Here is a 57379-nt window from a genome sequence, read left to right as displayed (position 1 = left end):
AAACTCGAAATGTTATTCTATTTTTGTCGTTTGGTGATTTTCATCAGTGCCTTGCGACAAGATATAATATACCAAGTTTCTGCGCTTTGGTCAACTATTATTTTAAAAAAAGTTAAAAAGTTTTTCCTTCACTTTTATTGCTAATTAAGCAACTTTCGGCTTTACCTTACATTTGGAATCCATCAAGAATAATCCTACAAAAACACCTATAAATACCGATCGATTTCACAAATAAAATGAAAATAGTTCGAATTCCAATCCGTTAGAATCCATTGAACTTCCAATATTAGTGAATTCATTTTCTCCATAGAACTGAACTAGCTTATGATTACTAGCTAAACAATCTAAGCGCAACATATCTGCTTCTCCCTCAAATCTTATTTTTAATGCACTAAGTAATTCTTTCCCGTATCCCTTGCCTCTATATACTGGACGGATAATTACGCGATGAATGTAACGTGAATTTGGATGAAGTCCGTATCCTGCCCAAAGTAATTTATCCCACGTTGTTGGTTTTTTCCAAGCTGCAACCATTCCGACTAGTTCATTCTCATTATTATAGAAGAAAAATACCTCTTCTCTTTCTACCGCTTTTGCCAATTCGTGTTTGTCTTCCCCTTGTAAAACTTCTGACCATTGATTACTGCCTCTGTCTTTTAGCCATTCTGCTGTTTCCTTTAATATTGACATGACAATTTGAGTTTCAGCAGTTGTTACCTCTTTTAATTTCATTATTAGTTCCTCCCTTAACTTAGTATATATAGAAAAAAGCACAGTAAAACTAATCGTTAGTTTTACCATGCCTTTGGATCTGGTATAGAAAATGTACTTTACTACAATTTTCTTATGTACCTTACTATTAAAACATCGGAACGCCTTCAATTTCATAAGAAGCTAGTAAATTTTTTAATTCTGTCGGTTTTTCCCAGACATAGTTATCATTTATTTTAGAAACGGTTTGATCTTCATTCATTTCAAATACAAACAAAGGCATATTTTCAGCATCTGTATGCGCATTTGTTAACTCGACTAAACTAATTGAAGTAATATCTAGTTGAATCTCTTCTTTGAAAAGTTGCAACATACTCGCTAAACCTGTCATATCTTCAGAAACCTTTACTGTAACAAACTCCATCGAATTACCAACTGGATGAACAAGAAACTTTTTTGAACCATCATTTAGGTTCAGCATAATAGTACCAGCGACTTTTTTGTTAGACAAAACATCCACCTCAATTAATTTTTGTTTTCATAAACTAGAAGAATTGTACCATATTTTCTGAAAAAAAACAGAATTATTTCGCAAGTAGTTTCTCCATTGCCTCATTAGTCCATATAGGAAGCTCTTTTTCCAATGTATTAAAACCAATCTTCTTATTTTTATTAGTGAAGTATTTTTTACGACGTTGACTTAGCTGTTGAGCTTGAGGTTCTAAAGTTCTCAATGATAAACTGATTTTCTTAGAATATTCATCGATATCAATGACTTGAACCTTCACTTTTTGTCCGACTGTCAATAAGCTATGAATATTTTTGGTGTATCCAGCCTGTACTTCTGAAACATGAATTAACCCTTGAATTGTATCACTCAGCGAAACAAATGCACCATATGGCTGTAGCCCTGTAATTGTTCCATTAATAATCATCCCTATTTTGTATTCCATAATGTTATCCTCTTTTCGTTAATCCCATCAAAATGATTTTATCACTTAAATAATATCACTTTCTATTCAAAAGTGCATGAGTTTATTTCTACTATATATAGTATTAATTCTTTTTGTTCATATTTTGTTGAAAGTCTATTATACTATACTTAAATCTTATTTAATGAAAAAAATGCTTTTAATATAGAAAGGATGAATTGAATGGTAGAATTTAATACAGTGTATAATCGTCGTAATACAAATTGTTCTAAGTGGGATTCCATTAAGGATACATATGGAGAAGAAGATCTTTTGCCATTATGGATAGCTGATATGGATTTCAAAGCAAACCCACCTGTTTTAGAAGCTTTAAAGAAAACTGTGGATCAAGGAATCCTTGGTTACTCTCCTGCTCCAACTTCATTATATGAAGCGATCCAAAGTTGGCAAAAACGTCGCCACGATTATTCAGTTAGTAAAGAAGCGATTCTTTTCAACAGCGGAGTTGTTCCAAGTCTCTCTATAGCTGTCCAAGCATATACTAAGCCTGGTGATGGAGTCTTGATTCATGATCCTGTTTATCCTCCATTCGCCAAAGTTGTTGAACAGAACAATAGAAAGCTCGTTCGTAGTTCTTTGTTGATAGAACAAGATCATTTTGTAATGAACTTAGACGAGATGGAAAAACAAATCATCGCTGAAAATGTGCGTCTCTTTATTCTCTGTAATCCTCATAATCCAGGCGGACGTGTTTGGAAGAAGAGTGAGTTGGAAACTTTTGGTAAGTTATGTGCTAAATACGATGTACTAGTCATCAGCGATGAGATTCATCAGGACTTAATTTTTGCGCCGCATGTATTTACAACATTCACTAATGTCCATCCAACATTTAAAGATTTCTCGATTACTCTGACAGCTGCAACAAAGACATTCAACTTAGCTGGTATCAAAAACTCGATGATTTTTATCGAAAATCCTGATTTACGAAAAAAATTCGTTGATGTACAAGAACAAAATTTTCAAAATGAAATCAACATCTTTGGCTATGTAGGAACTGAAGCTGCTTATGAAAATGGTGATATTTGGATAGAAGAACTGCTAGTTTACTTAACTGAAAATATCAATACTGTGATTGAATTTATACAGAGTGAACTTCCCCAAGTCAAAATAATGCGTCCAGAAGGAACTTACTTGATTTGGTTGGATTTTTCAGCTTTCGGCTTGAGCGATGCTCAACTGCAACAACAATTGGTTCATAAAGGAAAAGTAGTTTTGAATGCTGGAATTACTTTTGGCCCCCAAGGAACGCAGCATATGCGTTTAAATGTTGCTTGTCCAAAAGAAACATTGTTAGAAGGTTTACGTCGAATCAAACATTCTTTTGAATAAAAAAAAATGAAGCATAACCTGTAATTGGTTTATGCTTCACTTTTTTATTGAGCTACTTATCCATTATTCACTTATTTCTACTTTATCAATCACTACATCAAATGTTGGGCGGTCTTGTGAGTCTCTTTGAACACCGCCAATTTCATCAACTACATCCATGCCTTCTACTACATGACCGAAAACAGTATGACGGAAGTCTAACCATGGTGTTCCGCCTTCTTTATAAGCTTCTATCACTTCTGTAGGGAAACCAGCACCTTCTAATTGTCCCATCATGTTCGCTGGAACATTTTGGTTATTAACAATGAAGAATTGACTGCCATTTGTATTTGGTCCTGCGTTAGCCATTGATAAAGCACCACGTAAATTGAAAACGTCTTTAGAAAATTCGTCTTCAAATTTTTCGCCATAAATACTTTCGCCCCCCATACCTGTTCCAGTGGGATCTCCACCTTGAATCATGAAATCAGGGATTACACGGTGAAAGATCACACCATCATAATAGCCTTTCTTTGCTAATTGAACGAAGTTTTCAACTGTTTTAGGTGCTTGTTCTGGGAAAAGTTGAACTGTGATATCTCCGCGATTGGTTTTTATTACAGCTTTAGGTCCTTTAACATTTGCTAAATCTAATTGTGGAAACTCTGACATAGTTATTTCCTCCTAGTTAATTTTTACTTACTTATACTATCATAACGAACTTCATTTGAAAATTCCATTATCTTTGATAATCTCTTAAGAGAACTTTTTTTCACAAACTTCCACTTGCTTTTTTCTGTTACAAGTGATATTTTGTGAAAAACGATATACTGCATTTTTTAGATTTCATTTGATAGAAATGAAAACTTTTTTACTATAGAAACTGGAGGAAATTTTGATGTCTGACTCAAAAAACATTTATGATCTAACAATTGTTGGTGCGGGTCCTGTTGGGCTTTTCGCTGCCTTTTACGCAGGGATTCGCAAAGCTAAAACGAAAATTATTGATAGCTTGCCTCAACTTGGCGGACAATTATCTACGCTTTACCCTGAAAAATATATTTATGATGTTCCTGGTTTTCCTGCAATTAAAGCTAGTGAACTGATTGAAAATCTAGAAAAACAAATCGCTCCTTTTGCCCATGAAACTTGTTTAGAAGAAGAAGTCAGAAATTTGGTTCAAGAAGATGGTTACTTGCGTATTGAAACATCAAAAGGTACCCACTATTCCAAAGCAGTCATCTTTGCTATTGGAAATGGTTCATTTCAACCTAGACGTTTAACTATTGATGGCGCAGCAGAGCTTGAAGGAAACCATGTGCATTATTATGTAACGGATATGAACAAGTTTTCTGGAAAAAAAGTTGCCATAGCTGGTGGTGGAGATTCTGCTATCGATTGGGCATTAATGTTGGAACCAATTGCTGAAGAAGTTTCTATCATCCATCGTCGTCCTGAGTTTCGCGGACACGAACACAGTGTAGATAATTTAAAAAACTCTGAAGTTGCTATTTACACACCTTACGTCATTGACCAACTGTTAGTTGAAGATGATTCATTCAAAGGCATTCAGTTAAAAGAAACAAAAGCCGATAATTTTGAAAAGCTTGATTTGGATTCTCTGATCATTAATTACGGATTCACTTCATCTTTAGGCCATTTAAAGGACTGGGGTTTAGATGTTAGTCGAAATGCAATCGAAGTGAGCTCGGATATGTCTACAAATATTCCTGGCGTTTATGCTGTAGGTGATATTTGTAACTACGATGGGAAAGTAAAATTGATTGCAACAGGATTTGGTGAAGCTCCGACCGCTGTGAATAATGCACTGCATTTTATCAAGCCAGATACTAGAACTCAACCGATGCACAGCACTAGTTTGTTTGAGGGAAAAGAAGCTAAAATGCTTTAATAAAAATTGGAAGTTGTCTATTATACGACAACTTCCAATTTTTTTATTATTCCATTTCTTCTTGCCAAAGTAAAATTGCTTTTTTTACATTCTCAACTAACTCTTCTGGTGTATTACCAATGATTCGTTCTCCTTCAAAAAGAACAAAATAAGTTTGCGCACACAGAACACATTCATTCATACAAGAATAGGTGATTACATCTCCGTTTTCCTCAATAAATGGGTCACTAAGTAACAGTTCTCCGCCTTTAGCTAAATTTTGTTCACAACATTCTATAAGTGGATTCATTTATCTTCTCCTTGCATTTTTCTCTTAGGATAGTATACCATTGATGTATTCTAAGTTTAAAAATGATGCATTGGAGGTTTTTATTTTGGTTATAAAAGGGGAAACATTAGAGAGAAAAGCACGGCAATTATTGAAAGATCGTGGTGTTGAGATGGAAGATCTGGCAGAATTAGTTTTATTTTTACAAAAACCCTACATGGAAAATCTTGATTTAGCCACATGTATTGAAAACATTGATAGTGTATTGTCGAAACGCGAAGTTCATAATGCCATCATTACTGGTATTCAGTTAGATATTTTGGCTGAAGAAAAAAAATTACTCCATCCTCTGCAAGAAATCATAGAAGAAGATGAAGGGCTTTATGGGATTGATGAAATTTTGGCGCTTTCGATTGTTAACGTGTATGGTTCGATCGGTTTTACTAACTACGGATACATCGATAAAGTAAAACCAGGAATTTTAGCCAAATTGAATTCTCATGAAGGGCCACATGTCCATACATTTTTAGACGATATTGTTGGTGCAATCGCTGCAGCTGCTGCTAGCCGTTTAGCTCATTCACAGCCAGATAAAAGTATGATTACACAATAATTATTTCCATAAAAGAAAAACAGAACTATTCACACCAATATTTTTTGGTCTTTAAAAAGTATTTTTCTGTTTTTCTTTTTATTTTCCATGGCTTTTCAATTGCTTCTATAGTAATTCTTATATTATAATAAGTTCAAAGTATATGACATCTTTTATACTTATGCATAAAGCTACCACTATAGGTAACAAGTATTCCTTCTAGTTTTTTTAATCGTTGATTTTCTTCCCCAAAAGATAGATCAAACACCTATAGTGGTAAAGCTTTATCAATATCCCTCAAATCATTGCCTTATACCTAGCTCCTATATCTAAGCATAAAAACAAGGATATTTAAACCAAAAGATAGAAGCAAAAAATAAAAAACGGTACCAGAATTCCTTCCAATACCGTTGTATCGTTCAATAAGTAAACGCTGGCATGTTCATCGTATCAAGTATTTTTAGGGGTAGATATTTTCCTAAAAATTGAGTACAATGAATCATGTCAGTGCATTTGCATTGACGAGGGCAACTTGATTGGTCAGTGTCTGCTGACTTATCAGGGCTTCGTAGTTTGGCGGCCACCAATCTATGAAGTGCCTTTTTTTATTTTATTATTTCACTTCTATCATGTACTCATTGTACAAGATGAGTGAATGTTTCGTCAATGATGATTCTGCTTTATTTTTTCATTTAGAATACCGACAGTAGATAACCTAATTAATGCTTTTTTCTTATCGTCCCATTAGTTGAGGCTCGTTCCAAGCCTAATCAGCTAGTCTTTTATCGTGTATGTATTTTTTCAAAAATAATTTCTGGAATATTTTTATGAGTTTATTTTTTGTTTATTTAGATACATTTTTAAGTCTCTTTCTAAATTTTTCTTATTTTAATTGCTTACTAGTTCCTCATGGTCTTTAATATACCTTATGAATAGAGTTGGCTTCCGTATATCTTTATAAAAACGATGCATCCTTCTATTGTATTCATTTCTTACATACTCAATTTGTGAGTAATAATTTTTATACTCATTAAAATCATGATAAAACTTCAAATAATAGCGCATATTTTTATATACAGCTCCATCAACTTGATAGATTAAGTTATGAGATAAAAAATCTTGAAACTCGTTGTCTATTAGCCCTTCCATGAAGATATGCCCCAATCAAACGGATAACTTGCGCTTCTTAAGCCTAATTTTTCTAAATCAGATACAACACTACAAAAAAACAAAGAAATAATATTTTCGTACTCAATATATACCTAAACGTCACATTAAGTACAACAGAAATGAAATTAATATTGATATTTTCCTTATATTTTTGTCTTGTGAAAATAAAAAAAGAACGCATATTCCATCTTCGAAACGTCCAAAGACGCCGATAGAATACCGTTCTCGTGGGTTTGGCACCCAATGGGTCGTAAGGGAGATTTGAACACATTTGAAATGAAATGCTGTTTTTTGAATAGTTTATTGGTAATTTAAATTAGTTGAAAAAAGAAAATGACCTCACTCTCAATATAAAAGGAGGTCACAATGTGGTCATAGGTCAATTACATTTTTGAAGCTGAGGCTTTTTTTTGAGCATTTATATATATGATTTTAGAGTATTTTCCTTTTTCAGCGTTAGAAACTTTCTCTTTAAACTTATTTAAATTATCTATACTTTTTTTCCCATCCACAATTACTAACAAAAAAATAGCTTCCTTAGTTTTTTCAGATTTTTTATATTCTTCTAATTGAGTAAAGTACCCATGTTCTAACCTAGAATGTATAGTTTTCTTTACCTCTATTAAAATTTTTTCATTTCCTAAACTGCATTTGAAATCAACAGGTCCCCGTCCCGTATTACTTTCTGGTGTTAAATCAATATTATTTTGTTTACAGAAGAAATGAGACACACCATAAAATACTAATTGAATTGCTTTTTCATTTTTAGAATTTCTCACATTTGAAATGCTATCTTTGTAAAATAATGAATCTAATCCATTATTTTCAACCAAGTCTTTAAAAATATCACACATGATAATTACTTTATCCTTCAAATTAGTATCATTTTTATCAATTAAATCTGCTTCTTTTTTATATTTATCTAATGAATTTTTTACGGTCTCTTGCGTTTCATGATACCATAAGAACTCTCCATCTGGATCAGTGCTAAAGTTATAAGTATGGGTTTTTGTGTTTAAATAATCTAATATAAACGCTTCAAAAATTTCAGGATTGCTTGCAAAACTTTCTAAAACAGCATGTTTATCTACCTCAGAACTATTTTCTTTAGTAAATGCATCTCTCCAACTTTTACCAATTGCCACATTTAAAGTTTCTCTAACAGACTCATCTGTAACTTCGCTTTTAAAAACTCTAGTGCTATGTGGAAGATTAGTTAACAAGCTTTGTGGAATAATAATAATATGATTTCCTTCTGATGTAAGACATTTTTCTTCATAATTTACACCTAATTCATCACAAATACGCTTTGAATAATTTTGAAAATCATCTAACATTATATGAATAATCATGTCACTTATTCTATCTGCTCCTAAACCTTTTTCAAACAATCCAAGTAATTCAAAAAAATAAATATCATTTTCAGATTCATTTATTATTAAATTTGCGTCTTCTATAATTTTTTTTGCTAAAGTCTTTCCTATACCATTTCCATCACTACTTTCCGATGAATAACCTATAGATAGCCCTTTTACTTCTGGAATAGTCACCATCTGGATCGCTGTCCTCCAAAATTTATCATCTCTTTGGTTTGATCGTCTGATAAGCTTTAATACTCCAGAAAAATAATCAGTTATTTTCTCTTTGGCATTAGTGAATTCTAATATGTCTGTATTAAAAATTAGCGCAGGATCAACAAAAAGCTCTGAATCAGCTCCCAAGATAGCATTAAATGCTCCAGTTAATTCAAACTCAGTTCTTTCCACATTCAATAAATCAGATATTGATGCCAACATTTCAACACACCCCCAAAATAATTTACCTATACTATATTATATATTATTTATAAAATGTTAGCACCAACTAACTGAATATTTATTTCTTAAGTTGTAAAATCTCAATATCAATCTTCTCATTAAATATCTTAATCAGAAAATCCATATCCAAATTTCCTAAATCTATTGCACTTACTAAAATCCCTCTTGCTTGGTCATGTGGTGATACAATGACCTCTCGGTAAGTAATTACCTCCCCATTTTCATCGTAAACAGGTTCCTCATACTCTATAACAGAGGCATTTTCTTCTACACTATTAATAGTATCTAAAATATTTTCTCTATATGACTCCAACTCTCTAATTTTCATCTCTTTATCAGTTATTTCCTCTTTATTGGTATTTAAAGGATAAAAAAGCTGGTTAGGAGTAACTTCGAATAATTCCAACATTTTTTCTAACGTATCACTAGCTGGAAAAGTTGCCCCCTTTTCATAACTAATCACACTATGCTTTGATGGTAAAAAAAGGATTCACATTCTATGATAATTCGAAACTCGGATTAGTCCAAAAGAATCTGTTGAAGAAATTCTTGGTTTTAGCCTGTCTAATGGACAGAAGCTTGCATGATGTGCAGTCAATGGTAAGAAGCAAAGCGATTTAAGGAGTTGACGGCTATTAGACTATCTTACAAGCTTAGTTTTATTCTCTTGGTAAATTTACCAAGAGAACGAGTGTATCCCCAAATGATTGGGGCTAGGGGTTGGATTAGCCTTTGATTCTCTACAGCTCTGAGACACATCGTACGCATTTGTGCCGAAGGCTAAAAATGCTAGTATGAATGTGTCGTAAGAGCTTGAGGAAACGAGCGCAGCGAGATTCTTCTATTTAACTTGATAATAGTCTGACATCTGGAGAAAAAATACTTGAAAGGAGGTGGAACCGATGAGTTATCTGACTATGTTCATCTCAACAAAAACATGATCAAACAGAAAAAGGAGCTAATTTATGGCAGAATACACTATCAAATTATTTTTAACTCCGGTTAGTTGTGAAATTTACTTTTACGATATTCCTGTAATCTATGGATACTCTGTAGAGGAAAAAAGCGGAAATATTATGTCACCTGTTAAAAATGAATTATCAGAAATTGAAATCCTGAAAAAAAGAGAAAACTATTATAAGAACAAAGCTCAACATATCCGCGGATTAATCAATATGAACTTTGATAATCAGACTAAGTTTTTAACTTTGACATTTGCTGATGAGTTAGAAGATTTAAACGAAGCGAACTATCTATTCAATAAGTTCATTAAGCGGTTGAATTATAGAATAGTAAAAAAGATGAACTTGCCAAAAGTATGTTATATAGCTACTTGGGAAATCCAATTAAAAAGAAAGAAAAAAACTGGAAAATCAGTTATTCATTATCATGTTGTCCTTTTTCGATTTCCGTACATCTCTTCTAAAGAATTAGAAAAAATATGGAAGCACGGTTTTATCAGAATCAACCAGATTCCTAATAATGTAGCAAAAGAAAAATATGGTAGCTATGTCAGCAAATATTTTACAAAGGATTTAGCAGAAAAATCTCAATATAAAAAAGCTTACTTTACCAGTCAATATTTGAAGAAGCCCTCTGAAAAAATATTAAATTTGGAGAATATCAAGGAAATCAAAAGACAATTGCAACAACTAGATAGTTTAGAGTTATACAAGAATTATCATAGGAAGATTTTTATCAACAATGAAGAATATTTTGAGAATGAAACTACTTATGTAGTGATAAAAGATATCAAGGAGTTTGAAGAAATAATAAAAAGCAGTACCAATGAAAAAGAGAAAAAATCCCTTAATCAAGAATACTACTCCCTAGACAAGAATAGTATAGCATGATTGAACAAGGATCGAAAGGAGTGGACAATTATGGCTAGTTTTCAAAAATATAAAACTAAATCTGACGAAATGTGGATGTTCAAAAAAAGAGATGGCATTAACCCACAAACTGGAAAACCAAAATTTATTACCTGACGAGGATATAAAACAAAACGAGAAGCTCAGTTAAGTGCTTCTCAACTTATGCAACGAGTATCTACAGGCACTCATTGATAATAATTTGCTTTCTAGCACGCTTATTGATCAATGGTTTACTCAATACAAGCTTTCAGTTGTAAAGAATAGTACTATCCTAAATAAACAGACTACAGCTATACCCAATTTAAGAAAATATCTTGGTCAGTACCCTTTGATGAAAATCACGCCGATTATTTATCAAGAGTTTTTAAATACTTTATTTACAGACAACTACAGTAAAAGCACTCTTGAAACAGTCAATATTGTTGCTAAGCTTATTTTCAAATACGCAATCGAGAATGAACTAACTGACAGAAATCCAGCTCAACATGCGGTTGTCCCAAAAAGGTTAAAGACAATCGATGATTTAAAAGAAGAAGCACTTGAACAATCCTATCTCACAAAAAAAGAGTTACTTCAATTTTGGGAATATGTAAAAACTAAAACAACCACTTTAGACTATTCCATTTTCTTAACACTCTCATACACTGGTATGCGAATTGGTGAGCTTTTAGCACTACAGTGGGAGGATATCGACTTCATAAACGAAACAATCAGCATTAACAAAACGCTGTTCAGACATGAGAATAGGATTGAAGAATATGAATTGACTCCTCCAAAAACTAAAAAGTCTAACCGAATAATATTAGTTGATAGTTTAGTATTAGAACAATTAAGTGTTATACAATTTGAGCAAGAAGAGATTAAAAAAATCTTTCCTGCTTATCATGATACAAATTTTGTTTTTGCCAAGCTAGAAGGGAATTTCTGCGGTTATCCAGAATCAAGAAGAGCAATAGGTTTCCGTCTAAAAAGATATCTGCAAAAATTAGGTAATAGTAAACCTCTTACTCTCCACAAGTTTAGACACACCCATGTAAGCTTACTCACAGAAGCTGGTGTTGATTTACAAGCGATACAAGAACGAATCAGACACGAAGATTCTAAAACAATGAGAAAGGTGTATCTTCATATTACAAATTACAAAAGAAGTAAATAAACAAGCAGTACAACGATTTGCACAATTAATGAACACGGACTCAAAATAGCATAAAAAGAACAATGATACCCATCATGATATCATTGTTCTTTTTTTCACACCTTTTTCCGATTCTTCAATCTGTCCTTCAATCCTTTGTATTGAATTGCCAAACTCAAAATGGAACGCATGATATTCTTTTACTATCTTCTTTTTATTGACTGGATTACTTTTCTCACTAAAAAAATCATCTAAAATCTTTAGAGGTTGTTCCCAAGAACTCAATCGCTCTAACAAATCACTAATTTCATGAATATCTTGATAACTAATTTCTTTTATCGGTTGTTTATTTTTAGTGATACCCGTTTTTATACTATCCATCAGCATTCTCCTCATTTTTACTAACGGTGCTTTTACAAGCACCACCTGTATTCTCATTTTACTATACGATGTCTCTATAGACAATACTAAAAAGAAAGATGGGATATTTATGGATAGAAAAGTAAAAATATGTTTGAAAGAACTTGTTAAGGAGAGAGGAATATCTCTTAGAGAATTAGCTCGTCTATCAGATATTGAACCATCAATCATTAACAAGTTAGCGAATGGAAAAAGAGAGAAAATCTATCTACCTCATATCGAAAGAATTGCAGATGCTTTGGATATTGATGACATTTCTAAAATTATCAAACTCGTTAGTGAAGAAGATTAAGGAGGGATTTCTATTAACGAATCACTATTGATAGACAGGATACATAATATGTCTATAAGAGAACTAATAGAATTTTTTTATACCAATCAAGAATTCCTAAAAAATGTTGGTATACTTTATTTTGGAGAAGGTACTAATGAATTTAAATTTCAAAATATTTTATCTTACAAAGAAGACAGTAAATTTTCTATTGATAGTATCAATGGAAAACAATCCTTTTTATGGCTTGACACCTCAGTTGTAAAAGAAATGGTTGAACATACAACTAGCAATATTTGTTACAGTAGTTGTGTTTATTTAGATACTCAAGTTATTAGTTATCTCATGAAACTATTCAAAACTAGAGATAAAGACCAAACGCCTTTTCTTAATGATACTTATGAAATATTATACTACCTTAAAGAAAAGGATACAGATTTTTCGGCATTTCCTTATTTGATGGAAAATTCTACGAAAATAAATAATCCCAAAATTCTAATACCTATGTTTGAAAACTTGACAATTTACGATTTTTATATGGAAATGAGCTTTTCTGATTTTATCAATACTTTTGAAAATAAAAATATAACGATGAACTTAGATTATCAGAAAACAGATGAGACAATTACTGAAATCAAACATATGTCTGTTGATCCCTATTCCCGAAAGCTACTAGAAACTCAAAAAGCAATACAATGTTTATTGCTTCATACCTCACTTTTGTCACTAAAATCAGACAAAACACTAGCAGAAAAAATTGAATCCCTTTACGAATTTTCACACCATTCAATATGCTCATTTTTAGAAAGGGAATTGATTATTTGCTATAGATTTCTAAAAAATCCTAATGATCCTTTAGTTCAAAAGTTTTTCAAAAAAATAAAAATTGGTAGTAAAAATATTTCAGGAGCAATATTAGGTATGTCATGGGATTTGTTTCATATACGAATGCTTGCAATGAACATGATTCCAACTGATAACGAACCAGAAAGCTTTGATATGCATTCCTTACTTACATTCGATAAAGGGATGAGTGAAGTTTTAAAAATCCACCCTGTAAAGATGCTAGTATTTATCGATTCTACCCCTTTTTGGATATTTGAACAAAGTATCAAAAAAGTAATAACAGAAGTAGATATTTTAGAATATTATAAACCTTCAAAAAGAGAAGAACGAACAACAAAAGCATCCACTGGAATTAACTATGATAATTTGATAACCTCTCTTCAAAATGAACTAATACAATTTGAAAAATGATTGAGGTCAAAACAAAAAAGAGAACGCAAGGATTATCTTCGAAACGCTGCAATAGCGCCGATAGTCCTTCGTTCTCGTGGGTTTGGCACCCAATGGGTCGTAAGGGGCTCGAACCCATGACCCGCTGATTAAGAGTCAGCTGCTCTACCAACTGAGCTAACGACCCAAATAGTTTAGTACTTAAATATTGTAGCACTCGAAAGTAGTTTATTCAAGAGGTAACATACTCTACAACAAAACAAAGGGCAACTATATTCCTCTCTTCCTTTCATATTCCTTCTATAATAAAACTAGCTCTGCTTCATTTTTTCTCAACTTCAATTCATACCCACACTTGAACCATAAAAATTTGGTCTCTTTCTCTAAGGATATTCATTTTTCTACTATTATTAACAATCATATAACATCTTTGGAAAATTTTATTTACATAATTAATGCTATTGACACTCATTTGTAATTCACAAATTTGTTCTTTCTACTTAGTAAGAAAATAATTGAAGATCAAAATTATATACATTCTGTTAGTGTCTCCCGAGATTATCAACCACTAGATCTTGTGTTTTCTGAATTAAAAATTCCAATTTAAAATTTAATAAATTTCTTTTTTAAACACGATTTTTGTAATAATAGCCCCTCAAATCAAGAGAATACGTGCTTTCATATTTCTTTCAAAAACACAAAACATGGTATTCAGCTAAAAAACAACCACAATATATAGTGCCTAAGTGTTGACTTTTTCCCTGAGAGATTTATACTAGTGAAGTAAACTAATTGAGGGGGAATTAAAAATGAACGTAAAAATCTTTTCTAAAAATAATTGTATCCAATGTAAAATGGCAAAACGCTTTTTAAGCGAGAATAATATAGCATTTGAAGAAGTAAATATCGACATCCAACCAGATGCGATTGACTGGTTAAAAGAACAAGGATTCCAAAGTGTTCCAGTTATTACTTCTGATGCTACAACAGTTGTAGGTTTCCGTCCTGATCAATTAAAACAATTGGCTAGCTAAAATGAAAATTGTCTATTTTACAGTTACCGGACAAACTAGACGCTTCATTAACAAATTGGATTTGCCAGCTTATGAAATTGAGCCTGCGAATCCTTTTTTTGAGATAAATGAACCTTTTATTCTAGTCGTTCCTACTTATGATCAAGAAATAACCGAGGTAGTGAATGATTTTCTTGATTATAAAAGCAATCGTGAACAGTTACAAGGTGTTGCTGGTGGCGGCAACCTCAATTTTGCAGAATTATTTGTGTATACAGCCAAAGACATAGCACGTGATTATAAAGTTCCGATGCTTTTTGCTTTTGAGTTTAGCGGTACGAACGAAGACGTGGAATCCTTTAAGAAAGTAGTGAATGAACTTGAGTCTAAAAGAAATTAAAGATGTTAGCTATTTTAAGTTAAATAATGAGATCAACCGTCCTGTTGATGGACAAATCCCTTTGCATAAAGATAAAGAAGCATTGGAAGCATTTTTCAAAGAGAATGTCCTTCCTAATACAAGAACCTTCAATACAATAGAAGAAAAAATCAATTATCTAATTGACAATGATTATCTAGAAACAGCATTTATTCAAAAATACTCTATGACTTTCATTGAAAAACTATATACATTTTTAGATGAACAAAACTTTGAATTCAAATCATTTATGGCTGCTTACAAGTTTTATTCACAATATGCGCTTAAAAATAATGCAGGAACCGAATACTTAGAAAGCTATGAAGATCGTGTTGCTTTTAACGCACTATATTTTGCTGACGGTAATGAAGAATTAGCTTTAGTATTAGCAGATGAAATGATCCATCAACGCTATCAACCTGCGACACCATCTTTCTTAAATGCAGGACGTAAGCGTCGTGGTGAGCTTGTTTCTTGTTTCTTGATTCAAGTAACAGATGATATGAATAGCATTGGTCGTTCAATCAACTCAGCTTTACAGTTATCAAGAATTGGTGGCGGTGTAGGTATCACATTAGCTAACTTACGTGAAGCAGGAGCACCAATCAAAGGTTATGAAGGAGCTGCCAGCGGCGTTGTTCCAGTTATGAAATTATTCGAAGATAGCTTTAGTTATTCTAATCAATTAGGTCAACGTCAAGGTGCTGGAGTTGTTTATCTAAACGTTTTCCATCCAGACATTGAAATGTTCCTTTCGACTAAAAAAGAAAATGCAGATGAAAAAGTTCGTGTGAAAACATTATCTTTAGGTATCGTTGTTCCTGATAAATTTTATGAATTGGCTCGTAATAATGAAGATATGTATCTATTCAGTCCATATAGTGTAGAGCGTGAATACGGCGTTCCTTTCTCATATGTTGATATTACAAAAGAATACGACAATCTAGTAGCCAATCCAAAAATCCGTAAACGTAAAATCAAAGCCCGTGATTTAGAAAATGAAATTTCTAAATTACAACAAGAGTCTGGCTACCCATATATTATTAACATTGATACAGCTAACAGAAGTAATCCCGCTTATGGAAAAATTATCATGAGTAACTTATGTTCAGAAATCTTACAAGTTCAAACACCTTCTGTTTTAAATGGAAAACAAGAATATGAAACACTTGGTACAGATATCAGCTGTAACTTAGGTTCTACGAATATCGTTAATTTGATGGACAGTCCTGATTTTGGTAAATCTGTCCGTGCAATGACTCGTGCATTAACATTTGTTACTGATGCATCTGACATTGATGTAGTTCCTTCTATTCAAAACGGAAATAGATTAAGTCATACGATTGGTCTTGGCGCAATGGGTCTACACACCTTCTTTGCTAAAAATCATATGGAGTATGGTTCTAAAGAATCACTAGATTTTACAAATGTATACTTTACATTATTAAATTATTGGACTTTAGTAGAAAGTAATAACATTGCTAAACAATACAATAAAACATTCCATAATTTTGAAAAATCAGATTATGCAACTGGCTCATATTTTGATAAATATATTGATGGTGATTTCACTCCTCAATCAGATAAGGTTAAAGACATCTTTAAAGATATCTTTATACCAACTGCTGAAGACTGGTCAAACTTACGTGATGCAGTGAAAAAAGATGGCTTATATCACCAAAATCGTCTTGCAGTAGCACCTAATGGCTCTATTTCTTATATCAATGACACGAGTGCTAGTATTCACCCAATTACTCGTATGATCGAAGAACGCCAAGAAAAGAAAATCGGTAAAATTTATTATCCTGCTCCTTATTTAGCAAATGATACGATTCCATATTACACATCTGCGTATGATATGGACATGCGTAAAGTAATTGATGTTTATGCAACCGCACAACAACATATAGATCAAGGTATGAGTTTAACTTTATTCATGCGTTCTGAAATACCAGAAGGTTTGTATGAATGGAAAGACTCACCAAAACAAACAACTCGTGATTTGAATATTTTACGCCATTACGCTTTCCATAAAGGAGTAAAATCAATCTATTACGTAAGAACCTTCACTGACGATGCAGAAGAAATCGGCAGCAACCAATGTGAAAGTTGTGTAATCTAAAAAAGCGAAACAGGCTTGTTCAGCCCTTGAAGCTGGACCAATAATCTGAACAACAAACAAGGCGCCCTTAGGTCGCCTTGTTCTATGATTTATTGTATTTCAACGTAAAGGTAACGAGGAGGAAAATACATGGCAACATATTATGAAGCAATCAACTGGAACGCCATTGAAGATGTGATTGATAAATCAACTTGGGAAAAACTAACTGAACAATTTTGGTTGGATACCCGTATCCCTTTATCCAACGATTTAGATGACTGGAGAACTCTTTCAGACTTGGAAAAAACAACTGTAGGTTATGTTTTTGGCGGTTTGACATTGTTGGACACTGTTCAATCAGAGAGTGGTATGGAACAACTGAGAAACGATGTTCGTACACCACATGAAGAAGCCGTTTTAAACAATATTCAGTTTATGGAATCTGTTCATGCTAAAAGTTATTCTTCAATCTTTAGTACATTGAATACTAAAAAAGAAATTGATGAAATCTTTGAATGGACAAATACAAATATTTATCTACAAACAAAAGCTGAAAAAATTAATGAAATTTATAAAAACGGTACACCTTTGGAAAAGAAAGTTGCTAGTGTTTTCCTAGAAACATTCTTATTCTACTCTGGTTTTTATACTCCTCTTTACTATTTAGGTAATAACAAACTGGCAAATGTTGCCGAAATTATCAAATTGATCATTCGTGATGAATCTGTTCACGGAACTTATATCGGCTACAAATTCCAATTAGGATTTAATGAATTGCCTGAAGAAGAACAAAATGAAATGAAAGACTGGATGTACAATCTTCTTTATGAATTATATGAAAATGAAGAGCGTTACACAGAAGAATTATATGATGAATTAGGTTGGACGGAAGAAGTGAAAACATTCTTACGTTACAATGCCAATAAGGCCTTGATGAATCTCGGCATGGATCCATTATTTGCTGATACAGCAAATGACGTTAACCCAATCGTTATGAATGGTATCTCTACTGGTACAAGTAATCATGATTTCTTCTCTCAAGTCGGTAATGGCTACTTATTAGGAACCGTTGAAGCGATGAAAGATGACGATTATTTGATTGGTATGTAATAACTCTTTCTCTAAAAAAATAAGGCTAGGATAAAAACTCAAGTAGTTTTATCCTAGCTTTTCTTTATTAACGTTTCTATTTATCTATTATTTCTTAACAAAAGAAAACTCTCAAAAATTTCTTAATAACTGCATTTATAGATGTTTACAGTTGAAATATATACTTTATCCAACCAAATAAATATTCCACAATAATTACATAACTATCATTCCATTTCTTCTTATTTTTTAGCATAAAAAAAGCCGAGTCATTACGACTCAGCTAACCTCTTCATCAAAGGTGCGATCCTTACTTTCTTGTCTAATCCTAAACATCTTACTAATATTGATGACTAATGTCTTAATCACTGCATAAACAGGAATACAGATCAACATACCAATAATGCCGCCTACACTTCCTGACGCAATCAAGACCAAAATAATTGTTAATGGATGAATATTCAATGATTTTCCCATTAATAAAGGCTTGATCAAATTACCATCCAGTTGTTGAATAACTAAAATTGATATCACCATATAAAGGGCCTGCCATGGTGATATAAATAGTCCAACTAAAATTGCTGGAACTGCACCAATAAAAGGGCCAACATAAGGAATAATATTCGTCAAACCACAAAAAACAGCCAACAATAAACCATAAGGTTGTTTAAAAATCGTCATCGCTATAAAGCTTAATATGCCAATAATAAAAGCATCCAAAACTGTACTACTGATATAAGCTGATAACGTTTGATTCATTTCCTTGACCGTTTGACGTAACTCGCTACGGACACTTTTTGGAAAGAAATGAGACATTGCATCTAAAAACTTATGACCATCCTTAAACATAAAAAACAAGATAAAGGGCACTGTAAATAGTAAAATAAAGAACCTCAACAAAACACTAACAATTTTAGAAAGGCTACTAGTTACACCCACAATCGCAAAATTCAAAATATTACTGATCGTAATATTCATTTTATCTAGTTGTTCCTGAACATTAAAACCTTTCAACGCTTCTAAGTTACCTAAATCTTTCAACCATTGATTCATTTCCTCTGCATAGCTAGGAAGTGACTGGCTTAACTCCAAAGACTGATTCACCAATTGAGGAACCACATTCATGACTACTAATGTGATCAAAACAATCAATACAATAAAAGAAAGTAAGAAACCCACAATTCTAGGTAAACCTCGTTTTTCTAAGAAAACCACAATCGGGTCAAACATATAATATAGAAAACCAGCAATCAATAACGGCATAAAAACAGCTGACGCCATTCCTAAAATAGGACTAAATACATTAGGCATCTTTAATAAAAAGAAGACACCAATAATCGTCAATACAATTTCTACTGTCCAAAACAACAATTTTGATTGTTTAAATAGTGAGCCCATACAAAACCTCCAATATATGATACTTTTATTTTACCATTCTTTTTTAGTATAAAAAGATTTTTTTTCTTAAACTATTGTATTATGAAAGAGAGTCTCTCTTTTACAGTTACATTGATCTAATTTTAACAGAGATATTAAACGATGTACCCATTCTACTTACAGTTTTTCACTGAATCAATTATTTCAAAAAGTGCCTCATGATAATTTTATTATATAAATTATCTCTAGGATTCATTGGTAGATTTCTAATAGACATAAAAAAAAGGTACTCTCGAAATACAATTTTTCAAGATTACCTTATTTTTCTTGTAATTATTAAAGTGGCTTAAATGCTGACCAAACGCAGTTTAGTTATATTTTTATATATTGATAAATCTTCTATAACTTCCGCATAGGTCATTCCTCTCGGCAAGTCAATCGTATAAATATTCGTATAAATTTGTGTATCATCAACTAGTACCACATTAAAGTTAACATCGTCAATTTCGATTTTATGTTCTTCAAAATAGTTATTAATAAATTCTTTTGTTTCCTGCTTGTGTATATAGCGAATTTCTAATTTTTTTGTTGTCGGTACATGAATTACTTTTCTTACTAATGTTAATGCAATAAAAACACCAATAAAGCTGGTGATAGCAACAGCATAGTAACCCATACCAATCGCAATTCCTAACCCTGCTATAGCCCAAAGTGAAGCTGCGGTTGTCAGTCCTGTTACCGACTGCTTAGTTACGATAATTGTTCCAGCTCCTAGAAAACCTATCCCACTGACAACTTGAGCTATCAACCTGGCTTGATCCGAGCGTATCACTCCAACTAATTCAGGATGATCTGTCGCATCACGTAAAGCACTTGCAGCGATTTCAACTTGAATTAATGCAATAATTGTAGCCCCCATACATACGAGAATGTGTGTCCGCATGCCAGCTGGTCGATTTTTATATTGCCGCTCAAACCCTATCGTTCCGCCAATCAACATTGCCAAACATAATCGTATAATAATTTCAGGAATCGTTAAATCTATATCCATTCTACTCTTTCCTCCTAATACTCTTCTATTTCATTATATCACTAATTAGAAGTAAACGATGCTATATAAAAAAACCCATCTTTTACAAGACAGGTTCATTACAAATATTATAATTTGCTTGCTGCTGCATCATCAAGGATAACAACAACATCTGAATGGTTTTGTAAAGCACTTGCTGGTAAATCAACAGAAACAGGTCCGTTGATCATTCCTTTGATCGCATCTGCCTTTGCTTCACCATAAGCCATTAAAATCATTTTTTTGCCTTTCATGATTGAACCAATCCCCATTGAAACAGCTCTTGTTGGCACGTCTTCTACTTTTTCAAAATTGCGTTTATTTGCGTTGATTGTAGATTCTGTTAATTCAACTACATGAGTTAAACTATCTAAAGGCGTTCCTGGCTCATTAAAACCAATATGTCCATTTTGACCAATGCCTAAAATCTGAATATCAATTGGGTTGCTGTCGATAATACTTTCATAGTGTTTGCATTCAGCTACTAAATCTTCTGCTTTTCCATTTGGCACATACGTGTTTTTAAATGGTTTTTTGTTGAATAATTGATCATTCATGAAGTAACGATAACTTTGATCATCATCTCCACCTAAACCAACATATTCATCTAAGTTTACAGATGTCATATCTGTAAAATCTAAATCACTTGTAGTCATTTCTTTATATAATGTTTCTGGTGTGCTTCCTGTAGCAAGTCCTAAAACTTTTGCACCATTATTCATGCCTTCTTTGATCAATTCAAATGCTTTTTTTCCGCCTTCTTCAGCGTTCGCTACTTTAATAATTTTCATTAAAAATTGCTCCCTTATTTTCAGATTCGGTATAGTCCAATTATAACACCCTAAAAAAAAGATTTCTAGTCTAAACTGAATAGAAACTAAAAAAAACTTCTATTCTCGTTAAGAATAGAAGTCTGTATTTAGTAGCCGTTCGCTTGGTAAGGCGTTTGATCCTCTACCTCATTTTGGTTAGTGTACGTCGAACCATTAGTGTTTGCATTAGGATCAACATAAGCATTTGAATCATAGTTATAGTTAGCGTTGTCGGCAGAGGTTCCACCGTATGCAGCACCATTACCAGCATAATTGTTATAGTTGCTATTATCTTTTGCTTGCATTTCTTCATTCTTAGACAGACCCAATTGAGCACGTAACTCAGTTTGTACTTCATACAATTTCGTTGGGTCTACTAGTTGATAATAGATACTATTGATTTCTGTACCTTCACCTTCTAGTTGCAATGAATCAATATTTTTAAACGCAGGCAAATATTTCTTTTGAATATCTACCATATTATCCCAAGTTAAATCTGTTTTCACATTGTCTTTTACAGCATCCAAAATTTTTCTATATTTTGCCACACCATCTAAACTGATGACTTTATGGACGATTTTTTCCACAACTTCTCTTTGACGACGCTGACGTCCGATATCGCCTTCCGGATCTTCTTTACGCATACGAGCATACGCCAATCCCGTTTCACCATCTAATTTCGTCTTTCCAGCAGGAACAACAATACCGTCCAATGTAAACTCACCAAGCGTATTATCGACTTCGATTCCTCCAACAGCATCAATTAAATCTTTCATGCCTTTCATATTGATCGACACATAATTATCTATTGGAATATCTAACAGCTCTGAAACTGTATCAATAGCCATCTTAGCTCCGCCAAAAGCATACGCATGATTTAATTTATCTTCCGTACCGTTTCCGACTATTTCTGTCAAAATATCTCGATCTAAACTGATCATCGTAGATTTCTTTTCCTTGGGATTGACAGTAACGACCATCGTAGTATCAGAACGACCTTGTTCTGTGCGACCTAAATCTCCAGTATCGATTCCCATCAGTAATACAGAAAACGGTTCTTGAGCATCGATATTTACGACTTTGTCTCTTCTCTTAGAAGTCCGATCGATAGATTCATAAACACCTTTAACTGTATACGATGCATCAGAGTACATTTTAATCCCATATGCACAAAAACCTGCAACCGAAACAAGAACTAATCCTAAAACGGTCAATATTGCTTTTTTCCATAGTTTCATAAGACACTTCCTCATTTTTTGCAAGAATAATTCATGATGTCTATTTTCTCACAATTTGAGAAGTGTCGCAACATATTTGAGGAATTGGCATGATATCTTAATGTATTTGTAAAATAATGATGCAAATAATATTATTTTCTTATATGATAAATTAATATTGTATCACTCATCCACCAATATAATTATAATGTCAATGTTCTTGATAATAGTTAGTTACTGACTGTACAAAAGCAGTACTTTGTTTTATTAGCAAACTTAAAGGAAAATATAACAATAATAAGATCAATAAAGTAAAAATGAAAATTATACTCCAACTATGAATACCTTTTGATTCCAAAAACACAATGATTAAATTATGAGTCAACATAAAAAACAAACTTTCTTTTCCCATAAAAGATAATTCGCTAGTTTTCCAAAAACGTAGATATAAAAAATATAAGCTGGCAAAAAGCTACTGGAACTAGAACATCCAAGATTAGGGCTGATGCCACAGCATTTTTCAAATCAACATTTAAAATCAGTCAAATTCAAACTATAAAAAAGGATGAATACTATCAATATTGTTATCGATAACTTACTAATAACTACTCTATAATGCCAATTTCCTTTAAGAGAAACACCTATTGAGAAAAAAACTAACGCAATTGGAACAATATTAAGATTCATAGGCAAATTTATATTTTTTAAAGCAAATTGAAATACAACATATCTAATAAGTAAAATAACTATTCTGATTGTTCTGTTACTTACTTTTTGAAGAAAATAATTAGCTAACTCAGTAAAAAACAGAACAGGGATAAACCAATATGCACCGATTATACCTGTAGCCTTTGTACCACTATATAATAATTTCAGTAATTCTTTACAGGTCGAAACTTGTATATTCATGATAGAAAATACGCCTAATAGTAAGTATCGAACCCACATGTTCAAGATCTTTTCAAAAAAAACTGCTTAAAATTTTCTTGATTTTTCACTTTATTCAAAAATCCACTTATTATGAAGAATAATGGCAAACATTACTAATCCTAGTTAGCAATAAATCACCTTCTTCGCAATTATTATTTTCAATTAACAATATTCAAATTCCACATATAATACTATTCAAAATTCCATTGTTCAGAATTTTTTTTGACTTCAATAATTTTACTAAACGTTGAGTATTGAACTAGCAATGTAATTATAAAAAATCCTAGTGTTACAATATAAGAATATTCGTACTCAAAGGAATTCAAGCACGCTGCGATAAAAAACAGACAAATACAAATCGATTGCTTATAGAAACTGATTTTAAAATCACATTTTCTAGAAAAATAAGTTCTAGAAATACAAAAAACGATATACGCAAACGCAGTGGCTAATGCCGCACCGATAGTACCGAACTTCGGAACCAATAAATAATTTAACACTAAATTAGGTATAATTGCTAGGATACTCACCCAAATATTGTAGTGGCTCTTACCAGAAAAAACTATTCCTAAAGTAGATGTTTCACTCAATGTGTAAAGAATCGGTGTAAGAGCTAATAGACCAGCCACAAACTGCGCTTCACTATAGTCGCTTGATAAAATCAGCGCAATATATTTTTTGAAAAACAAAATTAAAAAGAACCCGATCGTCATCACCAAAAGTAAAATATCACTTACAAAAGAAAAGTGTTTTATATCTTTTTTTTCTTTGTCCCATCTATATGCAGTTGGAACCCAAAAGCTAGTAAACGCTGTTTGTATTATTTGTAAAATGTTGGATATTTTTAGTGCCGCTGTATATATTCCTAGCTCATAAAAAGTACTATATCCTCTTAAAAAGAATCTGCCTGAAGTATTTAAAAGATTACTTAAAGATGCAGCTATTACCAAAGGTAACCCAAAAGTAATCATCTTTTTCAACAGAGGATAATCAAAGTCATTCAAGCCGATCTTTAAAAGTTTTCTGTGTCTTATTATTAAAAAAGCATCTCCTAAAAATTGACCAAAGATAGTTGCGTATACAATGGTTAGAAATGTTCTCTTCCCTGACAAAACAAGTACTAGTGTAAAAACAAATACTACTAATTTTAAAAACACTGAGAAGAGTGAATATTCTAGGGCTTTTTCAGCCATTCTAATTGACAATAAAATAAACCGTTCAACAACAGATAAAACAATCATAATACCAAATAAAATGCTTATCTCGGGGTATTTAGAATCAGAAAAAAGAAAGATTGAAAATTGGTTTTGAAAAATAAAAATTATGACACTTAGTAACATCGAAGCAAGCAAAGGAATTATGAGCGCGTTTTGAAAAACTTTATTTTTATTCTCAACTCTGTGATACTCTCTTGTGTATGACTGATCTATACCTAAAAATATAATTGATAATAAAAAATATTGAATGACGGAAAACATACTTGCTTTTCCAAATTCAGACGGATCAATATAGTATGTCGTAATAGGCACTGTTAAGAACGATATTGCAGCTCCAAGGATAGGTCCGATAGAAAATCCCATTAATTTTGAAATAAACTTTTTCATAATTACCTCACTTAAAAACTTCTTGAATATGAATTTCCCATTGCTTTGCGATTTTTTTAGGGATAAAGTCTTTCGATCTTTTTTTAGCCAGTCTACTTAATTCCTCGTAATGAGCATCGTCTTTCAACAAGCGTTCAACCTCTTTTGCCATATTGAAAATATCAAAAGATTTAATCACAATACCATATTCATTGTTGCCGATTATCTCTCTTGGGCCAGTTGTATCAAATGAAACAACTGGTAATCCAAATGTCATTGCTTCAACAATAGAAAGCCCAAAGCCTTCCCATCTGGAAGTAGACAAAAAGACTCTACCTTGCTGATATAGCTCGGATAACTCTTCATCATTCAATGCCCCTAATAAAATTATTCTATTAGATAGTCCACTCTTCGATATCATCTTTTTTACTAGTCGCTCTTGTTTTTTTGTTCCAGAACCAGCAAACTTCACTCTCACATCTGATGGCAATAACTTAACTAACTCGATTAAATAATCAATTCCCTTAGACTCAACATTATACCTTGATACGAAAATAATATCGTTGCTTGTGCAATCTTCACACTGCTTTTTTTTACTTACCGTAACACTATTCGGTATATTGATTGTATAATCATTGTATTTAGCGAATACCTCTTTATCAGATTTCGTTAGACAAACTACAGAGTCGCTGTACTTCAATCCTTCTAGATACTTGTCTTTGATTTCACTGTAATAATTTTCCAAATATATTTCCGCCATATTATGTTGCCAAGAAATTACTTTAATGCTCGGTAAATATTCTTTTATAGACTTACTGAACGCTGTTAAAAATCCTCCATTTAAAATCACCAAATCAATTTTTCGTTCTTTTAAATATTCTAACATTCTTTGATGTCGCTTAGAAAATTCTGCCACCGGATTTGCTTTTCCATCAGAAAAAACGGTTTTCCTGAGTACTTTTCTTTTTATTCTTGATAGAACAGATAATTCATCATCAGATAGATCTATCATCATATCGAGTCCCTCTATGTCAAAGAATGGTACTGCTGGGCGAAATGAATAGAAGGATATCTGATTTTCAAAATTAGAAAGCTGTTTACCTAAATCTAGAACAACTTTTTGTTGTCCCCCCATTTTAAAATCCACATTTACCAAACAAATATTCATTTACTAATTCCTTTCTTATTTAATAAATTCTTCATTTTCTTTACCATTCAAAAGTATGACTCCAAAAAAAAGAAAGAAATTTGTACCATAGCTAAAAGCAGACTGTTCCATCAAACCAAAAATCAAGAAAATAAAAAGATACGTGTTCCAAGCTTTCAAATAGTTACTTTTCAACACAGAAGAGATTTTATATAAATACCAAACAAGTAAACATGTTGAAATTAAGCCAAAGTTTAATAAATACTTTAAATAAACATTGTCTAGAACACGATATTGAAAACCAATTATTTCCTGTACCAAATAATTCAAACTGTTATATTCAACTTTTTGCCCAAAAAGAGTCAGACTATACTCATTTAGAAACTTACTTCCTAATGAAATTCGATTAGATACTAGAGCATTTAGTTCAATCAATTGACTATTGCCTTTTGAATAAAGTAACGATGCAAAATAGGACAAAAATAGTAACAATAACAAGACTGATGGGGTAAACCAACGAGTGTTTAAAAATATAATATTATTTTCTTTAAAAAAATGCTGCACTAATACCAAAATCGAAACAGATAAGACAAGTATAAATGACGTTCTAGAATTCGTTAACCCATATACAGTAACACTTATTGCGTTGAATAAAATTAGCTTAAATAGTAACCGACTAAATTTATTTTCTGAAAAAATAGATAAGATAAATATACACAATAGCATTAATCCTACTGTGTTCGGATGCCAAAACCCTAAGGAAGTTCTCGTAACCCCATCTCTAATTACAATTCTGTCAGGAATCACAGACATAAAAAACAATAATAATATTACCGTGAAACTCAGTACCTGAGTCACATAAATTGTTTTAATTATATTCTTCAACGACACACATTTCAAGCTAGAGACAATTATTAATAACTCCAATAACGGAGAGGCTCCTGCAACTATTCTTGTTATAAATAAAGGAATGAACATTCCTACTAAAACAACAATTTGATTCATACTATATCTATTAAAAAATACAATAAAAAGAATGGATACTAATAAATAAAAATTTTTAAACTCTAAAGCAAAATCAGAAAAATTTGTAATTAAATTCAACATAGAGTTTTGTATTAAAAAAAAGGTGAGCAAATATATTGAAAACATTGTTAATACTAGTGCTTTTTTTAAATGAAATTCTTTACTCATACGACCTCCAACTTCTATTTTTCTATCAAACTTTTTGGAGTTATATAATCAATTCCTTCTTTGATCTCCTTAACAATTGCTGGATTACCGTAAACAATAGAATTAGACGGTATATTTTTTGAAACAACAGTATTAGCTCCAATCACACAGTTTTCTCCGACAGTTATAGGTCCGACAATAACTGCACCAGAATAGATCACAGTATTACTACCAATAGTCGGAGCACCTGTGTTATCTAACACTCCATTTCTATACCTTGTATTTGCACCAATTGTCACATTTTGATATATCCAACAATTATCACCTATGTTTATTCTGGGATGAATGACACAACCTAATCCATTGTGCTTGAACTGTACATTTCCCCCTATTTTTGTATGTTTGTTTACATACGCTTCAAAAGCAAATAAATATCTCAAAATAAGAACTATTAAGTGTGAAAGAAAATTAAAATTTCTAACACTCAAATAAATCGCAAATTTCAGTAATTTTGTAGCTTTCATAATTATCCTCTCAGATTTTTCCTATAGCAAACAAAAAAATCTCTCTTACTCTCTTTATCACATCAATAAATGAAACTTTTCCTTGGTAGGTAGAATTCTCAACACTAAGATAATAAGGCAAATATTCTTTTTTAAACGGATGTACACTTCTAAATTTCCATGGCTTTGATGACGTTGTAAAATGTACTATTGCCGGATTTTTTTTCAATTGTTCTAAGCTTTGTTTTTCAATCCCAATCTCTTTTCCTCTTTTGGCAAAAAATAGAAATTGTACATTCCATTTTAACGGTAGTTCAAGCCATTCCCTTTTATACACGGCATTAAAGGCTGCCTGATCATTCAATAATGTTACATGGTTAAATTCTTTAATGAATTTTTCTAGTTTTTCAGTTGCATTCTGTTTTCGCATACTGTTTAAATTCATAACCATAATACCGCTATTAAATGTTTTCTCATCTTCCTCCAGTCCCATAACCTCATTATCCTTGTTATAACCTGGATTCCAAACAGCTGCCAATTCTTTTCCATATCCATTATTCTGAAATTCATCCCACAGTAATCCTATGTCTTCCTTTACTAACAAATCACTATCTAAAAAAATACATGTTTCCCAATTTGACAAAATAGACGGTAAATAAATTTTCACATACGCAGCCCTAGAAATATGCCATTTAGGTTTAACATGACTTAAAATAGAATCATCAAAATATAAAAAGTCAATTTTACTATTTTGATACTTATTTTCCAATTCATCTACTAACTCATTTAGTTCATTTTCAACCACCTCTGTCAAGATACATTTCACATTAACTGTTCTATTTGTATTCGCCAACATACTTTTTATTGTAGCTATAGCTGGAATAAAGTAATTTTTATCCGTAATTAGCGCTACATTTATTTCACTCTCATTCATCACTTTACACACTCTCATCATTAATCAGATTTATTAAATTTGAAAAGAAGATATCATTGTTTGATTTAAAACTATTAAATTCATGCTCTTTAACTTTGTCTAAACCTCTAGAAAAGCTCTCATAATCCGTTGCTTCGACACAATAATCGAGCTCTTCAAATAATTTGGAAATTTGGAATTGATGGTTATCAACATGCTCTCCACACGCAGCTTCCCTTGGGACTACAATCACTTTATTATTCCTATCTAACGCAGAAATAATAGATCCAGTCCCTCCGTGAGTAATTACTATATCAGCTCGATCGTACAAAGCATTCATACATGACTTTTCATAAAAATCTTTTGATGTAAAATTTTTGGGTTTATATGAACATGAACCAATTTGACCGATTACTTCTTTGTCAGAAATTTTTCCATTTTCAATAAAGTCATCAACCATTTTAATAAGTCTATTAAATTGAAATTTTTGCGAACCAACCGTTACAAAAATCATTGTTTTTTTGCTCCCTTAATATATATTTCCCAGATAGACCGCATTCGGATAAAACTCTTTTAAACTCTCCCACTGTATAATAAATATGTCACAAAATCTATATAGCAACTTTCCTGTTAATGTAGGTGAAGAAATTTTAGCAAAAGATTCTATAAAAATTAATTTCTTCCTAAAAATTCTCCCAATGATATATGTTGGAATAACAGATAGCGCTCCTGTAGAAATAATAATATCAGGATTTTCTTTAAAAAATATTCTAATGGATAGTACTGAATTCCATAAAAGATTAATAATAATAAAAATTTCTTTTCTATTTAACTGCTTAAGAAAATAAATATTTTTTTCCGAATGATTATATGCAGTTTTTTCAGTGACCCTATAGATTTCAAAAGTTTCACCTAATTTATTTAACATCAGTAACTCATCATAATGCCCCCCTGATGAGGCAATTAAACACACTTTTTTCTTAGCCATCCTTTTTCTTCTCCAATACCTTTTCAATAAGCTCCTTTAGAAAAACACATTACTTTAATCGTCTGAAACATAATTTTCAAGTCATTTCCCATAGACTGACTTCCAATATACTCCAAATCAAATTCCACCATGTCGTCAAAATGAACATCATTCCTACCTCGTATTTGCCACAAACCCGTACAACCAGGTTTAACAAGTAGCCTCTGCTTATCACGCTGACTATATTCAGCAACTTCTCTTTGTAAAGGTGGTCTTGGTCCAACTAAAGACATTTCACCTCTTAAAACATTCAAAAGCTGAGGAAGTTCATCAATGCTCGTTTTACGAATTTTTTTCCCTATTTTAGTCACTCTAGGGTCATCTTTCATCTTGAACATCGCACCTTCGATTTCATTATATTCGAGTAATTCATCTAATTGTTTTTCTGCATCTGTACACATTGAGCGAAATTTATACATAGTAAACAACTCTCCTTGTTTACCCACTCTTTGCTGAGAGAAAAACACAGATCCGTTTGGATTCTCTTTTTTTATCAAAAAAGCAACAATAAGAAATACTGGGCTTAAGAGTATAAGTCCTAATAAACTGCCTGAAATATCTAATCCTCTTTTGAGCACACGAAAAGATAAAGTTTGTTGTCCAAAATCTTTTTTTAGATTTGAATCAACCACTTTATTCTCTGATTTTATAGATTCTTTATTTTGTGGTACACTTCTCCCCACATCTACAAACTTTCCCTCCAAATTTAACACTCCTTTTAGAACTACTCACACAATACCAACAACTAAGTTATGCATTTTTTATACAACAACCACTATGTATTAAACGCATACCAACAACTAATATGATACTTTTTTAATCTAAATCAATTCTAAAACAAACCAAATTTTTTCCTTTTAATCTCCTTGAATTCTGGCCTTTGAATATCATCTCCATTCAAGATATCTCTGGCCATTTGCTGCATCGCTAAAACATGTTCCTCACCCATATCTTTTGCGATTGCATCATATGCTTTTTTCATGAAAAAACCACGTTTACCAACATTATGAGCATCAGATGCCATCATATATACCATGTTATGAGCAACCATCTGTTTTGCTGTTTTTTCAATTTTGTTTCCAAAAATACCAACGTAACTTGGAGCTGTTAGTTGGGTCAAAACCCCCATTTCTAAAAATGGCAACAACTCATTAGGATCTTCAATAAATTTGCTATTTCTTTCTGGATGAACAATGATTGGAATGTGACCGGCCTCTAATAACTCAACAAATAATTGTTTCGCATATGCTGGAATCTCATTGGTTGGAAATTCAATCAAGAGGTACCGATTATTCAAATCTGCAAATAAAATATCATTGTTTGTAATTTGATCCGATAAATCACCTCCAATACGGACTTCTTGGCCTTCCCATAAGGTAAGCGGAATTTTCCGATGATCCAGCTCCTCTTGCAGAGCTACCACACAAGAGATCACTTTGCCAGCCGAATTGTCATATTTACCATTATTGTGATGAGGTGTACATAGAATATGGGTAATGCCTTGTTTAACAGCCATTCTAGCCATCTCAAGAGAGTCATCAATTGACTGTGCTCCATCATCGACTCCTGGCAGTATGTGACAATGTAAATCAATCATCGTTTTTTTCCTTTCTAACTACTATGAGCCGTAATAATAACCTTGGTCTGTTATATTTTTAGAACCATTATAAACAACACCAAGAATATTTGCATCCACCATTTCTAATAAGTTTTTTGCCTTCAAAAGAGAATCCCTTTTTGAGACATTTTCTCGAACAACTAAAATCGTTCCATCTGATTTTGAAGAAACGATCTGTGCATCCGTTACTGCCACAACCGGAGGCATATCAAAAATAATCAAATCGTATTGTTGTTTAAGCTCTTGTAATAATTCTCCCATCCTTCTAGAATCTAATAATTCAGATGGGTTTGGTGGTTTAGGACCACTTGTCATCAAGAATAAATTATCAACCCCAGATGATTGAACCACCTGATGCAGTACTGTTTCACGACTCCCTAACAAAGTACTTAATCCCCGAACATTGTCCAACGAGAAAGTTTTTGCAACGGTTGGCTTTCGCATATCTGCATCTACCAACAACACACGCTTGCCAGAATTAGCAAAAACAACAGCCAAATTAGCAGAAGTAGTAGATTTACCTTCACTTGGTCCAGAGGAAGTAATGACTAATGTTTTTAAATCTCGATCCACCATAGCATATTGAATATTCGTTCGAATCGTTCGATACTGCTCTGAAATCGGCGAAGACTTGTCGGCTAAAGTAATCAAACTGACTGCTCTTGTTTTTTGTTTCTTTTGTTGTCTCATCTTATTTGTCATTTTTTACTCCTTTAAACTCGCGGACGACTTCTACGTACCGGTGTAGACGCATCTGACTCTGCTTTTTCTTGTGACATATTTTTTAGTGGCTCTGTATTTAAATTTAAACTCTTTGGCAACCTTGGTTCAACGACTTGTGAAGTAGATGGTGCTCTAACAACTTTGGCACTCAGTTCTTTTGCTGTCATATTTGGAACTACTCCCAATATAGTAAAACCAAGCTCGTCTTCAACGAAACGGTCATCTTTAATCGTTTTATCGAATAATTCTAAAATAAAGGCTGCTGCTATCCCGAAAATTATACCCAAAGCCACTCCAATTAATAAATTCAACTTATCATTTGGCGAAACTGGCTTAACGTTAGCAGTAGCTGCTGATATAATCGTTATTTTATCTACATTCAGCATGTCTTTTGCTTTTTCTTGGAAGACTAACGCAGTCTGGTTTGCAATATTTTGAGCAAGAATTGGGTCAGTCACTTTTGATACAATCGAAAACATTTGCGAGTTTTGTGATTGATTTACAGAGACACTCGCTCCCAACTCTTCGACGGACAAATCATTTTCATGTTCAGCCTTCATTTTTTTTTGCACTTCACTCATTACTGTATCGCTTTTAATCAAATCTTTATAGGTATTGATCATTTGTAAATTTCCATTGATATCATTGACGTTCGTTGTTTCATTTTGTGGCAGTCGTACAATTAACTGAGCTTGAGAACTATATCTAGGAGTAATCACAAAATAAGTCAATACCCCAGCTATGCCCAAACCTAAAAACATACTAACTATAATCAAACCAACACGTTTCTTTAAAACTCCAATTAATTCTTGTAAACTGATTGTCTCTTCCATTTTTTCCTCCAATTAACTACATACAAATAATTATAAATTCTAGCTAAATCAAGTGCAAGACTATTTTAGAAAATAAAAAGCACACGCTCAACAGTGAACGAACACAAGAGATAGCATTGTGCCTTATCAATAAGTTATTGACTTGATGGTACTATTTCCTCTTGTAATCCGTTTGGCACTATTCCTGCTGAATGGCTTTCTAAGCGTTTATCAATCAACTCCAACTTATCAGTTAATTCTTTTCTTAAAATGGTATTTTTTATTAACTCAAGCTGATTAAAACTAAGTATAAAATTTTCGATAGTCGCATCATTCGTCAAACTTTCACCATCAATCATTCGTTCAATTGATTGCTTCAATTCATTGTATTGCTTCACCTGATTATCCATTTCATTCAATATAATTGTAATTGCATTGTGCCATACACCAGTATTTCCAGTAATTTCGCTTCGCATCCGCTCAATTTTTTGAAGGGTTACTTTTTCATTAATAACAACAGTATCAGCAGTAGTTGCCCAATCACTTGGTGCATCAACAAGTAAAGCAGCTATCTGATTTTGAATACTGCTTTTATTTTTTATTTGGTTTATCTTGTTCACTAATTCTTGTTTACTTTTAACCACATCAGAAGTATCCATAGAAAAATCTTTGCTCTTTAAACCAAAATCTTCTGCTTTAGACTTTAAAGATTCTATCTGTTCTTCAACTTCAACTATTGAAGATTCTTCTAATGGATGTATTAAAAATTCCTCCTGATCATTTTGATATAGGGTACGAACTTGGTTATTTAACTGCTTTATTTTCACAGCTTCGTTTCTTACTGTCTCTTCAGCGTACTCAATTTTTCTTTGATGCTGCTGACTTACATTTAGTCTTAACCCTAAAAAACAAATCCCAATTGAACAACCAATAACAATTAAATACATAATTATCTTGACTTTATTACGACCTACCAAACCACTTTTTATCACTTTTACACTCCTTTTGAACATACCTACATTTTTTAACCAACCTACCTTTTAGATAACACGTTTCTGATGAATCAATTACTCTTTGATAGTATCCAAGAAAGCGATATACTCTGCTTGTTCAATTGTTTCTTCAATATTAATTTTACCAAATTGACCTTTGATAAAATCAAGCAGACTCCCCGTTAAACGATGGGTAACTGTGGCATTACCAATCAGCTCTATCCAATAACTTTCATTATATTCTTTATGTACAACAGTTTTCACCATACCACCGATATTTTTGACAGTAATAGTTTCTCCAAACTCACCACTATATAATAAAGCGTACATTAGACTACTTGCACACATCGCTGTACCACAAGCATTTGTGAAACCAACACCACGTTCAAACGTACGCACAAATAGCTGATTTTCACCTAAAATCTCGACAAAACTTACATTTACTCCATCTGGAAATATTGGATTTTCTTCATTAACATAGATTGCAATCCGCTCAAATTCTTCACTCATAAGCATTTGATGATCAACAAATGTGATTAAATGAGGATTAGGGACTGCCACAACTGAAAATCTTAGAGTAGAAGACAGATCTGGGATTATTTCATCAATAATCTTATCCTTATTACTCTTCATTGGAATTGAGTCTGTTTCAAAATGAACAGGTGAAATTTCTACTTGATACGTTGCTATATTTTCAGCAATAGTATCTGCTTGTTGTACTTTCAAATCAGCAAACATTGTTTCTACAGTGAAGGACTTTTTATCATGTTTCTCAGCTAAATACCTTGCAACTGTGCGCAACCCATTACCACACATACTTGCTTCGCTACCATCGCTATTGATCACACGCATCTTAGCCAATGACTCACTTTTTGTTGCTTTTTCGACAAGCAAAAGACCATCAGCACCATCTAGCAAACCAGTCTCTCTATTACATAAACAGATCCGTAGGTCTTCAATTTCTTGATCTGTAAAAGGGCGTTCTAATTGAGTTTCGTCTATTAAAAAGAAATCATTTTCTGAACCATGAACTTTTTGCATAGCTATGTTCATTGTAAAAACTCCCTTACTTTTTCCCTTATTTTTCTTTCCCATACTACTAGTATGCCACAAACAAAAAGAGGAAAACAGTGTAATTTACTGTTTTCCTCAAAAAAAGTTATAAAATTTCTATTTTTATCGTCTATTTAGCTGCTGCAAAGCGTTTATTTACTTCATCCCAGTTTACAAGATTCCAAAATGCTTCAATGTAATCTGGACGAACATTTTTATATTTTAGATAGTAAGCATGTTCCCAAACATCTAAACCTAAAACTGGTGTTTTACCATCCATTAAAGGAGAATCTTGGTTAGGTGTTGAAGTAACTTCTAACTTACCATTATTTAAAACTAGCCAAGCCCATCCTGAACCAAAACGTCCAGTTGCAGCTGTTTTAAATTCTTCTTTTAGCTTATCAAAACTACCAAAAGCAGTATCAATAGCATCTTTAATATCACCAGTTGGTAGACCACCTGCGTTTGGTGCTAAGATTTCCCAAAAGAATGAGTGATTGGCATGTCCGCCACCGTTATTACGTACTGCTGTACGAATATCTTCAGGGATACTATTCATATCAGCAATCAAGTCTTCAACTGATTTAGTCCCAAGTTCAGGGTGTTTTTCAATTGCTGCATTTAAGTTCGTCACATAAGTGTTATGGTGTTTGTCATGGTGTAGGTGCATTGTCTCTACATCAATATAAGGTTCCAATGCATCATAAGCATAAGGTAATTCTGGTACAGTGTAAGTCATAAAAAATCCCTCCATTAATTGAGTGTAACGTTTCATACATTCATAGCATAACAGATTTTATGGCAACCTTCAAAGTAATTGCTTACATTTTTTTTGCTAAACTTGTTTTTCCATGCTATCTCATTTAAAATGACGTGTGTATTCAATTTCAAGTCAGGAGAGAATTTATGAACACATTTACGCTTTTTAAACACTCACTATTTCAGTTTTCTGATCTCTATCAGGCTAAGAAAATGCCCTTTTGGAAAGTTATTTTATATGTTATTTTTTTAAGTATCATTCTTACATTGCCAATAACAAAACAAGTCTTTACTATTCTTCAGGATATTAAAGATGATGGACAAAAAATTGCTGCAAAGTTGCCAGAATTTAAAGTTACAGATGGAAAACTTCAAACCCAAAATCAAGCTGAGGGATTTATCTATCAAACAAATTCAATTATTTTCACCTTTGATCCAGAAGGAAAACGATCTCTTAATGACGTGAGCGCTGATTCAGTTGGCAATGCCATTAGTTTAGGCTTTTTGAAAGATGAATTCATCGTGTCTTTGCCTGATTCTGGTGCCGCTGATTCTCTGTTAGGCACCAATCAATTTGAAGTCCCTTATTCAAAGGGCACATTAGATGGTTTGAATAGTCAAGATTTAAAACAAGCACTAGATGAAGCTAATATTCCTTTTTGGATAAAATTAGTCATTTTTATTTTTACTTTGTATCCAACGTTGATTAATTTAATCGTCAACTTGCTCTTAATCACAATTGGTGCCAATCTTTATAGTAAACTTCGTCTTTACAAATTACGCTTTTTTGATTGCTTAAAAATTGTCACTTATTGCGCTACATTACCTGTGATCATTAGCAGCTTTCTACATTTTATCAACCTCACTTTCGATGATAGTTTCTTGATTGTTTTCGTTTCTTTATTGATCTTTTTCCTTGCGATTCGTAAAGAAAATCGGCATCAATCGCCTTTAGTTTAACACTTGGCTACAATTTTTTTGATCGAATCTTAAACTTTTCTTACATTCTCAGGTTTATCATTATGTGTTAAGATAGACCATGAATTATACTTGTTGCGAATCAGTCAGCAAAATAAATAGTGCAGTAATTAAGGAGAGAATCATTATGGAAGAATTAACCCACCGTAAAAATACACGTCAAGTTAAAGTCGGCGACTTAGCTATTGGTGGCAGTGATGAACTATTTATCCAGAGTATGTGTACAACAAAAACACATGACATTGAGGGAACTGTAGCTCAAATTAAACGGTTAGAAGAAGCTGGATGCCAAATCGTTCGTGTTGCTGTTCCAGATGAAGAAGCCGCTGCTGCATTAGGCGCTATCAAAAGTCAGATTTCGATTCCTCTAGTTGCTGATATTCACTTTGACTACCGCTTGGCACTAAAAGCAATCGAACAAGGTGTTGATAAAATCCGCATTAATCCAGGAAATATCGGACGCAAAGATCGTGTAGAGAAAGTCGTTACAGCCTGTAAAGCGAAAGGAATTCCCATTCGAATTGGTGTTAATGCCGGCTCGTTGGAAAAGAAATTCTTGCAGCAATACGGTTATCCAACTGCTGAAGCTATGGTTGCTAGTGCTGTTGAGCATATCAAAATTCTTGAAGACTTAGAATTTTACGATATCATTGTTTCATTAAAAGCTAGTGATGTGAACTTAGCAATCGAAGCATATACTTTGGCTGCACAAACATTTGATTATCCCCTACATTTAGGAATCACAGAAGCTGGAACAAAATTTTCTGGTGGTATGAAGTCTGCTGCTGGTCTGGGCGCATTACTTTCCCGAGGTATTGGAAATACCTGTCGGGTTTCATTGTCAGCTGATCCTGTGGAAGAAATCAAAGTAGCAAAAGAAGTACTGAAAGCTTTTGGTTTAGCAAGTAATGCTGCTACGTTAATTTCTTGTCCGACTTGTGGACGTATTGAAATCGATCTAATACCGATTGCTAATGAAATTGAAGAGTACATCGAAAAGATCAAAGCGCCAATCAAAGTTGCTGTTTTAGGTTGTGCTGTTAATGGTCCTGGAGAAGCAAGAGAAGCAGACATTGGTATTGCTGGCGGCAACGGAAAAGGCATGCTTTTCAAAAAAGGAAAAATTATCCGCACCGTACCAGAAGAGATCATGGTTGAAGAATTGAAAAAAGAAGTTGATATTCTTGCTGCAGCATACGCTCGCGGTGAAAAAATCTAAGTGAATAGAAGTCAAAAAAGATTGAACCTATGAGTAGTTCAATCTTTTTTTGTTTGAATGCTTTTTTGGTACAATAGATGAGCAAAGGGGGAATCAACATGGGAAAACCGATAATCTATCTTTTTGAACAACTAAACGAAGAACAAGTTGAAACTATTAGACAAGCAGCTCCTGAGTATATTATTATTGATTCCACACGAAAATCACCTCAAATGATTGAAGACGATATTGAAATTATGTTAGGTTGGAACGCTGATTTAGGTCAACGTTTATTAGCATCGGATACTAGCCAATTGAAATGGGTTCAATCGATTTCTGCCGGCGTTGACATGTATGATTTGGACTGTTTCTGGGAAAAAGAGATTTTATTGTCCAACTCTAGCGGTATTCATAGTATCTCCATTTCTGAACATGTTTTAGGTGTTTTACTATCCGAATTTCGAGGTATTCGTACTAGCATTACCAATCAAGAAAAACAGAAATGGACAAGAAATAACATCTCTTACCGTCAACTATCCGCACAAAAAATGATGATTGTTGGAACTGGACATATAGGACAACAACTTGCTATTTTCGCAAAAGGTTTAGGGATCGAAGTTTATGGAGTAAATACTTCTGGTCATCCAACAAACGGATTTATCGAATGCTATTCACATAAAAACATGAGTCGCATCGTTAATGAAATGGATATTATTGTCAATATAGTTCCTTTAACTGATGATACTTATCAAATGTACAATGAGCGGATGTTCCTTGCAATGAAATCTGGAACTGTGTTTGTCAATGTTGGTCGAGGTGCTTCAGTTAATACTAGCGACCTGATTCAGGCATTATACGCGGGCAAGATAAGTTTCGCTGCTTTAGATGTTTTTGAAGAGGAGCCTTTACCTGAAGACAGCCCTTTATGGAGGATGGATAATGTTTTAATTACCCCTCATATTTCAGGGCTAACCCCTGAATTTAAGACACAATTACTAAGTATATTCATGAAAAATCTTAAGCAGTTTTTGACTGATAAAACGTTATCTAAAAATAAGATAGATTTACGACAACGTTATTAAACAGAAAATGCAGCTTTGAAAATTGAATTTCAAAGCTGCATTTTTATTATTGATCTTTTTCTGTTTCCTTCACTAGATAGATCGGACGTTTTTTAGTCTCTAAGAAAATTTTACCAATGTACTTCCCAATAATTCCAAGGCAAAGCAACTGTAGTCCACCTACAAACAAAATAATACAAACCATAGATGGCCAACCACTTGTAGGGTCTCCTTTAATGATCGTTCTAAAGAAAATAACAAGCATTGTAATCACTGATCCCACACATGAAAAAGCACCAACATAAGATGCCAAATTTAAGGGTACTTCTGAAAAGTTAACAATGCCATCAATAGAATAACTCAATAAACTCCAGAAAGACCACGAAGTAGATCCAGCTACTCTTTCGCGATTTTCATAAGAAATATACTCTGTGTTAAAACCAACCCAACTAAAAATTCCTTTTGAAAAACGGTTGTATTCTGTTAATTCTAAAATTCCATCAACCATTTGACGTGTCATTAGACGAAAATCTCTAGCACCATCAACCATTTCTGTTTCGCCAATCCTGTTCACCAATCGATAAAACATCTTAGCAAAGAAACTACGAATAGGCGGCTCTCCTTCTCGATCACCACGTCTTGTACCAACGCAATCCAACTCTTTATTTTCCTCTAGCATTTGGATCATTTTCGGTAATAACTCAGGCGGATCCTGCAAATCAACATCCATTACAGTAACTAAACTGCCGCGAGCTTCTTTAAGACCTGCGTATAAGCCAGCTTCTTTCCCAAAGTTTCTAGAAAAAGAAAGATAACGAACTTTTTCAGGATGTTCTTTATATAGCTTTCTTAACGTATCTAAAGTGTTGTCTTTCGATCCGTCATTAATAAATATGTATTCTATGTTTTGTTGAATTTGGGCACTTATTTTCTCCACTTCTTCAAAAAACAACGGAATTGACTCCTCTTCATTGTAACAAGGGACAATAATCGATAGCATAAAACTTCCTCCAAAAAATTATTCTTTTTTGATTATAACATACATCCCTTACATAATAATAAAGAAATCGTGCGTAAACTATTTATTAAACTTGTGATTTCATACCCATGTACAACAATAGCTAATTAAATATACATTATTATGAAATAAACGATATTTCAAAAAACAAATTACAAGAAAAATTATATATATTCTATAATTACATTAATTTAACTTTAAATAACGATCATTTTTTTTGTTTATAATTGTAATTTCTCAATTAAATAGCTATTATAGCAAAGGAGCTTTTCATGATATATTTATTTTAACCAAACACATATCTTTCAATAAAATAGTTAATCAATTATCGAGGGGAGAGTAGATATGCTAGAAGACATATTATTAGATGATGTTGCTTTACGTAAAATCAGTGTCTTTAATCAATTATTATCGACTGCTGACGGCACATATAGTGTTCACTATTTCGAACAAACCACAGATTTTTCTTATGCTCGTTTGAATTCTTTATTCTCTGAAATACATGAGGATCTTATGGAAAAACAAGGCTTTGAGCTATTAAACGATCAGGGGAAAGTACAGGTAGATACATCGGTATTACGAGATATACCCTATCTTCAATTTTTATTCCGAAAAAGTTTACCTTACAAATTTTTACTAGCAACAATTTTAGAAAGAAATTACACATTAGAAAACTTTTGTAATGATCACTTCATCAGTCGTGCCTCTATTATACGTAGACTGCAACCATTAATTAATTACTTAAAGACTTTCAATTTACAATTAAACTGTACACAACTTCGACTTACGGGAAAAGAGAACTTGATTCGTATTGTGTATTTAAACTTCTTTTGGATCGCATCTTATGGCGAAGATCTTTTTTTAGCTTTGGATGAATCAAAACGAGGAATTGACTTGTTCGATCAAGAAGATCATCAATGGATGACTTATGCTGAACCTAGAGAATGGTACTTACTAACTACCATCTCCAAATTACGAATCAAAAAGAAACATTTTATTATGGAACCTCCATTTAAAAACTTAATATTTCCTAAAACAAATGCTGCATTTATTAGAGAGCTAGAGTATTCAAAACAATCTCAAGAGTACATAGATAGAGAATCAACTTTCCTTTCATTTATGATGTTTTACTGGAGTATTTACTTCTATGCAGACGATCCAAGAATCAGTTATGTAAAAGAATATATGGGAAGCAATAAGCAGCCTCTAGGTAATTTAATTGAGCAGTTTGAAACATTCTATCTCCCTTTATTCTCAGAAAAAAAACTGTCTGCTAGCGAAAAGGATTTACTAAACATTAATATTTTCACAACATTTTTGAATCATTCAGTTTTAGAAGATTCATTGCCCTTGGCTATAAATTTTATGGAGACATACATCAGAGATCAAAATCCTTTATACAAGCATCTTTCTAAAAAGGTTAGAACCTTTCTAAATGAACTTATTTTGAAGCCTGAATTTGCTTGGATTAAAAATTGCTTGGAGGATTTAGTGTATATTTGTTCATTTTTACTACTTCCTTTTTACGAACGAAGTAATACGCAATATCGATTGAATGTGGGAATTATTTTGTCACCTAATGCTATTTTTCTACAGTCACTCTTTGACTTCTTAGAACAAATTTCTTTTATTTCTGTCTCATTTGTTACTTCGACTTCCGATGAGGACTACGATTTTTACATAGCTACATCAAAACTATTGTTACCAACTACGGTCAAACAAGATGGAAACTTCAAAATCATCCCATTGTCGCCTGCGTTGGATTATCAGGTTAGCCTTATAGATTTGTTACATACAAAGTATACAGAAAAATCGATTTCTTTCATTGTTAAATAAAAAAAGAAGAAACAAAAGTAAAGCACGCTTTTGTTTCTTCTTTTTTCTATATATTTTATTAGCTTCTATTGCTTCAAGTCTTCCTTGTTTTCAGCGAAGACATATTTTGGCTCATCTGCTTCTTCATCATAGTCTACCAATAAATCATAACCTTTAAAGAACCAATCATCTGTTTCTTCAATAAAGTAAGTGATCCCATCAATTACTTCTTTAATTAATGGTTGATCAGGAGCTTCCACTGACATTGCTATTGAAAAACCTTCATGTACATCTGTTTTGCCATAAATTTTCCCGTAAAAGCGAATACCGCTCTTTGAGGTAACACCTACTTCTTCTTTGAACCATTTTTGCGCACGTGGTGTAATCGTTAATTTCATCTTCAATTTCCTCCCAACATAAAAGCATGGCAGACTATGCTGCAAAGCTTCCTACCACTCTTGTTATTTTAGCATAGAGTTTGATTTTCAGAGTATAAATTGCCTAGACTTATTCATTCATTTTTTCATCTAACAAATCAACATCTTCCGTTTCACCAACTACTAATAAATTGTCGTTTTCTCTGACCATTTCTTGTGCGGCTGGCGATGTAATGACTTCAGATTTCGAACGTCGTATAGCAACCACTGTCAAACCAAAGCGTTGACGAAAATTCAGTTCAGCTAGTGTCTTGCCATAAAACTTCGGATTAGACACGTGAATTTCTGCCAAAGATACTTCATTTGACAATTCAATATAATCTAAAATATTTTTAGAAACTAATTTATGTGCTACTCTGATTCCCATGTCCCGTTCTGGGTGAACAACTAGATCAGCACCGATTTTATCTAATACTCTTGCATGATACTCATTTACCGCTTTTGCTAAAACATTTGGCACACCCATTTCTTTCACCATTAAAGTCACCAAGATACTTGCTTGGATATCCTCGCCTATGGCAACAACTACATGATCGAAATTACGAATCCCTAAAGATCGCAACGTTGTCTCATCTTGAGCATTAGCAACAACGGCATGTGTCGCTATATTCATATATTCATTCACTCGATCTTCGTTACTATCAATAGCTAACACTTCTTGACCAGATTCTATCAATGTTTGACAAATACTGCCTCCAAATCTTCCTAAGCCAATAATTGCATAATTTTGCTTCATTTTTATTTCTCCTAGCATTATATTTGATTTAAGTATAACAAACACACTGATAATTGAACAGAAACTGAGATCAAGTACGTCTTAACTTGTTCCCACAATTTGTATTCTTCTCATCTTTATAAATAAAAAAAAGTGAATAAGACATGCTAATTCACTTCAATCCAGAGTTAAAAATATAATTCTATTATTTTGCTAATCCATGCTGAAATGCATAAATAGCAGCTTGTGTACGGTCTTCTACATCCAATTTAGCTAAAATGTTTGAGACATGAGTTTTAACAGTTTTCAGCGTAATAAACAATTCATCTGCAATTTCTTGATTGCTACGGCCTTTAGCAATAAGCATCAAAATTTCATGTTCTCTGTTTGTCAAATCCTCGTGAAGTACAGGTTCATGTTTTTTTGTCAGACGTTCCATCATTTTGGTTGTCACTTCTGGCTCTAATACACGTTCCCCTCTTGAAATAGCACGAATCGCATCTGCAATCTCATGAGCAGTTGAGGTCTTCAAAAGATATCCTGCAGCTCCAGCTTCAATTGCTGGATAAACTTTTTCATCATCAATAAAACTAGTAACAATAATAATTCGTGCTTGCGGCCAATCTTTTAAAATCGCTTTCGTTGATTCAATTCCATCCATCTCATCCATGACTAGATCCATCAAAATAACATCTGGTCGTAACTCTAACGCTTTTTCATAACCAATCCGTCCATTTTCCGCTTCCCCAACCACTTCAATATCTTCTTGAATCGATAAATAAGAGGACACGCCTAACCTTACCATTTCATGGTCATCCACTAACATTACTTTGATCACTTGTTATTCCTCCTTAAATTTAAAGCTGAACGAGCTCGTTCAGCCTTGTCTGAAAAATAGGAAAAAATGAAAGTGGCGCTCTTAGCCACATTCAGGTTTTATCTTTTTTCCGAAAGGCTAGCTCGTGAAGCTAGATAATACAAATGCTGAACGAGCTCGTTCAGCCTTGTCTGAAAAATAGGAAAAAATGAAAGTGGCGCTCTTGGCCACATTCAGGTTTTATCTTTTTTCCGAGAAGCTAGATTACAGGCACTTGAATCTCAACACTTGTTCCTTGTCCTTTAAAACTGATTATCTTAACAATGCCGCCCATACCAGCTACACGCTCACGAATATTTTTTAAGCCATAGCTGCCAGCTTTATTATCATTTTCATTCATATCAAATCCAACACCATCATCTACCAAGCGCAATAAAACATTTTTATCCACTTGATGCAGATATACTTCAAGTTCTTTTGCCTTGGCATGTCGCAGTGTATTAGATAACAATTCCTGCACAATTCTAAATAAATGATCCTCGATACTACTATTTAAATGAACATCTTCAACATCCCAAGTTAATTCAATTTTGATTTTTGTTTGTAGCTCTTTTAACAGTTGTTCTATCCCTTGACGTAAGCTTTTTCCTTCTAAGCTCACTGGGCGTAAGTGCAACAACAATGCACGCATCTCAGATTGTGAAGCATTAATAATATCTGTCACGGTCACCAACTGTTTACGAAACATCTCTGGGGTTTCACTTCGTTGTGCTTGTTCATTTAAAGCAGAGAGCATCATCATTGCTGCAAATAGTTGCTGACTGACGGAATCATGAAGCTCTCTAGCCAGCCTATGTCGTTCTGCTTCTAAGATTTCTTCTTTTGTTTCCCCATCCATTATTTGTGGACGACTATTCAATAATTGCAGTTCTTTTGACATTTCTAATAATTTCGTGCTGATTTTAAAAATATCTTGATCGACTTCACCAATATACTGATCATTACTGGCATGCGGCACAGCCTTCGTTATAATTGTGTTTTCGTAACTTCCTCTCGCGAGTAAACGTAATTTTTCCTCAATTCTACCATATTGTGCTTTTTGTACAATTGATGCGAGTAAAAAAGTAGACAAGCCTACCAAAAGTGAAATCAAAATGATATGGAAAATCAAGGGAATATAAAAAACTTTCCTTTGAATCAATTCCAACATCCAATTTTTCTGCTTAATCGAATAAAAATATGAAAATAGGGTAAGTAAAACAACAATAAACGTGCTGCACGCAGCGTATAAAGAAAGCATCTGTCGAGAAATCTTACCCATCATACACGAATCACCTCTACGTCTCCGACTAATGCGTTGGTGATAATTTTTAAGCGACGATTATTCGTATCAAAATCATTGCTATAAACTTTTAATGATTCATTTTTAAGATGATATTTTTCTTCTTCAAAGTTAACATTTCCATAAAAAGTTGAATGTTCCAATGACACCCCAACTCCTACGGGAACTAAAATCCTTGTGCGACCAAACCCTTTACGAATAATAATAATACTATCATCTTTAGGTAACAATGTATTGCCCAAATCAACAATAGTATCGCCCGAAAGAATGTCGATGTTGATGTCATCCCACTCATAAACGTTACTGCCGATGCGTTCATTAGCAAACCAGGGACGTTTGAATCGTCGCCCGCTTTTTGGTTCAACATTTGTTGTTTCAACCATAATCATCTGTTTTTTTCTCCAAGGAGCTCGTTGGGTGATATCAACGCCAGCAATTTCTACTCCTTTTAAACCAATAAATAAAACACCAAAAACTAACATCAACCAAAATCCAGGACTATTCATCACTCCAATCAAAATCAAGATGACCCCCAACACTAGCTGAAAGTTGTTGAAATGACTGCGATGAGTTTTTTTCATTGCATAAATAACACTTAAGATACCCAATACTAACAAAACAACTAGACCTGGGTTATGTAAAATTTGCCATAATGCCAAAATAAAAAGTAATGCTTCCACTACAATAAAAAAACGCCATGGGTTATTCATGATAATCCCCCTTCCTATGAAATTAGTATAGCCTGATTCCCATATTAATGTTAGTTGCTCAAGCCCCATTTTACTATAGGACTTTAGCCCTAATTTTTCAGCAAAACGAGGATGGGACAAAGCGTCCTATCCTCGTACAATTCTTCAGTTGAAAAAATTTATTGTTGTTAATTAGCTAACCTTCGTGATCTTTACTTGCATATCTCCACCAGGAGTAGCAATAACTACTTGGTCATTTAAACATTTACCGATCAACGCTTGAGCAATCGGTGAATCATTTGATATTTTACCAGAAAAAGGATCTGCTTCTGCACTTCCAACAATTGTATATTCTTCCTCTTCGCCGTCTGGTAATTCAATAAATGTTACTGTTTTTCCAATAGAAACTTCATCTGAATCTACACCATCATTATCAATGATTTGTGCAAAACGAATCATATTTTCTAGGGTTGTGATTCGACCTTCTACAAAGGCTTGCTCATCTTTAGCTGATTCGTACTCAGAGTTTTCTGATAGATCACCAAAGCTTCTCGCAATTTTTATACGTTCAACGATTTCTTTTCGTTTAACTGTCTTTAGTTCTTCTAATTCTTGTTCTAATTTTTCTTTTCCTTCAAGTGTCATAGGAAATACTTTTTCTGCCATGTTATTTTCTCCTTCTTAACTTACTACAATGTCATATTTTGTTTTCATTGAAAAATTCCGCTTTCAATCCAGAAAAGAGTACCACGCTTTAAGCAAATTGTAAATAATATTCACTCAATTTTTATAATTCTGCTAAAAAGTTTATAGCCTAACTAAGCCTATTACACTCTTCTCTTTAAGGATAAGGAAAGCGAAACGAGCCGCCCATCAACTAGGTTGGCTCGTAATATAGTACGCAAACTTAAACTTTATTTATTTTATTCAGTTTCTTTATTTACATATTTAGCTACAAGCACTTGATGCTGTTCGTACGTTTCAGCAAAATAAACATCTCCAGTTGAGATATCAGCAACAAAATAGAGATAATTATTTTGTATTGGATTTAATACGGCATTTATTGCTTGCTCACTAGGACTGTCTAAAGGTCCTGGTCCATAACCAGTGTTTTTGTATAAATTATAGGGTGAATCTACTTCTAAATCTGTATAAGATACTAATTCTTTATGCTCACCTAAAGCATAAAGGATGGAAATATCTGACTGTAAAGGCATGTTTGCTGCAATACGATTAAAGAAGACTTGAGCAATTTTCTTACGATCCTCTTCTTTCACACCTTCTTTTTCAACTAATGAAGCTAGTGTCAACACTTGTTGAATCGTCATACCTTTAGAATGAACCATTGGGATAAACGGTTCAATCACACTATTGGTCTTGGCAATCATCTTATCTACAAAATCTTCTAACTTTAACTCTTTGTAATAATCATAGGTCGCTGGGAATAAATAGCCCTCCAAGCGATAGCGAACATCTTTTGCCTCAGCGGCACTTGCCAACAATTCTGGATATTTTTGTTTCATTGTATCGAAAAATTCTTGATTTTTCATCAATTCGATAAATTGTTTTTTATTGTAATCAGTATTTTTTTCAACGGCATCTCCGATTTTATCAATATCATAGCCTTCTGGAATCGTGACTTTTCCATCTGCAATCTGAGTTGGTTCTGCCGTCCCACCCTCTCTTAAAAGTGCACCAATTTCGTCTAATGTCATATTTGGCGACATTTGATAGTAGCCAGCTTGAAAATCAGTCAAATTTTTAAATTTTGCATAATAATTAAAGATTATTCCACTTTTAATGACTTTAGTTTCTTCTAAAATATTGGCAATTTTCTTATTAGAGGAATCTTCTGGGATGTGTACCTGAACCAATTTAGTATCCTTTTTGTCTAATGGCTGCAATCCTGCATCGACATACTTATAAAAAGTAAAGCCGAAAATTGCAATCACTAATAATAAAACAGATGCAACGATCAAGACAATCCGACTAACAATTCGATCTTCTTTTTTTCTAGTTTGTTTGCTCTTATTCTCGTTATTAGATCCCAATGAGTTCCCAAATTCCTCTGGCTCATTCGGTTGACCTTGCCCTGCTCGCCTTGACTGGTGCTCTGTGCTACGTGAACCTACAGATTCCATCTCAACTGGTTTTGCCGGCTCGCTTTGGTTACTATACGGTGAACTATCTGTTCTATTATATTCTGCTTCATTGTGCTGTGATAGGCTCTGAGCCTTGTGTTCAGAGGAAGCTGAACTATCATTTCCAATCTCTTCTCCACGCAAAGAACGCAAGACCTGATCTTTAAATGAAGATGTGGAATGATCTTGTTTATTTTGGTTATCGTCTGCCAAAACAAATCCTCCTTACTTTCTATATCTCTTCTTTAACTTTAACCATTATACATGAAAGCTTTTTAAATTTAAACTTATTTAAAGAAAAGTCACTAACTTGTAAGATTTGTTCACAAATTTTGATCAAAAAAGAGACTTAGAACTCCTGTCCCTAGCCTCTTATTGACACTTAAAATATGCAAAAAGAATATTTACGAATATCCACTGAAGTACTCTCAATGAAAGGTCATTCCATTCCTTTTTTCTTCAATAGACCATTTCAATTCTCACATTTTTTATCAACCGATCTATATTTCCTTAAATTTTTTTAACTTTTTATGATTATATTTTCTATTTCTCTGGGTGTTTTAACAATAATGGACGCTCCTGCAGCTTCTAGCTCTGCTGCATCACCGAATCCATACAACACACCGATACTGGCTAATTCATTTTCTTTGGCTCCCTCTATGTCGTGACTGCGATCACCGATCATAACCGTTTCTTTTAAATTAGTAATCTTAGCTTCGTCTAGTGCATAGTGAATAACATCCCCTTTTTTCGAACGTTCACCATTCAAACTAGCACCATAGACCCCTTTAAAATAACTTGCTAAACCAAAGTGATCTAGGATCTTTTTTGCATAGACTTCCGGCTTAGATGTCGCAATATACAAACGACATCCAGCTTTTGTTAATGCCTCTAAGAGTTCGGTAACTCCTTTATACACACGATTTTCATACATCCCTTTTTCCTTATAATAGTCACGGTAATACTCAACAGCTTGTTCAGTTGATTGTGTATCTAAACGATACATTTTTTTAAATGATTCATTCAAAGGAGGACCAATAAAAGAATAAAGCTCCGTTTGCTTTGGTACTTTTAAATCCATTTTTTTTAACGCATAAACAACAGAATGAATGATCCCTTCGCCAGAATCTGTGATCGTTCCGTCTAAATCAAATAAAATCGTTTTATACAGCATAAAAAACTCACTTTCTTTTGTCCAACCAAGTTCAGTCTTCAGATTAGCATTAGAGACAGACGATCACCAATTAAGATCTTCTGTCTCTTGTATTTATTTCTATCGTTCGTGAACTTCACCAGTGTTGATAACTGGTTGTGTGCCTTTATCAGTAATAATTGATACTAGAAGATTGTTGATCAATTGAACTTTACGATCATCAGTAAAGTCGATTTCTTGTCCACCTTCGATTTGTTCTAAAGCCATTTGTGTCATAGATACCGCACCTTCAACAATGATTTGTCTTGCAGAAAGAATGGCTTTAGCTTGTTGTCTTTGCAACATTGCACTAGCGATTTCAGTGGCATACGCTAAGTGATTTAAGCGAGTTTCGATGACTTCAACCCCTGCAACGGCTAAACGTTCTTGTAATTCTTTCGCCATCTCTTCTGAAACTTCAGTTGTATTTCCTCGTAAAGTTAAATCATCTTCATTAAAGGTATCATACGGGTATTGTGTAGCAATGTGGCGAATAGCTGTTTCACTTTGGATTTCTATAAAATCTTGATAACGGTCAACATCAAACAAAGCTTTGGCTGTATCAACGACTTTAAAAACAACAACTGCAGAAATTTCAACTGGATTTCCGTCTGAATCATTCACTTTAAGCAATGAGCTGTTAAAATTTCGTACTTTTAATGAGACGTTGATTTTTTGAGTCAATGGTGTCGTTATAAAAAGACCATTATCTTTGATCGTTCCTAGATACTGTCCGAAAAACAAAATTGCTTTAGCTTGGTTTGGACTAACTATCGTTAATGAGCTTAAAAATAAACCAGAAATCACCCATAAAACCAAACTAATCGCAATCATTGCAATACTTTCATTTGTGACTCCAAAATAAAAATAATATCCGCCAATAATAATCAAGATAACTAAAATGACTAAGGCAATATAACCGTTAACATGAAACGTTTTTTTCTCTTCCATCACTTTATCCTACTTTCTTTACCAACTTAGTATCCCTATCTTACTCTTCTTTATATCTTCTATCAATAGTTAAGGAGAAACAAAATAGTTGCTTATCTGATCGTTTCAGTTTATACTTACTTTTAGTAAGTTAATTGAAAAAATAATTATCAATTTGGAGGGTTTATATCATGGATACAAAAATTCACGGCATTCATCACGTTACAGCAATAACATCAAGTGCAGAAAAAATCTATCGCCTGTTTACTGATGTTTTAGGATTACGATTAATAAAAAAAACAGTTAATCAGGATGATATCGAAACTTATCATCTTTATTTTACCGATGACCTTGGATCAGCAGGGACAGATATGACATTTTTTGATTTCCCAGGAATCCCAAAAGGTTCTAAAGGAACAAATTCAATTTCTCGGACATCTTTTCGTGTTAAAAGCGATGCCTCTTTAGATTACTGGATTGAGCGCTTCAATGAAAATAAGATTGAACATGGCGAGATTCAAGAACGTTTTGGTAAAAAATATCTAGAATTTGAAGACTTCGATAACCAAAGATATCAATTGATATCAGATGAAAATAATCAAGGAGTCCCTAGTGGCATTCCTTGGAAAAAAGCGAATATACCTGCTGAACACGCATTGGTTGGATTAGGTCCAGTCTTTGTAACGGTGTCAGATTTTGAACATATGCAACGTGTTTTAGTTGGGGTTTTAGGATTTAAATTAGTAGATGCTCAGGGAAGTTTTCATTTATTTGAAGTTGGCGAAGGTGGTAACGGGGCAAGTATTATTGTGGAACATCGTGACGATCTTCCAGAAGCTCAAGAAGGTTTTGGTAATGTTCATCACCTAGCACTTCGTGTCACAGATCAAGAAGCTTTGCGTTTCTGGATTGATAAAATCAATCAATTACAATTCCCGCATTCTGGTTTTGTTGAGCGTTTTTACTTTAAATCTGAGTATTTCAGAGCCGCTCCACATATTTTATTTGAATTAGCAACTGATGGACCAGGTTTCTTAGAAGACGAAACCTATGAAAATGCTGGTGAAAAAATTTCTTTACCACCATTTTTAGAAAGCAAACGAAAAGAAATCGAAGAATTCGTTCGACCATTTGATACTTCTGATGCGAATAAACCGCGTTAATAACTGAGGATTGGAGAAGTCTAATGCTGCATTATTCTGCAAAATATTTATCATCAAAACAGGCTTATAAATTTCTATCCGGTAGTATCATTCCTCGTCCAATTGCGTGGGTGACAACGCTAAATAAAAATAAACAAGTTGTAAATGCTGCACCTTTTAGTTTTTTCAATGCTGCTGCAGCTGACATTCCATTAGTAACGTTATCAATTCTCAGGCGGAATGGTGAAATAAAAGATACGGCTAGAAATATTTTAGACACAAAAGAACTTGTGATCCACTTGATCAACGATCAGGTTGTTGAATCTATGAATAAAACAGCTGCTTCTTTAGATCCCGACCAAAGTGAGATCAGTCTTAATCAAATCAGAACCACTGCAAGCAACTCTGTAGATGTTCCAGGAATAAAAGCAGCACCGATTCGAATGGAAGGACGTCTCCATCAATATGTACCAGTTAAAAATCATGAAAACCAAGTGATTACTGATTTATTTATTGTGGAGATAACAGATTTTCACTTTGATGAAGCTGTTTTCGATAAAGAAAATGAGTACATTTTACCAGAAGTATTCAAACCAATTGCTCGATTAGCTGGTAATACTTACGCACATATTGATGATCTATTTGATTTAAAAAGACCCGAATAAAAAAACGAGAAGGAGGCGATCCTTCTCGTTTTTTTATTCGTTTTTTTCTGGTCGCAAATCAACAATAGGGACATTTCCATCCAAGGTACCACTTGTACCCTTCAACTTGAATACTTGTAGTCGGAGATCAACATCTAATATCATCTCTTCATCTAAATACCTTTTAGAGTAGTCCTTGATGTAAATTGCACCGATAGCTGAGTCTAATGTCAAATCAAAATCAGTTTTATCTTGCAGTTGATTCAGTATCAACAATCGGAAACTCGTATCTAGTGAACAACCACCCATTTTGGAATACTTACCAACACCATCATCTAGATCCAAAATAATCACTGTCTTGCTTTCAATATAAGGAGTTAATTTCACCTGTGCTTCATCACTAACTGTTAAATACATTCTTTCACCGCCTCCTGCTTTACTTATAAAGTAAACCTACTATGATTAGTCTAAGCGTGAATAATTCCCAGCCATAAATTCTTTTGAGCGTTCAACGTAATGTTCAGCATTTTCTTTATTTTTACGAATTTCTTCTCTTGTTAATGGGCGAATCACTCTAGCTGGTCGTCCAAATGCTAGAACATTAGGCGGAATTTCTGTCCCTTCAGTGACTAAAGAACCTGCACCGATCAAGCTATTTTTCCCAACTATTGCATGATTTAAAATCGTCGAACCCATGCCAATCAAAGCGCCATCTTCTATGGTACAGCCATGAAGCATACACTGATGACCAATCGTTACATTTTCACCAATAACGACAGGGGCATCCTGATCAACATGGATTACAGTACCGTCTTGGACATTACTACCTGTATTGATGGTAATTGAATTATTATCCCCTCTCAATACAGATTGAAACCAAATACTTGTATCTTTAGCTAATGTCACATTGCCATAAACATCTGCGCTTGCTGCAATAAAATAATCTTTTGTCATTTGTTTCACCTCTTCTATTATCTATAAGTATATCAAATTTGAGAACATACTCGGATAGATACGCATTCTTTTTAGAAATTCTTCAAAAAAAAAGAAAAGACACCTCAATTGGTATCTTTTCTTCACAACTATTAATCGTAGTCACCATCTTCAGCAAATTGGCTATTATATAATTTTTCATAGAAACCGCCTTGCTCTAATAGCTCATCATGTGTGCCTTTTTCAATTATTTCTCCTTGGTTCATCACAAGAATCAAATCCGCTTCACGAATTGTTGAAAGACGATGGGCAATTACAAAACTAGTACGTCCTTCCATTACTCGATCCATCGCTTTTTGAATCAACGCTTCCAAACGAGTATCAACAGAACTTGTGGCTTCATCTAGTATCAAGATTCTTGGATTAGAAATCACTGCTCTAGCAATTGTCAACAACTGCTTTTGTCCGAGGGAAACGTTGTCTCCTTCTGAATTGATTTCCATCTCATAACCATCCGGCATCGTACGAATAAAGTGATCGACATTAGCTGTTTTTGCAGCATCAACGACTTCATAATCAGTAGCATCTAATTTACCAAAACGGATATTGTCTGCAATCGTTCCTTCATACAGCCAAGCATCTTGTAAAACCATACCAAAGACTGAGCGTACATCGCTTCGATCCATTTTTTTTGTATCAATACCATCAACTTTTATGGCGCCTTCATTAACATCATAAAAACGCATCAGTAAATTGATTAATGTCGTTTTCCCAGCTCCAGTTGGTCCAACAATAGCAACTGTCTGACCTGCTTTCACTTCAAAGTTCAAGTTTTTAATCAATGGTTTTGCAGGGTCATAACTAAAGCTGACATTTTCAAACTGGACTGAACCATGAACTTTTTCTGGTAACGGAACATTGTGTTCATTTAGTTCTTCTTCCGGCTCATCCAAAATCTCAAAAACACGCGTAGTGGCAGCTGACGCACTTTGTAAAGCTGCTGACAATTGAGTAATATTTCCCATCGGCTGACTGATCTGCCAAATGTATTGAATGAATGCTTGTAATTGTCCAACTACAATGACACCAGTAATTACATAGTAACTACCTAAAACTGCCATACCGATGTATGCACTATATGCTGTCATCTGCACAAGTGGAAGCATCAATCCAGAAATGAAAGCTGCTTTAAAACCAAAATTATTTAAGTTATGATTAACTTTTTTAAAACCTTCTAAGGTTTCTTTTTCACGTCCGTAAAGCTTTAATACACTAAAGCCAGTCATATTTTCTTGGACATAACCATTTAAATCACCAAGAGCATTTTGCATCCCTTGGAAATATTTTTGTGAGATGCTGACAATCGTTTTTGAAATAAATAATGATAAAGGAATCATTATAATGGAAATCAACGCCATCAACCAGTTGATATAAAACATCATCGCAACTGCCATAACAATCCCAAGAATAGCCGAAACAATATTGATGAAACTTTGCTGCATGGCATTACTAACTGCATCTACATCATTTGTCACACGAGACAAGATATTTCCTTGTTGATTTTTATCAAAATAAGAAACAGGTAATCGATTGATTTTCTCATCAATATCCCGACGTAAATCACGCATAGAATGTTGAACAACTGCTGCCATCAAATAGCCAGATAAAAATTGAGCCGCGCAATAACCGAGACCAACAATCAATATCCAAATCAAACATTGGATAATGTATGAGTAGTTCAATCCATCCCCTGCTGCAACATTATTACTAATCTCAGTAATTGGTAAACCAGAAACATAAGGTAAGGCTGCGTTAAATGCGACAGTTAAAATGGTGAAGATGATAACTAAAATAAATGTTCCTTTGTAAGGTCGAATATATCTAGCTAAGCGTCTGATAGAAGAAAGTGCGTTTTTCATGCTAATTCCTCCTCTGACAATTGAGAAGCTGCGATATCGTAGTAGATAGAGCAATTCTCAAGTAATTCACGATGGGTACCAATGCCGACAACATCCCCTTCGTTTAATACAACAATCTTATCTGCATGCATAATCGTACCAACACGTTGGGCGACAATTAAGACAGTTGCGTCTGTTGTTTCTTTTTTCAAACGTGCTCTTAAATTCGCATCCGTTTGATAATCTAAAGCTGAAAAACTATCATCAAATATATAAACTTCTGGACGACGAATCACTGCTCTAGCAATTGCTAAACGTTGCTTTTGTCCTCCAGAGAAATTGGTTCCACCTTCTGACAAAAGTTCATCATATCCGTCAGGTTTTTGTGAAATAAACTCTGTCGCCTGCGCAATTTCTGCAGCTAATTCCATTTCTTCTATGGTTGCGTCTTCTTTACCATAACGCATATTTTCTGCAATCGTTCCAGTAAACAATAACGCTTTTTGCGGAATATAACCGATTTTATTGCGTAATGTACTTAATTTGTACTCACGTACATCCACTCCATCAAGCAATACTGCTCCTTCTGACACATCATAAAAACGCGGGATCAACTGGATCAGGGTAGATTTACCACTCCCAGTACTACCAATAAATGCAACGGTTTCTCCTGGTGAAGCTGTAAAACTAACATTACGGATCACAGGACTTTCTGAATGCCCTGGATAAGCGAATGTTACATTTTTAAATTCTAAGTAGCCTTTTGTTTTTGTTTCTGTTATACCTTGTTCATTTTCTCGAATCGCTGGCTCCATATCAAAAGCTTCTTGAATCCGACGTGCTGAAACTGCCGCACGAGGATACATCATAAATACACTGGCAAATAACATAAATGAAAATAGTGCATGGAAAATATACTCAATAAAAGCAATCAAATCTCCAACAAGTAAACTCCCTTGATCAATTTGAAGCGCACCATTCCAAATAATCAACACCATTACAATATTAAATAGGAAGAAAAATCCAGGTTGCGCCGCAGCCATCAAACGAAACAGACTCTTAGAACTTTTGGTATAATCTTCATTTACTTTGCTAAAACGGCTTTCTTCGAATTTTTCATTAACAAATGCACGGATTACTCTCAAACCTGAAAGATTTTCTCTTAAAATCCCATTGATTCCATCTAGATTTTTTTGTTGCTTGTTTGATAACGGCTCAGATATTTTGGCAATCAGTACAACTGCTATTAAAAGAAAAGGCAATGAACCTAGCACAAACCAACCTAAAGAAGGACTCGTACGCATAACCATATATAAACTGACAAAAAACATCATAGGTGTCATGAAACCTATTCGTAAAATATTTCCCATAAACAACATTATTTGGTAGGCATCATTCGTCGTTCTTGTAATCAATGAAGATACGCCTATTGTTTCATATTCGCGATGAGAAAAAGTCTGTACTTTTTCAAACAGATCATCTCGAATATCACGTACAATATTCGTTGTCATTCGTGCGCCGAAATACCCTAACATAATGTTCATTATCACGCCTATAACAGTGATTACAATCATCAATATTCCCTGTTGCTTTACATAATCATAATCATTATTTTTAATCCCAACATCGATCATCTTCGCAAGAATCGTCGGTAATCCTAGTTCTATCAAAATAAACCCAAATACACAAATGAAGTCTAAAAACAGCAATTTCTTATATCTCATTGTGTAACGCCACATCAATTTCAATCAATCATCTCCTACTATTAGTTTTTAATTCAGTACTCCCACTATAGCATAAAATCAATAGTCAGGTAAATTATATTTAAATGAAAATTCAGCAGTTTTCAATTGAAGAATAAACCGAACCATTTTTACTATGTTATAATGAAACTTACTTTAATTTTACGCTAAATATAGAATGAAAGTGACGGATGAAAATCAATGAAAAAAATACTTTATATTGCTTTAGGTTGCCTTACATTTGGGTTAGGAACCATCGGTATTTTTCTACCGATTTTACCTACAACAATTTTTTACCTACTAACGGCCTTTTTCTGGATGCGTAGTTCTGATTATTTGTATACAAAGTTTATTGAATCAGCGTACTATCAAAAATATATTCAAGAATCTATCGTAGAAAAGAAAATCACGCCACTTGGTCGAGTAAAATTGTTTGTCACATTGTTTGTTGTTTTTGCTATTCCTTGTTTAATCGTACGTAATCCATTTATGACAACGACTCTGGCCATTGTTTATTTAGTCCATTTCATCGGTCTAAATGTGTATTTTAATAAAAAGAAAGCTCCTTCTTTAGAAGAAACAAATGAATAATAAGGTTTTCTTTAAAGTAGCAAGTCTGTTTCTATACTTATTTGCTGATTTATGATAAAAT

Annotated in this window: 58 protein-coding genes and 1 tRNA gene; 18 read left to right on the top strand and 41 right to left on the bottom strand. The window is 33.4% G+C overall.

Annotated elements, in window-relative coordinates:
* Window positions 1–225: 225 nt before the first annotated feature.
* The 3 genes from BCR23_RS14420 to BCR23_RS14410 form a co-directional block, all read right to left on the bottom strand.
* Window positions 226–732 (bottom strand): GNAT family N-acetyltransferase, encoded by a 507-nt coding sequence (locus BCR23_RS14420; protein WP_069636188.1) that lies wholly within the window; start codon window positions 730–732, stop codon window positions 226–228.
* A gap of 127 nt (window positions 733–859) precedes the next feature.
* Window positions 860–1231: a hypothetical protein gene (locus BCR23_RS14415; protein WP_205688511.1), complete on the bottom strand. Its 372-nt coding sequence runs from the start codon at window positions 1229–1231 to the stop codon at window positions 860–862.
* Between the two features lie 64 nt (window positions 1232–1295).
* Window positions 1296–1664: a CvfD/Ygs/GSP13 family RNA-binding post-transcriptional regulator gene (locus BCR23_RS14410; RefSeq protein ID WP_069636186.1), complete on the bottom strand. Its 369-nt coding sequence runs from the start codon at window positions 1662–1664 to the stop codon at window positions 1296–1298.
* A gap of 201 nt (window positions 1665–1865) precedes the next feature.
* On the opposite strand from BCR23_RS14410, the gene BCR23_RS14405 reads away from it, so the two are divergent.
* Window positions 1866–3032 (top strand): MalY/PatB family protein, encoded by a 1167-nt coding sequence (locus BCR23_RS14405; RefSeq protein WP_069636185.1) that lies wholly within the window; start codon window positions 1866–1868, stop codon window positions 3030–3032.
* A gap of 63 nt (window positions 3033–3095) precedes the next feature.
* Here the strand turns inward: BCR23_RS14405 and BCR23_RS14400 are convergent, their stop codons facing one another.
* Window positions 3096–3683: a peptidylprolyl isomerase gene (locus BCR23_RS14400; RefSeq protein WP_069636184.1), complete on the bottom strand. Its 588-nt coding sequence runs from the start codon at window positions 3681–3683 to the stop codon at window positions 3096–3098.
* Between the two features lie 226 nt (window positions 3684–3909).
* Here BCR23_RS14400 and BCR23_RS14395 point away from each other — a divergent pair, with 226 nt between their 5' ends.
* A complete protein-coding gene (locus tag BCR23_RS14395) occupies window positions 3910–4923 on the top strand; it encodes an NAD(P)/FAD-dependent oxidoreductase (protein WP_069636183.1) in 1014 nt (337 codons plus the stop codon).
* Window positions 4924–4969: 46 nt separating this feature from the next.
* On the opposite strand, the gene BCR23_RS14390 is transcribed toward BCR23_RS14395, so the two are convergent.
* Window positions 4970–5212, bottom strand: a complete 243-nt coding sequence (locus tag BCR23_RS14390) for a DUF1450 domain-containing protein (protein ID WP_069636182.1) — start codon at window positions 5210–5212, stop codon at window positions 4970–4972.
* An 85-nt stretch (window positions 5213–5297) separates the two neighbouring features.
* On the opposite strand from BCR23_RS14390, the gene BCR23_RS14385 reads away from it, so the two are divergent.
* Window positions 5298–5804 (top strand): phosphatidylglycerophosphatase A family protein, encoded by a 507-nt coding sequence (locus BCR23_RS14385; protein WP_069636196.1) that lies wholly within the window; start codon window positions 5298–5300, stop codon window positions 5802–5804.
* 1532 nt (window positions 5805–7336) lie between these two features.
* Here the strand turns inward: BCR23_RS14385 and BCR23_RS14375 are convergent.
* Together BCR23_RS14375 and BCR23_RS14370 are read right to left on the bottom strand one after the other, a co-directional pair.
* Window positions 7337–8749, bottom strand: coding sequence for a hypothetical protein (locus tag BCR23_RS14375; RefSeq protein ID WP_069636180.1), 1413 nt, complete (start codon window positions 8747–8749; stop codon window positions 7337–7339).
* A 79-nt stretch (window positions 8750–8828) separates the two neighbouring features.
* Window positions 8829–9233, bottom strand: coding sequence for a hypothetical protein (locus BCR23_RS14370; protein ID WP_141706755.1), 405 nt, complete (start codon window positions 9231–9233; stop codon window positions 8829–8831).
* Window positions 9234–9735: 502 nt separating this feature from the next.
* Between BCR23_RS14370 and BCR23_RS14365 the strand changes: the two genes are divergently transcribed.
* A complete protein-coding gene (locus BCR23_RS14365; protein ID WP_069636178.1) occupies window positions 9736–10623 on the top strand; it encodes a rolling circle replication-associated protein in 888 nt (295 codons plus the stop codon).
* Window positions 10624–10792: 169 nt separating this feature from the next.
* Window positions 10793–11800, top strand: coding sequence for a tyrosine-type recombinase/integrase (locus BCR23_RS14360; protein ID WP_083241980.1), 1008 nt, complete (start codon window positions 10793–10795; stop codon window positions 11798–11800).
* A 72-nt stretch (window positions 11801–11872) separates the two neighbouring features.
* Here the strand turns inward: BCR23_RS14360 and BCR23_RS14355 are convergent, their stop codons facing one another.
* Window positions 11873–12160: a hypothetical protein gene (locus tag BCR23_RS14355; RefSeq protein WP_240482568.1), complete on the bottom strand. Its 288-nt coding sequence runs from the start codon at window positions 12158–12160 to the stop codon at window positions 11873–11875.
* A gap of 109 nt (window positions 12161–12269) precedes the next feature.
* Here BCR23_RS14355 and BCR23_RS14350 point away from each other — a divergent pair, with 109 nt between their 5' ends.
* On the top strand, window positions 12270–12491 hold the full coding sequence (locus tag BCR23_RS14350) for a helix-turn-helix domain-containing protein (RefSeq protein ID WP_069636177.1): 222 nt from the start codon (window positions 12270–12272) through the stop codon (window positions 12489–12491).
* A gap of 48 nt (window positions 12492–12539) precedes the next feature.
* Window positions 12540–13727 (top strand): hypothetical protein, encoded by a 1188-nt coding sequence (locus BCR23_RS14345; RefSeq protein WP_069636176.1) that lies wholly within the window; start codon window positions 12540–12542, stop codon window positions 13725–13727.
* A gap of 93 nt (window positions 13728–13820) precedes the next feature.
* Here the strand turns inward: BCR23_RS14345 and BCR23_RS14340 are convergent.
* Window positions 13821–13893, bottom strand: a tRNA-Lys gene (locus BCR23_RS14340).
* A gap of 622 nt (window positions 13894–14515) precedes the next feature.
* Between BCR23_RS14340 and nrdH the strand changes: the two genes are divergently transcribed.
* The 4 genes from nrdH to nrdF all read left to right on the top strand — a co-directional run bounded on the left by nrdH (window position 14516) and on the right by nrdF (window position 18348).
* Window positions 14516–14740, top strand: a complete 225-nt coding sequence (gene nrdH, locus BCR23_RS14335) for a glutaredoxin-like protein NrdH (RefSeq protein ID WP_010760423.1) — start codon at window positions 14516–14518, stop codon at window positions 14738–14740.
* Between the two features lies 1 nt (window position 14741).
* Entirely contained in the window at window positions 14742–15119 is a 378-nt protein-coding gene (gene nrdI / locus BCR23_RS14330; RefSeq protein WP_069636175.1) for a class Ib ribonucleoside-diphosphate reductase assembly flavoprotein NrdI, read from the top strand.
* Window positions 15100–17259, top strand: a complete 2160-nt coding sequence (gene nrdE / locus BCR23_RS14325; RefSeq protein WP_069636194.1) for a class 1b ribonucleoside-diphosphate reductase subunit alpha — start codon at window positions 15100–15102, stop codon at window positions 17257–17259. The genes nrdI and nrdE overlap by 20 nt, the downstream gene beginning before the upstream one ends.
* A gap of 129 nt (window positions 17260–17388) precedes the next feature.
* Window positions 17389–18348 (top strand): class 1b ribonucleoside-diphosphate reductase subunit beta, encoded by a 960-nt coding sequence (gene nrdF, locus BCR23_RS14320; protein ID WP_069636174.1) that lies wholly within the window; start codon window positions 17389–17391, stop codon window positions 18346–18348.
* A gap of 258 nt (window positions 18349–18606) precedes the next feature.
* Here nrdF and BCR23_RS14315 read toward each other — a convergent pair whose 3' ends face one another.
* The 18 genes from BCR23_RS14315 to BCR23_RS14225 all read right to left on the bottom strand — a co-directional run bounded on the left by BCR23_RS14315 (window position 18607) and on the right by BCR23_RS14225 (window position 36015).
* A complete protein-coding gene (locus BCR23_RS14315; protein WP_069636173.1) occupies window positions 18607–19725 on the bottom strand; it encodes an AI-2E family transporter in 1119 nt (372 codons plus the stop codon).
* Between the two features lie 325 nt (window positions 19726–20050).
* Complete coding sequence (locus tag BCR23_RS14310; RefSeq protein WP_069636172.1) at window positions 20051–20755, bottom strand: MgtC/SapB family protein; 705 nt, start codon at window positions 20753–20755, stop codon at window positions 20051–20053.
* 107 nt (window positions 20756–20862) lie between these two features.
* Window positions 20863–21564 (bottom strand): glucosamine-6-phosphate deaminase, encoded by a 702-nt coding sequence (gene nagB, locus BCR23_RS14305; protein WP_069636171.1) that lies wholly within the window; start codon window positions 21562–21564, stop codon window positions 20863–20865.
* Between the two features lie 128 nt (window positions 21565–21692).
* Window positions 21693–22823: an LCP family glycopolymer transferase gene (locus BCR23_RS14300; protein ID WP_069636170.1), complete on the bottom strand. Its 1131-nt coding sequence runs from the start codon at window positions 22821–22823 to the stop codon at window positions 21693–21695.
* A gap of 1100 nt (window positions 22824–23923) precedes the next feature.
* On the bottom strand, window positions 23924–25336 hold the full coding sequence (locus tag BCR23_RS14290) for a lipopolysaccharide biosynthesis protein (protein WP_069636168.1): 1413 nt from the start codon (window positions 25334–25336) through the stop codon (window positions 23924–23926).
* 7 nt (window positions 25337–25343) lie between these two features.
* The gene (locus BCR23_RS14285) at window positions 25344–26483 is read right to left on the bottom strand and encodes a glycosyltransferase (protein ID WP_069636167.1); all 1140 of its coding nucleotides are present in this window, start codon (window positions 26481–26483) and stop codon (window positions 25344–25346) included.
* A gap of 15 nt (window positions 26484–26498) precedes the next feature.
* Window positions 26499–27656, bottom strand: a complete 1158-nt coding sequence (locus BCR23_RS14280; protein WP_069636166.1) for a hypothetical protein — start codon at window positions 27654–27656, stop codon at window positions 26499–26501.
* Window positions 27657–27670: 14 nt separating this feature from the next.
* Window positions 27671–28159, bottom strand: a complete 489-nt coding sequence (locus BCR23_RS14945; protein ID WP_069636165.1) for a serine O-acetyltransferase — start codon at window positions 28157–28159, stop codon at window positions 27671–27673.
* Between the two features lie 10 nt (window positions 28160–28169).
* Window positions 28170–29072, bottom strand: a complete 903-nt coding sequence (locus tag BCR23_RS14270) for a glycosyltransferase family 8 protein (protein ID WP_069636193.1) — start codon at window positions 29070–29072, stop codon at window positions 28170–28172.
* A 4-nt stretch (window positions 29073–29076) separates the two neighbouring features.
* On the bottom strand, window positions 29077–29565 hold the full coding sequence (pssE, locus tag BCR23_RS14265) for a PssE/Cps14G family polysaccharide biosynthesis glycosyltransferase (RefSeq protein ID WP_069636164.1): 489 nt from the start codon (window positions 29563–29565) through the stop codon (window positions 29077–29079).
* Between the two features lie 15 nt (window positions 29566–29580).
* On the bottom strand, window positions 29581–30039 hold the full coding sequence (gene pssD, locus BCR23_RS14260; RefSeq protein WP_069636163.1) for a PssD/Cps14F family polysaccharide biosynthesis glycosyltransferase: 459 nt from the start codon (window positions 30037–30039) through the stop codon (window positions 29581–29583).
* Window positions 30040–30062: 23 nt separating this feature from the next.
* Entirely contained in the window at window positions 30063–30728 is a 666-nt protein-coding gene (locus BCR23_RS14255) for a sugar transferase (protein ID WP_420809731.1), read from the bottom strand.
* 182 nt (window positions 30729–30910) lie between these two features.
* Window positions 30911–31675 carry a tyrosine-protein phosphatase gene (locus tag BCR23_RS14250; protein WP_069636162.1) on the bottom strand — a complete coding sequence of 255 codons (765 nt, stop codon included), beginning with the start codon at window positions 31673–31675 and terminating at the stop codon, window positions 30911–30913.
* Window positions 31676–31696: 21 nt separating this feature from the next.
* The gene (locus BCR23_RS14245) at window positions 31697–32398 is read right to left on the bottom strand and encodes a CpsD/CapB family tyrosine-protein kinase (RefSeq protein ID WP_069636161.1); all 702 of its coding nucleotides are present in this window, start codon (window positions 32396–32398) and stop codon (window positions 31697–31699) included.
* 11 nt (window positions 32399–32409) lie between these two features.
* Window positions 32410–33252 (bottom strand): YveK family protein, encoded by an 843-nt coding sequence (locus BCR23_RS14240; RefSeq protein ID WP_069636160.1) that lies wholly within the window; start codon window positions 33250–33252, stop codon window positions 32410–32412.
* A gap of 134 nt (window positions 33253–33386) precedes the next feature.
* Entirely contained in the window at window positions 33387–34223 is an 837-nt protein-coding gene (locus BCR23_RS14235) for a hypothetical protein (RefSeq protein WP_069636159.1), read from the bottom strand.
* A gap of 75 nt (window positions 34224–34298) precedes the next feature.
* Complete coding sequence (dapF, locus tag BCR23_RS14230; protein ID WP_069636158.1) at window positions 34299–35276, bottom strand: diaminopimelate epimerase; 978 nt, start codon at window positions 35274–35276, stop codon at window positions 34299–34301.
* Between the two features lie 130 nt (window positions 35277–35406).
* Window positions 35407–36015, bottom strand: coding sequence for a superoxide dismutase (locus tag BCR23_RS14225; RefSeq protein ID WP_069636157.1), 609 nt, complete (start codon window positions 36013–36015; stop codon window positions 35407–35409).
* Window positions 36016–36182: 167 nt separating this feature from the next.
* On the opposite strand from BCR23_RS14225, the gene BCR23_RS14220 reads away from it, so the two are divergent.
* From BCR23_RS14220 to BCR23_RS14210, 3 genes are all read left to right on the top strand, one after another.
* Window positions 36183–36995 (top strand): DUF1189 domain-containing protein, encoded by an 813-nt coding sequence (locus BCR23_RS14220; protein WP_069636156.1) that lies wholly within the window; start codon window positions 36183–36185, stop codon window positions 36993–36995.
* A 145-nt stretch (window positions 36996–37140) separates the two neighbouring features.
* A complete protein-coding gene (gene ispG / locus BCR23_RS14215) occupies window positions 37141–38232 on the top strand; it encodes a flavodoxin-dependent (E)-4-hydroxy-3-methylbut-2-enyl-diphosphate synthase (RefSeq protein WP_069636155.1) in 1092 nt (363 codons plus the stop codon).
* Window positions 38233–38330: 98 nt separating this feature from the next.
* Window positions 38331–39293: an NAD(P)-dependent oxidoreductase gene (locus BCR23_RS14210; RefSeq protein ID WP_069636154.1), complete on the top strand. Its 963-nt coding sequence runs from the start codon at window positions 38331–38333 to the stop codon at window positions 39291–39293.
* A gap of 46 nt (window positions 39294–39339) precedes the next feature.
* Here the strand turns inward: BCR23_RS14210 and BCR23_RS14205 are convergent, their stop codons facing one another.
* A complete protein-coding gene (locus tag BCR23_RS14205; protein WP_069636153.1) occupies window positions 39340–40272 on the bottom strand; it encodes a glycosyltransferase family 2 protein in 933 nt (310 codons plus the stop codon).
* A gap of 363 nt (window positions 40273–40635) precedes the next feature.
* Here BCR23_RS14205 and BCR23_RS14200 point away from each other — a divergent pair, with 363 nt between their 5' ends.
* Window positions 40636–42126, top strand: coding sequence for a helix-turn-helix domain-containing protein (locus tag BCR23_RS14200; RefSeq protein WP_069636152.1), 1491 nt, complete (start codon window positions 40636–40638; stop codon window positions 42124–42126).
* 65 nt (window positions 42127–42191) lie between these two features.
* Here BCR23_RS14200 and BCR23_RS14195 read toward each other — a convergent pair whose 3' ends face one another.
* From BCR23_RS14195 to BCR23_RS14155, 9 genes are all read right to left on the bottom strand, one after another.
* The gene (locus BCR23_RS14195) at window positions 42192–42503 is read right to left on the bottom strand and encodes a HesB/YadR/YfhF family protein (RefSeq protein ID WP_069636151.1); all 312 of its coding nucleotides are present in this window, start codon (window positions 42501–42503) and stop codon (window positions 42192–42194) included.
* Between the two features lie 109 nt (window positions 42504–42612).
* On the bottom strand, window positions 42613–43278 hold the full coding sequence (locus BCR23_RS14190) for a potassium channel family protein (RefSeq protein ID WP_069636150.1): 666 nt from the start codon (window positions 43276–43278) through the stop codon (window positions 42613–42615).
* Window positions 43279–43462: 184 nt separating this feature from the next.
* Window positions 43463–44095 carry a response regulator gene (locus BCR23_RS14185; RefSeq protein ID WP_069636149.1) on the bottom strand — a complete coding sequence of 211 codons (633 nt, stop codon included), beginning with the start codon at window positions 44093–44095 and terminating at the stop codon, window positions 43463–43465.
* 238 nt (window positions 44096–44333) lie between these two features.
* Entirely contained in the window at window positions 44334–45398 is a 1065-nt protein-coding gene (locus BCR23_RS14180) for a sensor histidine kinase (RefSeq protein WP_069636148.1), read from the bottom strand.
* Entirely contained in the window at window positions 45395–46126 is a 732-nt protein-coding gene (liaF, locus tag BCR23_RS14175; RefSeq protein WP_069636147.1) for a cell wall-active antibiotics response protein LiaF, read from the bottom strand. The genes BCR23_RS14180 and liaF overlap by 4 nt, the downstream gene beginning before the upstream one ends.
* A gap of 171 nt (window positions 46127–46297) precedes the next feature.
* Window positions 46298–46771: a transcription elongation factor GreA gene (greA, locus tag BCR23_RS14170; RefSeq protein ID WP_069636146.1), complete on the bottom strand. Its 474-nt coding sequence runs from the start codon at window positions 46769–46771 to the stop codon at window positions 46298–46300.
* A 257-nt stretch (window positions 46772–47028) separates the two neighbouring features.
* Entirely contained in the window at window positions 47029–48459 is a 1431-nt protein-coding gene (mltG, locus tag BCR23_RS14165) for an endolytic transglycosylase MltG (protein ID WP_069636145.1), read from the bottom strand.
* Window positions 48460–48766: 307 nt separating this feature from the next.
* A complete protein-coding gene (locus tag BCR23_RS14160) occupies window positions 48767–49420 on the bottom strand; it encodes an HAD family hydrolase (protein ID WP_069636144.1) in 654 nt (217 codons plus the stop codon).
* 99 nt (window positions 49421–49519) lie between these two features.
* Complete coding sequence (locus BCR23_RS14155; RefSeq protein ID WP_069636143.1) at window positions 49520–50389, bottom strand: SPFH domain-containing protein; 870 nt, start codon at window positions 50387–50389, stop codon at window positions 49520–49522.
* Window positions 50390–50559: 170 nt separating this feature from the next.
* Here BCR23_RS14155 and BCR23_RS14150 point away from each other — a divergent pair, with 170 nt between their 5' ends.
* Window positions 50560–51531, top strand: a complete 972-nt coding sequence (locus BCR23_RS14150; RefSeq protein ID WP_069636142.1) for a ring-cleaving dioxygenase — start codon at window positions 50560–50562, stop codon at window positions 51529–51531.
* A 23-nt stretch (window positions 51532–51554) separates the two neighbouring features.
* Window positions 51555–52175, top strand: coding sequence for a flavin reductase family protein (locus BCR23_RS14145; RefSeq protein ID WP_069636141.1), 621 nt, complete (start codon window positions 51555–51557; stop codon window positions 52173–52175).
* A gap of 33 nt (window positions 52176–52208) precedes the next feature.
* Here the strand turns inward: BCR23_RS14145 and BCR23_RS14140 are convergent, their stop codons facing one another.
* From BCR23_RS14140 to BCR23_RS14125, 4 genes are all read right to left on the bottom strand, one after another.
* Entirely contained in the window at window positions 52209–52571 is a 363-nt protein-coding gene (locus BCR23_RS14140; protein ID WP_069636140.1) for an iron-sulfur cluster biosynthesis family protein, read from the bottom strand.
* A 45-nt stretch (window positions 52572–52616) separates the two neighbouring features.
* Window positions 52617–53108 carry a gamma carbonic anhydrase family protein gene (locus BCR23_RS14135; protein ID WP_069636139.1) on the bottom strand — a complete coding sequence of 164 codons (492 nt, stop codon included), beginning with the start codon at window positions 53106–53108 and terminating at the stop codon, window positions 52617–52619.
* Between the two features lie 131 nt (window positions 53109–53239).
* The gene (efrB, locus tag BCR23_RS14130) at window positions 53240–55006 is read right to left on the bottom strand and encodes a multidrug efflux ABC transporter subunit EfrB (RefSeq protein WP_069636138.1); all 1767 of its coding nucleotides are present in this window, start codon (window positions 55004–55006) and stop codon (window positions 53240–53242) included.
* Window positions 55003–56733, bottom strand: a complete 1731-nt coding sequence (locus BCR23_RS14125) for an ABC transporter ATP-binding protein (RefSeq protein WP_069636137.1) — start codon at window positions 56731–56733, stop codon at window positions 55003–55005. The genes efrB and BCR23_RS14125 overlap by 4 nt, the downstream gene beginning before the upstream one ends.
* A 195-nt stretch (window positions 56734–56928) precedes the next feature.
* On the opposite strand from BCR23_RS14125, the gene BCR23_RS14120 reads away from it, so the two are divergent.
* On the top strand, window positions 56929–57318 hold the full coding sequence (locus BCR23_RS14120; protein WP_069636136.1) for a YbaN family protein: 390 nt from the start codon (window positions 56929–56931) through the stop codon (window positions 57316–57318).
* Window positions 57319–57379: the final 61 nt, after the last annotated feature.

This window comes from Enterococcus quebecensis, assembly GCF_001730365.1.
GTDB classification, from domain to species: domain Bacteria; phylum Bacillota; class Bacilli; order Lactobacillales; family Enterococcaceae; genus Enterococcus_L; species Enterococcus_L quebecensis.
Note: the sequence above shows the minus strand (reverse complement) of the source record. Positions and strands in the feature narration are given on the sequence as shown.

Excerpts from the sequence above, each read along its gene's own strand:
- pssD (WP_069636163.1), bottom strand. The coding sequence starts at position 30,039 with ATGGCTAAGAAAAAAGTGTGTTTAATTGCCTCATCAGGGGGGCATTAT.
- BCR23_RS14390 (WP_069636182.1), bottom strand. The coding sequence starts at position 5,212 with ATGAATCCACTTATAGAATGTTGTGAACAAAATTTAGCTAAAGGCGGA.
- BCR23_RS14225 (WP_069636157.1), bottom strand. The coding sequence starts at position 36,015 with ATGACTTACACTGTACCAGAATTACCTTATGCTTATGATGCATTGGAA.
- nrdI (WP_069636175.1), top strand. The coding sequence starts at position 14,742 with ATGAAAATTGTCTATTTTACAGTTACCGGACAAACTAGACGCTTCATT.
- BCR23_RS14135 (WP_069636139.1), bottom strand. The coding sequence starts at position 53,108 with ATGACAAAAGATTATTTTATTGCAGCAAGCGCAGATGTTTATGGCAAT.
- BCR23_RS14405 (WP_069636185.1), top strand. The coding sequence starts at position 1,866 with ATGGTAGAATTTAATACAGTGTATAATCGTCGTAATACAAATTGTTCT.
- BCR23_RS14250 (WP_069636162.1), bottom strand. The coding sequence starts at position 31,675 with ATGATTGATTTACATTGTCACATACTGCCAGGAGTCGATGATGGAGCA.
- BCR23_RS14160 (WP_069636144.1), bottom strand. The coding sequence starts at position 49,420 with ATGCTGTATAAAACGATTTTATTTGATTTAGACGGAACGATCACAGAT.
- BCR23_RS14205 (WP_069636153.1), bottom strand. The coding sequence starts at position 40,272 with ATGCTATCGATTATTGTCCCTTGTTACAATGAAGAGGAGTCAATTCCG.
- BCR23_RS14150 (WP_069636142.1), top strand. The coding sequence starts at position 50,560 with ATGGATACAAAAATTCACGGCATTCATCACGTTACAGCAATAACATCA.
- BCR23_RS14180 (WP_069636148.1), bottom strand. The coding sequence starts at position 45,398 with ATGATGGGTAAGATTTCTCGACAGATGCTTTCTTTATACGCTGCGTGC.
- BCR23_RS14300 (WP_069636170.1), bottom strand. The coding sequence starts at position 22,823 with ATGAAACTATGGAAAAAAGCAATATTGACCGTTTTAGGATTAGTTCTT.
- efrB (WP_069636138.1), bottom strand. The coding sequence starts at position 55,006 with ATGAAAAACGCACTTTCTTCTATCAGACGCTTAGCTAGATATATTCGA.
- BCR23_RS14345 (WP_069636176.1), top strand. The coding sequence starts at position 12,540 with ATGTCTATAAGAGAACTAATAGAATTTTTTTATACCAATCAAGAATTC.
- BCR23_RS14195 (WP_069636151.1), bottom strand. The coding sequence starts at position 42,503 with ATGAAATTAACGATTACACCACGTGCGCAAAAATGGTTCAAAGAAGAA.
- BCR23_RS14190 (WP_069636150.1), bottom strand. The coding sequence starts at position 43,278 with ATGAAGCAAAATTATGCAATTATTGGCTTAGGAAGATTTGGAGGCAGT.
- BCR23_RS14375 (WP_069636180.1), bottom strand. The coding sequence starts at position 8,749 with ATGTTGGCATCAATATCTGATTTATTGAATGTGGAAAGAACTGAGTTT.
- ispG (WP_069636155.1), top strand. The coding sequence starts at position 37,141 with ATGGAAGAATTAACCCACCGTAAAAATACACGTCAAGTTAAAGTCGGC.
- greA (WP_069636146.1), bottom strand. The coding sequence starts at position 46,771 with ATGGCAGAAAAAGTATTTCCTATGACACTTGAAGGAAAAGAAAAATTA.
- BCR23_RS14210 (WP_069636154.1), top strand. The coding sequence starts at position 38,331 with ATGGGAAAACCGATAATCTATCTTTTTGAACAACTAAACGAAGAACAA.
- BCR23_RS14270 (WP_069636193.1), bottom strand. The coding sequence starts at position 29,072 with ATGAATGAGAGTGAAATAAATGTAGCGCTAATTACGGATAAAAATTAC.
- BCR23_RS14310 (WP_069636172.1), bottom strand. The coding sequence starts at position 20,755 with ATGGATATAGATTTAACGATTCCTGAAATTATTATACGATTATGTTTG.
- BCR23_RS14395 (WP_069636183.1), top strand. The coding sequence starts at position 3,910 with ATGTCTGACTCAAAAAACATTTATGATCTAACAATTGTTGGTGCGGGT.
- BCR23_RS14315 (WP_069636173.1), bottom strand. The coding sequence starts at position 19,725 with ATGGGCTCACTATTTAAACAATCAAAATTGTTGTTTTGGACAGTAGAA.
- BCR23_RS14290 (WP_069636168.1), bottom strand. The coding sequence starts at position 25,336 with ATGAAAAAGTTTATTTCAAAATTAATGGGATTTTCTATCGGACCTATC.
- BCR23_RS14420 (WP_069636188.1), bottom strand. The coding sequence starts at position 732 with ATGAAATTAAAAGAGGTAACAACTGCTGAAACTCAAATTGTCATGTCA.
- nrdF (WP_069636174.1), top strand. The coding sequence starts at position 17,389 with ATGGCAACATATTATGAAGCAATCAACTGGAACGCCATTGAAGATGTG.
- BCR23_RS14140 (WP_069636140.1), bottom strand. The coding sequence starts at position 52,571 with ATGTATTTAACAGTTAGTGATGAAGCACAGGTGAAATTAACTCCTTAT.
- BCR23_RS14355 (WP_240482568.1), bottom strand. The coding sequence starts at position 12,160 with ATGGATAGTATAAAAACGGGTATCACTAAAAATAAACAACCGATAAAA.
- BCR23_RS14350 (WP_069636177.1), top strand. The coding sequence starts at position 12,270 with ATGGATAGAAAAGTAAAAATATGTTTGAAAGAACTTGTTAAGGAGAGA.
- nrdH (WP_010760423.1), top strand. The coding sequence starts at position 14,516 with ATGAACGTAAAAATCTTTTCTAAAAATAATTGTATCCAATGTAAAATG.
- BCR23_RS14400 (WP_069636184.1), bottom strand. The coding sequence starts at position 3,683 with ATGTCAGAGTTTCCACAATTAGATTTAGCAAATGTTAAAGGACCTAAA.
- liaF (WP_069636147.1), bottom strand. The coding sequence starts at position 46,126 with ATGAATAACCCATGGCGTTTTTTTATTGTAGTGGAAGCATTACTTTTT.
- dapF (WP_069636158.1), bottom strand. The coding sequence starts at position 35,276 with ATGAACATAGCTATGCAAAAAGTTCATGGTTCAGAAAATGATTTCTTT.
- BCR23_RS14410 (WP_069636186.1), bottom strand. The coding sequence starts at position 1,664 with ATGGAATACAAAATAGGGATGATTATTAATGGAACAATTACAGGGCTA.
- pssE (WP_069636164.1), bottom strand. The coding sequence starts at position 29,565 with ATGATTTTTGTAACGGTTGGTTCGCAAAAATTTCAATTTAATAGACTT.
- BCR23_RS14145 (WP_069636141.1), top strand. The coding sequence starts at position 51,555 with ATGCTGCATTATTCTGCAAAATATTTATCATCAAAACAGGCTTATAAA.
- BCR23_RS14200 (WP_069636152.1), top strand. The coding sequence starts at position 40,636 with ATGCTAGAAGACATATTATTAGATGATGTTGCTTTACGTAAAATCAGT.
- BCR23_RS14365 (WP_069636178.1), top strand. The coding sequence starts at position 9,736 with ATGGCAGAATACACTATCAAATTATTTTTAACTCCGGTTAGTTGTGAA.
- BCR23_RS14120 (WP_069636136.1), top strand. The coding sequence starts at position 56,929 with ATGAAAAAAATACTTTATATTGCTTTAGGTTGCCTTACATTTGGGTTA.
- BCR23_RS14280 (WP_069636166.1), bottom strand. The coding sequence starts at position 27,656 with ATGAGTAAAGAATTTCATTTAAAAAAAGCACTAGTATTAACAATGTTT.
- BCR23_RS14155 (WP_069636143.1), bottom strand. The coding sequence starts at position 50,389 with ATGGAAGAGAAAAAAACGTTTCATGTTAACGGTTATATTGCCTTAGTC.
- nagB (WP_069636171.1), bottom strand. The coding sequence starts at position 21,564 with ATGAAAATTATTAAAGTAGCGAACGCTGAAGAAGGCGGAAAAAAAGCA.
- BCR23_RS14220 (WP_069636156.1), top strand. The coding sequence starts at position 36,183 with ATGAACACATTTACGCTTTTTAAACACTCACTATTTCAGTTTTCTGAT.
- BCR23_RS14240 (WP_069636160.1), bottom strand. The coding sequence starts at position 33,252 with ATGGAAGAGACAATCAGTTTACAAGAATTAATTGGAGTTTTAAAGAAA.
- BCR23_RS14945 (WP_069636165.1), bottom strand. The coding sequence starts at position 28,159 with ATGAAAGCTACAAAATTACTGAAATTTGCGATTTATTTGAGTGTTAGA.
- BCR23_RS14245 (WP_069636161.1), bottom strand. The coding sequence starts at position 32,398 with ATGACAAATAAGATGAGACAACAAAAGAAACAAAAAACAAGAGCAGTC.
- BCR23_RS14285 (WP_069636167.1), bottom strand. The coding sequence starts at position 26,483 with ATGAATATTTGTTTGGTAAATGTGGATTTTAAAATGGGGGGACAACAA.